The organism is Streptomyces paradoxus, from assembly GCF_014202475.1.
Taxonomy (GTDB): domain Bacteria; phylum Actinomycetota; class Actinomycetes; order Streptomycetales; family Streptomycetaceae; genus Streptomyces; species Streptomyces paradoxus.
Genome location: NZ_JACHGV010000001.1, coordinates 428,186 through 484,797 on the forward strand (window position 1 = coordinate 428,186; position 56,612 = coordinate 484,797).

51 protein-coding genes and 2 pseudogenes (1 of these 53 cut by a window edge) are annotated in these 56,612 nt (G+C 72.3%); 28 read left to right on the top strand and 25 right to left on the bottom strand.

What is annotated here, in order from left to right:
• Positions 1-439: 439 nt before the first annotated feature.
• Positions 440-1,312, top strand: a pseudogene (locus HNR57_RS40220) (hypothetical protein); the annotation flags it as partial.
• Positions 1,313-1,468: 156 nt separating this feature from the next.
• On the opposite strand, the gene HNR57_RS01970 reads toward HNR57_RS40220, so the two are convergent.
• Positions 1,469-2,077, bottom strand: coding sequence for a TetR/AcrR family transcriptional regulator (locus HNR57_RS01970; protein ID WP_184554961.1), 609 nt, complete (start codon positions 2,075-2,077; stop codon positions 1,469-1,471).
• A gap of 167 nt (positions 2,078-2,244) precedes the next feature.
• On the opposite strand from HNR57_RS01970, the gene HNR57_RS01975 reads away from it, so the two are divergent.
• Together HNR57_RS01975 and HNR57_RS01980 are read left to right on the top strand one after the other, a co-directional pair.
• Positions 2,245-3,087, top strand: coding sequence for a phosphatase PAP2 family protein (locus HNR57_RS01975; RefSeq protein ID WP_184554964.1), 843 nt, complete (start codon positions 2,245-2,247; stop codon positions 3,085-3,087).
• The gene (locus HNR57_RS01980; RefSeq protein WP_184554966.1) at positions 3,084-4,034 is read left to right on the top strand and encodes a DMT family protein; all 951 of its coding nucleotides are present in this window, start codon (positions 3,084-3,086) and stop codon (positions 4,032-4,034) included. Before HNR57_RS01975 ends, HNR57_RS01980 begins: the two co-directional genes overlap by 4 nt.
• Here HNR57_RS01980 and HNR57_RS01985 read toward each other — a convergent pair.
• Positions 4,024-6,075 (bottom strand): phosphocholine-specific phospholipase C, encoded by a 2,052-nt coding sequence (locus tag HNR57_RS01985; RefSeq protein ID WP_184554969.1) that lies wholly within the window; start codon positions 6,073-6,075, stop codon positions 4,024-4,026. The two genes, HNR57_RS01980 and HNR57_RS01985, sit on opposite strands and share 11 nt — an antisense overlap.
• Positions 6,076-6,211: 136 nt before the next feature.
• Here HNR57_RS01985 and HNR57_RS01990 point away from each other — a divergent pair.
• Positions 6,212-7,007: pseudogene (locus HNR57_RS01990) on the top strand (MFS transporter).
• Here HNR57_RS01990 and HNR57_RS01995 read toward each other — a convergent pair.
• Both HNR57_RS01995 and HNR57_RS40815 read right to left on the bottom strand, forming a co-directional pair.
• The gene (locus HNR57_RS01995) at positions 6,986-8,164 is read right to left on the bottom strand and encodes a hypothetical protein (protein ID WP_313672934.1); all 1,179 of its coding nucleotides are present in this window, start codon (positions 8,162-8,164) and stop codon (positions 6,986-6,988) included. The pseudogene HNR57_RS01990 and the gene HNR57_RS01995 overlap by 22 nt on opposite strands.
• On the bottom strand, positions 8,161-8,586 hold the full coding sequence (locus HNR57_RS40815) for a peptidoglycan-binding protein (RefSeq protein ID WP_184554972.1): 426 nt from the start codon (positions 8,584-8,586) through the stop codon (positions 8,161-8,163). Before HNR57_RS40815 ends, HNR57_RS01995 begins: the two co-directional genes overlap by 4 nt.
• Positions 8,587-8,749: 163 nt before the next feature.
• On the opposite strand from HNR57_RS40815, the gene HNR57_RS02005 reads away from it, so the two are divergent.
• The 7 genes from HNR57_RS02005 to HNR57_RS02035 all read left to right on the top strand — a co-directional run bounded on the left by HNR57_RS02005 (position 8,750) and on the right by HNR57_RS02035 (position 14,418).
• Entirely contained in the window at positions 8,750-9,820 is a 1,071-nt protein-coding gene (locus HNR57_RS02005) for a Rieske 2Fe-2S domain-containing protein (RefSeq protein WP_184554976.1), read from the top strand.
• Complete coding sequence (locus HNR57_RS02010) at positions 9,817-9,999, top strand: hypothetical protein (protein ID WP_184554980.1); 183 nt, start codon at positions 9,817-9,819, stop codon at positions 9,997-9,999. Before HNR57_RS02005 ends, HNR57_RS02010 begins: the two co-directional genes overlap by 4 nt.
• Entirely contained in the window at positions 9,996-10,931 is a 936-nt protein-coding gene (locus HNR57_RS02015; protein WP_184554983.1) for a PDR/VanB family oxidoreductase, read from the top strand. The genes HNR57_RS02010 and HNR57_RS02015 overlap by 4 nt, the downstream gene beginning before the upstream one ends.
• Positions 10,932-11,073: 142 nt before the next feature.
• Positions 11,074-12,042, top strand: a complete 969-nt coding sequence (locus HNR57_RS02020) for an ABC transporter substrate-binding protein (protein ID WP_184554985.1) — start codon at positions 11,074-11,076, stop codon at positions 12,040-12,042.
• Complete coding sequence (locus tag HNR57_RS02025) at positions 12,039-12,812, top strand: ABC transporter permease (RefSeq protein ID WP_184554987.1); 774 nt, start codon at positions 12,039-12,041, stop codon at positions 12,810-12,812. The genes HNR57_RS02020 and HNR57_RS02025 overlap by 4 nt, the downstream gene beginning before the upstream one ends.
• Complete coding sequence (locus tag HNR57_RS02030; protein ID WP_184554989.1) at positions 12,812-13,627, top strand: ABC transporter permease; 816 nt, start codon at positions 12,812-12,814, stop codon at positions 13,625-13,627. The genes HNR57_RS02025 and HNR57_RS02030 overlap by 1 nt, the downstream gene beginning before the upstream one ends.
• 20 nt (positions 13,628-13,647) lie before the next feature.
• A complete protein-coding gene (locus tag HNR57_RS02035) occupies positions 13,648-14,418 on the top strand; it encodes an ABC transporter ATP-binding protein (protein WP_184554991.1) in 771 nt (256 codons plus the stop codon).
• 19 nt (positions 14,419-14,437) lie between these two features.
• Here the strand turns inward: HNR57_RS02035 and HNR57_RS02040 are convergent, their stop codons facing one another.
• The 7 genes from HNR57_RS02040 to HNR57_RS02070 all read right to left on the bottom strand — a co-directional run bounded on the left by HNR57_RS02040 (position 14,438) and on the right by HNR57_RS02070 (position 20,625).
• A complete protein-coding gene (locus tag HNR57_RS02040) occupies positions 14,438-15,109 on the bottom strand; it encodes a GntR family transcriptional regulator (protein ID WP_184554993.1) in 672 nt (223 codons plus the stop codon).
• A 38-nt stretch (positions 15,110-15,147) separates the two neighbouring features.
• Positions 15,148-16,149, bottom strand: a complete 1,002-nt coding sequence (locus HNR57_RS02045; protein WP_184554995.1) for a proline racemase family protein — start codon at positions 16,147-16,149, stop codon at positions 15,148-15,150.
• Positions 16,150-16,154: 5 nt separating this feature from the next.
• Positions 16,155-17,045: a dihydrodipicolinate synthase family protein gene (locus HNR57_RS02050; protein WP_184554997.1), complete on the bottom strand. Its 891-nt coding sequence runs from the start codon at positions 17,043-17,045 to the stop codon at positions 16,155-16,157.
• The gene (locus tag HNR57_RS02055; RefSeq protein ID WP_184554999.1) at positions 17,042-18,406 is read right to left on the bottom strand and encodes an FAD/NAD(P)-dependent oxidoreductase; all 1,365 of its coding nucleotides are present in this window, start codon (positions 18,404-18,406) and stop codon (positions 17,042-17,044) included. Before HNR57_RS02055 ends, HNR57_RS02050 begins: the two co-directional genes overlap by 4 nt.
• Positions 18,396-18,743 (bottom strand): (2Fe-2S)-binding protein, encoded by a 348-nt coding sequence (locus HNR57_RS02060; protein WP_184555001.1) that lies wholly within the window; start codon positions 18,741-18,743, stop codon positions 18,396-18,398. Before HNR57_RS02060 ends, HNR57_RS02055 begins: the two co-directional genes overlap by 11 nt.
• Entirely contained in the window at positions 18,740-19,894 is a 1,155-nt protein-coding gene (locus tag HNR57_RS02065) for an NAD(P)/FAD-dependent oxidoreductase (protein WP_184555003.1), read from the bottom strand. Before HNR57_RS02065 ends, HNR57_RS02060 begins: the two co-directional genes overlap by 4 nt.
• 71 nt (positions 19,895-19,965) lie before the next feature.
• Positions 19,966-20,625, bottom strand: a complete 660-nt coding sequence (locus HNR57_RS02070; protein ID WP_184555005.1) for an MmyB family transcriptional regulator — start codon at positions 20,623-20,625, stop codon at positions 19,966-19,968.
• A gap of 237 nt (positions 20,626-20,862) precedes the next feature.
• Here HNR57_RS02070 and HNR57_RS02075 point away from each other — a divergent pair, with 237 nt between their 5' ends.
• The 3 genes from HNR57_RS02075 to HNR57_RS02085 all read left to right on the top strand — a co-directional run bounded on the left by HNR57_RS02075 (position 20,863) and on the right by HNR57_RS02085 (position 22,474).
• Positions 20,863-21,522 (top strand): helix-turn-helix domain-containing protein, encoded by a 660-nt coding sequence (locus HNR57_RS02075; protein WP_184555007.1) that lies wholly within the window; start codon positions 20,863-20,865, stop codon positions 21,520-21,522.
• A gap of 32 nt (positions 21,523-21,554) precedes the next feature.
• A complete protein-coding gene (locus HNR57_RS02080; protein WP_184556503.1) occupies positions 21,555-22,085 on the top strand; it encodes a toxin-antitoxin system, toxin component in 531 nt (176 codons plus the stop codon).
• 164 nt (positions 22,086-22,249) lie between these two features.
• Positions 22,250-22,474: a hypothetical protein gene (locus HNR57_RS02085; RefSeq protein WP_184555009.1), complete on the top strand. Its 225-nt coding sequence runs from the start codon at positions 22,250-22,252 to the stop codon at positions 22,472-22,474.
• 223 nt (positions 22,475-22,697) lie between these two features.
• On the opposite strand, the gene HNR57_RS02090 is transcribed toward HNR57_RS02085, so the two are convergent.
• Positions 22,698-23,357, bottom strand: a complete 660-nt coding sequence (locus HNR57_RS02090) for a 4'-phosphopantetheinyl transferase family protein (RefSeq protein ID WP_184555011.1) — start codon at positions 23,355-23,357, stop codon at positions 22,698-22,700.
• A complete protein-coding gene (locus HNR57_RS02095) occupies positions 23,354-24,214 on the bottom strand; it encodes a metallophosphoesterase family protein (RefSeq protein WP_184555013.1) in 861 nt (286 codons plus the stop codon). The genes HNR57_RS02090 and HNR57_RS02095 overlap by 4 nt, the downstream gene beginning before the upstream one ends.
• A gap of 258 nt (positions 24,215-24,472) precedes the next feature.
• Between HNR57_RS02095 and HNR57_RS02100 the strand changes: the two genes are divergently transcribed.
• Positions 24,473-25,609 carry an ATP-grasp domain-containing protein gene (locus HNR57_RS02100; RefSeq protein WP_184555016.1) on the top strand — a complete coding sequence of 379 codons (1,137 nt, stop codon included), beginning with the start codon at positions 24,473-24,475 and terminating at the stop codon, positions 25,607-25,609.
• 4 nt (positions 25,610-25,613) lie between these two features.
• On the opposite strand, the gene HNR57_RS02105 is transcribed toward HNR57_RS02100, so the two are convergent.
• From HNR57_RS02105 to HNR57_RS02125, 5 genes are all read right to left on the bottom strand, one after another.
• Positions 25,614-26,129: a cupin domain-containing protein gene (locus HNR57_RS02105; protein ID WP_184556506.1), complete on the bottom strand. Its 516-nt coding sequence runs from the start codon at positions 26,127-26,129 to the stop codon at positions 25,614-25,616.
• Between the two features lie 98 nt (positions 26,130-26,227).
• Complete coding sequence (locus tag HNR57_RS02110) at positions 26,228-27,478, bottom strand: alpha-L-fucosidase (protein WP_184555018.1); 1,251 nt, start codon at positions 27,476-27,478, stop codon at positions 26,228-26,230.
• Between the two features lie 4 nt (positions 27,479-27,482).
• On the bottom strand, positions 27,483-30,524 hold the full coding sequence (locus HNR57_RS02115) for an alpha-mannosidase (RefSeq protein WP_184555020.1): 3,042 nt from the start codon (positions 30,522-30,524) through the stop codon (positions 27,483-27,485).
• A gap of 71 nt (positions 30,525-30,595) precedes the next feature.
• Entirely contained in the window at positions 30,596-31,933 is a 1,338-nt protein-coding gene (locus tag HNR57_RS02120; RefSeq protein WP_184555022.1) for a 6-phospho-beta-glucosidase, read from the bottom strand.
• A gap of 184 nt (positions 31,934-32,117) precedes the next feature.
• Positions 32,118-32,882, bottom strand: a complete 765-nt coding sequence (locus HNR57_RS02125; protein WP_184556509.1) for a DeoR/GlpR family DNA-binding transcription regulator — start codon at positions 32,880-32,882, stop codon at positions 32,118-32,120.
• Between the two features lie 149 nt (positions 32,883-33,031).
• Here HNR57_RS02125 and HNR57_RS02130 point away from each other — a divergent pair, with 149 nt between their 5' ends.
• The 9 genes from HNR57_RS02130 (at position 33,032) to HNR57_RS02170 (ending at position 45,686) form a co-directional block, all read left to right on the top strand.
• A complete protein-coding gene (locus HNR57_RS02130) occupies positions 33,032-34,069 on the top strand; it encodes a carbohydrate kinase family protein (RefSeq protein WP_184555024.1) in 1,038 nt (345 codons plus the stop codon).
• 62 nt (positions 34,070-34,131) lie between these two features.
• Positions 34,132-35,409, top strand: coding sequence for an ABC transporter substrate-binding protein (locus HNR57_RS02135; RefSeq protein ID WP_184555026.1), 1,278 nt, complete (start codon positions 34,132-34,134; stop codon positions 35,407-35,409).
• Between the two features lie 124 nt (positions 35,410-35,533).
• Positions 35,534-36,418: a carbohydrate ABC transporter permease gene (locus HNR57_RS02140; RefSeq protein WP_184556512.1), complete on the top strand. Its 885-nt coding sequence runs from the start codon at positions 35,534-35,536 to the stop codon at positions 36,416-36,418.
• Complete coding sequence (locus HNR57_RS02145; RefSeq protein WP_184555027.1) at positions 36,415-37,263, top strand: carbohydrate ABC transporter permease; 849 nt, start codon at positions 36,415-36,417, stop codon at positions 37,261-37,263. The genes HNR57_RS02140 and HNR57_RS02145 overlap by 4 nt, the downstream gene beginning before the upstream one ends.
• Before the next feature lie 164 nt (positions 37,264-37,427).
• Positions 37,428-38,297 carry an alkaline phosphatase family protein gene (locus HNR57_RS02150; RefSeq protein WP_184556515.1) on the top strand — a complete coding sequence of 290 codons (870 nt, stop codon included), beginning with the start codon at positions 37,428-37,430 and terminating at the stop codon, positions 38,295-38,297.
• Positions 38,294-41,227 carry a glycoside hydrolase family 2 TIM barrel-domain containing protein gene (locus tag HNR57_RS02155; protein WP_184555029.1) on the top strand — a complete coding sequence of 978 codons (2,934 nt, stop codon included), beginning with the start codon at positions 38,294-38,296 and terminating at the stop codon, positions 41,225-41,227. The genes HNR57_RS02150 and HNR57_RS02155 overlap by 4 nt, the downstream gene beginning before the upstream one ends.
• Positions 41,228-41,275: 48 nt before the next feature.
• The gene (locus HNR57_RS02160; RefSeq protein ID WP_184555031.1) at positions 41,276-43,108 is read left to right on the top strand and encodes a LamG-like jellyroll fold domain-containing protein; all 1,833 of its coding nucleotides are present in this window, start codon (positions 41,276-41,278) and stop codon (positions 43,106-43,108) included.
• 26 nt (positions 43,109-43,134) lie between these two features.
• Positions 43,135-44,805: a PHP domain-containing protein gene (locus tag HNR57_RS02165; RefSeq protein WP_184555033.1), complete on the top strand. Its 1,671-nt coding sequence runs from the start codon at positions 43,135-43,137 to the stop codon at positions 44,803-44,805.
• 53 nt (positions 44,806-44,858) lie between these two features.
• On the top strand, positions 44,859-45,686 hold the full coding sequence (locus tag HNR57_RS02170; RefSeq protein ID WP_184555035.1) for a PaaX family transcriptional regulator: 828 nt from the start codon (positions 44,859-44,861) through the stop codon (positions 45,684-45,686).
• On the opposite strand, the gene HNR57_RS02175 is transcribed toward HNR57_RS02170, so the two are convergent.
• The 4 genes from HNR57_RS02175 to HNR57_RS02190 are packed head-to-tail and all read right to left on the bottom strand — an operon-like array spanning position 45,677 to position 49,458.
• Entirely contained in the window at positions 45,677-46,132 is a 456-nt protein-coding gene (locus HNR57_RS02175; RefSeq protein WP_184555037.1) for a MaoC family dehydratase, read from the bottom strand. The two genes, HNR57_RS02170 and HNR57_RS02175, sit on opposite strands and share 10 nt — an antisense overlap.
• Positions 46,129-47,643, bottom strand: coding sequence for an acyl-CoA synthetase (locus HNR57_RS02180; RefSeq protein ID WP_184555039.1), 1,515 nt, complete (start codon positions 47,641-47,643; stop codon positions 46,129-46,131). The genes HNR57_RS02175 and HNR57_RS02180 overlap by 4 nt, the downstream gene beginning before the upstream one ends.
• A 10-nt stretch (positions 47,644-47,653) precedes the next feature.
• Positions 47,654-48,529: an amidohydrolase family protein gene (locus tag HNR57_RS02185; RefSeq protein WP_184555041.1), complete on the bottom strand. Its 876-nt coding sequence runs from the start codon at positions 48,527-48,529 to the stop codon at positions 47,654-47,656.
• 11 nt (positions 48,530-48,540) lie between these two features.
• Positions 48,541-49,458: an SDR family NAD(P)-dependent oxidoreductase gene (locus HNR57_RS02190; RefSeq protein WP_313672936.1), complete on the bottom strand. Its 918-nt coding sequence runs from the start codon at positions 49,456-49,458 to the stop codon at positions 48,541-48,543.
• 200 nt (positions 49,459-49,658) lie between these two features.
• Here HNR57_RS02190 and HNR57_RS02195 point away from each other — a divergent pair, with 200 nt between their 5' ends.
• The 4 genes from HNR57_RS02195 (at position 49,659) to HNR57_RS02210 (ending at position 53,621) form a co-directional block, all read left to right on the top strand.
• Entirely contained in the window at positions 49,659-50,084 is a 426-nt protein-coding gene (locus HNR57_RS02195) for a MarR family winged helix-turn-helix transcriptional regulator (protein ID WP_107454440.1), read from the top strand.
• A gap of 80 nt (positions 50,085-50,164) precedes the next feature.
• Positions 50,165-51,511 (top strand): MFS transporter, encoded by a 1,347-nt coding sequence (locus HNR57_RS02200; protein ID WP_184555045.1) that lies wholly within the window; start codon positions 50,165-50,167, stop codon positions 51,509-51,511.
• Positions 51,508-52,881 (top strand): alpha/beta hydrolase family protein, encoded by a 1,374-nt coding sequence (locus HNR57_RS02205; RefSeq protein ID WP_184555047.1) that lies wholly within the window; start codon positions 51,508-51,510, stop codon positions 52,879-52,881. The genes HNR57_RS02200 and HNR57_RS02205 overlap by 4 nt, the downstream gene beginning before the upstream one ends.
• Entirely contained in the window at positions 52,878-53,621 is a 744-nt protein-coding gene (locus tag HNR57_RS02210; RefSeq protein WP_184555049.1) for an IclR family transcriptional regulator, read from the top strand. The genes HNR57_RS02205 and HNR57_RS02210 overlap by 4 nt, the downstream gene beginning before the upstream one ends.
• A gap of 40 nt (positions 53,622-53,661) precedes the next feature.
• On the opposite strand, the gene HNR57_RS02215 is transcribed toward HNR57_RS02210, so the two are convergent.
• From HNR57_RS02215 to HNR57_RS02225, 3 genes are all read right to left on the bottom strand, one after another.
• Positions 53,662-54,513 (bottom strand): oxygenase MpaB family protein, encoded by an 852-nt coding sequence (locus HNR57_RS02215; RefSeq protein WP_184555052.1) that lies wholly within the window; start codon positions 54,511-54,513, stop codon positions 53,662-53,664.
• A 72-nt stretch (positions 54,514-54,585) separates the two neighbouring features.
• Positions 54,586-55,467, bottom strand: a complete 882-nt coding sequence (locus HNR57_RS02220) for an SDR family oxidoreductase (RefSeq protein ID WP_184555054.1) — start codon at positions 55,465-55,467, stop codon at positions 54,586-54,588.
• Positions 55,468-55,510: 43 nt separating this feature from the next.
• Positions 55,511-56,612 carry the 3' portion of a phytoene desaturase family protein gene (locus HNR57_RS02225; protein WP_184555057.1) on the bottom strand. 518 nt of this gene lie beyond the right edge of the window, so the window shows 1,102 of its 1,620 coding nt (coding positions 519-1,620); its start codon lies off the right edge, out of view; it ends in the stop codon at positions 55,511-55,513.

Consider the following 56,612-nt stretch of genomic DNA (forward strand, 5'->3'; position numbering starts at 1 on the left):
CGAGACGCCGGGAGCGGGACAGGCGGCCGGGCCCGAGGCGCCGGGAGCCGGGGCGCCGGCCGGGGCCGGAACACCGGGAGCCGGGACTCCGGCCGGAGCCGAGACGCCGGGAGCCGGACAGGCGGCCGGGCCCGAGGCGCCGGGAGCCGGGGCGCCGGCCGGGGCCGGAACACCGGGAGCCGGGACTCCGGCCGGGCCCGAGGCGCCGACTGCCGCCGAGGCGCCGTCAACCGGACAGTCGACCGGCGCCGCGGGCCCGGAGGCCGCTGGCCAGCCCGGCGGCGCCCAGGGCTGGGAAGCCGCCGGCTATCCAGGCGCTCCGGGGTATCCGGGGGCTGCCGGGCAGCCGGGGAGCGGCACGTACCCGGGAGCCGCCGGGCAACCCGGCAGCGGCGCGTACCCAGCAGCCGCCGGGCAACCCGGCAGCGGCACGTACCCAGCAGCCGCCGGGCAGCCGGCAAGCGGCGCGTACCCGCCTGCTGCCGGGTATCCCGCCTACCCCGCCTATCCCGCCGCTCCTCCGGGCGGCCGAGGGCGGCGGCTGCGGATAGGCGCCGCCGTCGCGGCGGCCGTGGTCGTGCTCACCAGCATCGGCGTGGGCGTGTACGCCCTGACGGACGACGGCGGGGGCGCGCCCACCTCGCAGGGGCAGCCCGGCGGTCCGGGCGCGCCCGGGGGCCAGGGCGGTCCGTTCGGAGGACCGGGCGGCGACGGCGGGTCCGGGGGCGACGGCGGTTCCGGTGGGCAGAGCCCGGGGCCCGAGCAGTCCGAGCCGCCGAAGATCAGGAGCGGGTCGGTGACCGACGCGGTCAGCGGGATCAGCCTGCCGATACCGAAGGGCTGGTACGGCCAGGAGGCCCGGGCCGGCGCGCAGGTGACGTCCGACGACTCCTACAAGTGCCCCGGCGACACCTCCTCCACCTGCACCAAGGGCGGCGCCTACTCCGCCCCGGCCCTGGCCCTCGGCACCAAGGGCGCCACCGCCGAGGAGATCGCCAAGGCGGACATCGGGAGGAACGCCGAGGAGTCCTACGGCGGCAAGTCCTACGGCGGGATCACCTCCCACGACGTGCTGGAGTCCAAGGCCGTGACGGTGGCCGGGCAGAAGGGCTACCTGGTCCGCTGGAAGGCCGTCACGAGCAAGGGCGCCGACGGCATCGTGGAGTCGCTCGCGTTCCCCTCCCCCGCCAACGCGAAGCAGATGGTCGTCATCCGGTTCGGCGTCGACGCGGGAGAGCAGGAGAGCGTGCTCGACGACATCACCAAGGGCATCAAGGCGGCGACGGGCAGCGGCAACGGTCAGGACGTCTGACCGGGAGCGGACACCCGCACACCGGTCGGCCGGGTGGGGCGCCCCCGCCGCTCACAGGGGAACCCCACCCGGCCGGGGGGTGCGCGCCGCCCCCGTCCCCACGGGTCGGCGCGGTCGGGCCACCGTCCGGTCATCCGGCGGACGGCGGCCCGGGTCTCAGGTCAGGCCCAGCGCGGGCAGCACGGCGGCCTCCACGAACCGGACCAGGTAGTCCGGGTCGGCCCACTCGCCCTCCAGGACGGGCCGCACCCGCAGGACGCCCAGCAGCTGGGCCGGGATGTACTCCAGTGCCGGATGGTCGGCCGGCACCTCTCCGCGTTCGACCCCGCGCCGGATGATCTCCTTCAGCGCGGCGATCTCCGGCTCGACCAGTGCCTCGCGCAGCGCGCGCTGCAGCTCCGGATCCTGGCCGGCGGCATGGGCGAGGGCCTGGAGCAGCTTGGTGTCCCGGCCCGACAGCTCGCCGGCCGCCCGGGCCGCCTCCCGCAGGTCCTCGGCGAGGGAGCCGGTGTCGATGCAGCGCGTCCTGCGGTGCGAGCGCAGCGCCGCCGCCACCAGCTGGGGCTTGGTCTTCCACTGGCGGTAGAGCGTGGACTTGCTGCACCGGGTGCTCGCGGCGACGCCCTCCATGGTGACGGAGTCGTAGCCGCACTCGCCCAGTTGCTTCAGTACGGCGTCGTAGAACTCCTGCTCACGCTCGGGCGTGATCTTGGAGCGGCGCGTGACACCGGACGGCTCGGGCCGGTCCGCGGCCTGCGACGTCATGGGCGGTGCTCCTGGCTTTCGTCGGGCGGCCGGAAAATTCCCGGCCGGCGGTGTGTCGTACGTCTATCGATACGGCAGTGTACCGGTACGCGGCCGTATCGGTACACTGCCGTATCGGTACGCTCTCGTACCGATGACAGCGCCACCGTCACCGAAGGGGCCGGGGGATGAATGCCCGCACCGTGCCTGCGCATGCGGGGTCCGACGCGATAGCGCGACCGCCGCTCGTCCGGGAGCTCCTGCTCGTCGCAGGGCTCTTCCTCGTCTACAAGTTCGGCCGGCAGCTGGCCACGGGCAACGCCGGTGAGGCGTTCCGCAACGCGCACCGCGTGTGGGACTTCGAGCGAGCGGTCCACCTGCCCGGCGAGGGGGCGGTGCAGTCCCTGCTGCTGCACGGCGACGGTCTCGTGCACATCGCCAACACCTACTACGCGGCCGTCCACTTCCCGGCCACCGCCGCCTTCCTGATCTGGCTCTACCTGCGCCGCCCGGCGCACTACGTGTGGGCCCGCCGGGTGCTGGCCGCGGTCACGGCCGCCGCGCTGGTGCTGCACCTGCTGTTCCCGCTCGCCCCGCCGCGCCTGCTGGCCGCGACCGGCCTGGTCGACACGGCACGGGTGTACGGGCCGTCGGTGTACGGCGATCCCGCCACCGACACCCTGTCGAACCAGTTCGCGGCGATGCCGTCGCTGCACTTCGGCTGGGCGCTGATGGTGGCCGTCGGCCTGATCGTCGCGACCCGCTCGCGGTGGCGCTGGCTCTGGCTGGTGCATCCCGTGCTCACCCTGCTGGTGATCGTCGGCACCGCGAGCCACTACTGGCTGGACGCCATCGTGGCGACGGCCCTGCTCGGCCTCGCGCTCGCGGTGATCCTCCCCCGGACTCCGTCCGGGGGGACCCCCGTCTCGCTTCGCCCGCCCCACCGAACGCAGACCACCGCGGACCGCGCCCAGGGCGGCCTCGTACCGGCTCAGCGGGACGAGCAGGCACTCGTGGGAGCCGGCCGGTGAACGCCGTCCTGGTCGCCGTCGTCCTGTCCCTCGTCTCCGCCGTCGCCTACGCGGCCGCGGCGGTCGCCCAGGAGCGGCTCGCCTCCCGCTCCCCCGGTGCGGGCACGCTGCGGCTGCTCGGCAGCGGCGCCTGGTGGTGGTCGGTCGGGCTGAACGCGTCGGCCGCGCTGCTGCACGTCGTCGCGCTCCGGTACGGCCCGCTGACCGTCGTCCAGCCGCTCGGGGCGCTCACCCTGGTCGCGGCGGTGCCCATGGGGGCGCGGATGGCGGGACGGCGGGTGAGCGCGGTCGAATGGAAGGGCACCGCGCTGACGCTGCTGGGCCTGGGCACGATCCTGGTCACGGCCTCCGGCCCGGCGCCGGACGACGTTCTGAGCGTTCCCGAGGCGCTGGCGGTGGCGGGCGCCACCGCGGCGTTCATCGGAGTGCTGTCCCGGCCGGGCGCCCGCCCTGGTCTGCGGCACGCGACCGCGTCCGGGCTGGCGTCCGGAGTCGCCTCGGCCCTCACCCAGACCGTGACGGTGGCCGCGACGGACCGGACCGGACCGGTGCTCAGTGTCCAAGTGGCCGGCGTGGCGCTGCTCGTGGCGGCCTTCGCGGCCGGCGGGCTGCTGCTCTCCCAGACGGCGTACCGGGGCGGCCTGGGCGGCCCGCTCGCGATGGTGACCCTGGCCAACCCGCTGGCGGCCGCGGTGATCGGCCTGTCGCTGCTGGGCGAACGCCTCCAGGGCGGCCCCGCGGGCGTTCTGCTCGCGCTCGCCGGGGCGGGCCTTGCGTCCTGGGGCGTGGTGCTGCTCAGCCGGGCGGCACCCGCGGCGGCCGACCCGGCCGACGACGACCATCCGGTGGCCGCGGTCCTGGCTCTGGAACCCGGCTCGGCCACGGCCGAACCGGCGCTGGTGCCCCGGTCGCACGATCCGGGGCACCTCACTCCCGCTACGCGGTGATGACGGCCGGGTCGCTCACCCCCGGCCGCCCGTTCTCGACATGCCCGGCGAACCGCCGCAGGAAGGCCTTGTCGCCCTCGGCGGTGACGGTCAGGTCGTACCAGCGGCGGCTGCCGGCGAGGTCGACCTTCCGGCACACCCGGGCGCCCGGGCGGACGGTGACGGTCGAGGGCCGGCCGCCGTAGCCGTTCACGACCTTCAGGCGGGCCGTTCCGGAGCCCTGGTTGGTGAAGGTCAGCTCGATGTCGTCGCCGGTGTGGCGGGCGGTGACCTCGCAGCCGGCCGTCTTGTTCGAACCCTTGAAGACCCGCACGAAGCCGTTCGGGCCGTGCACGGTCAGGTCGTAGGAGCCCCCGGAGTAGGCCGAGTTCCAAGTGTCGGAGAGCGTCTTGCCGGCCTCGGTGGTGTACATCCAGGGACCGTCGGCGCGGTTGCCGGAGGTGATGTGGAAGGCTGCCCCGGCCTTCGCCCCGGAGGCGAAGGTGAGGGTGAGCTTCCCGGCCGCGGCGTCGACCGAGGCGTCCACGTGCGGGGCGTACTTCAGCGGCCGGGAGCGGCGCAGGCCGCGTTCCTGGCGGGGCATGCGCGGGTCGGCGGGCGGGACCGGCTTGTAGTCGGGGTGACGTTCGCGGTCCTGCGGCTCGTACTCGTCGGTGCCGGGCAGCGGGGCGGGACGGCTGTCCTTGCGGGAGAAGTCGAACGCGGACGTCAGATCCCCGCAGATGGCGCGGCGCCACGGCGAGATGTTCGTCTCGCGGACGCCGAAGCGGCGCTCCATGAACCGCAGGATCGAGGTGTGGTCGAGGGTCTCGGAGCAGACGTAGCCGCCCTTGCTCCACGGCGAGACGACAAGCATCGGCACGCGGGGGCCGAGGCCGTAGGGGCCGGCCGTCTTCTTGCCGTCACCCGGGAAGAGGTCGAGGGTGACGTCGACGGTGGACAGGCCCCGGGAGGCGTCCTTCGGGGGCAGCGGCGGCACCACATGGTCGAAGAAGCCGTCGTTCTCGTCGTACGTGATGAACAGGGCGGTCTTCGACCAGACCTCCGGGTTGGAGGTGAGGGCGTCGAGGACCTGGGCGATGTACCAGGCGCCGTAGTTCGAGGGCCAGTTGGAGTGCTCGGAGAAGGCCTCCGGGGCGGCGATCCAGGAGATCTGGGGCAGCTTGCCGGCCTTGACGTCGGCGCGCAGCAGGTCGAAGTAGCCGTCGCCGGCCTTGGCGTTCGTGCCGGTGCGGGCCTTGTCGTACCAGGGGTCGCCGGGCTTGGCGCTCCGGTACTTGTTGAAGTAGAGCAGGGAGTTGTCGCCGTAGTTGCCGCGGTAGGCGTCCTCGATCCAGCCCCAGGAGCCGGCGGCGTCGAGGCCGTCGCCGATGTCCTGGTAGATCTTCCAGGAGATGCCGGCCTGCTCCAGGCGCTCGGGGTAGGTCGTCCAGCCGTAGCCGAGCTCGGCGTTGTCCAGGACCGGGCCGCCGCCGGTGCCGTCGTTTCCGGTGTACCCGGACCACATGTAGTAGCGGTTGGGGTCGGTGGAGCCGATGAACGAGCAGTGGTAGGCGTCGCAGACGGTGAAGGAGTCGGCGAGGGCGTAGTGGAACGGGATGTCCTCGCGCGTCAGGTAGGCCATGGTCGTGGTGCCCTTGGCGGGCACCCACCGGTCGTACGTGCCGCCGTTGTAGGCCTGCTGGCCGTCGGGCCAGGAGTGCGGCAGGCCCTCCAGGAACTGCATGCCGAGGTCGTCGGCGTCGGGATGGAAGGGCAGGATCTCCTTGCCGTCCTTCTCCTGGTGCCAGACCGGTTTGCCGTTGCCGAGGGTGACCGGCCGGGGGTCGCCGAAGCCGCGGACGCCTCTCAGGGTGCCGAAGTAGTGGTCGAAGGAACGGTTCTCCTGCATCAGGACGACGATGTGCTCGACGTCCTCGATCGACCCCGTGCGATGGTTCGCCGGAAGCGCGGCCGCGCGCTGGATGCTGGCGGACAGCGCACTGAAGGCCGTGGTCGCGCCCGCGAGTTGGAGGAAGCGGCGCCGGTTGACTTCGGACATGAAGGACAGACCTCTCATCCTGCTGTGCTGGATGGCGGGAACGTGACGGAATCTGCGCGGAAGGAGTGTTTCAGGGACACCAAACGACAAGGAAGGGGCGCGTGACACTCGTGTGAAAGTCGCCGGTACGCCAGGGGTGCCGGGGCGTTCCCAGGGGAGGGTGGGGGGCGTAACAGAGACGCAGACGGCTTCCCCGCCGACGCAACGGCCCGTTCGTCAGCTCCTCGCCGCCTCGGTGGGCAACGCGGTGGAGTGGTACGACTGGTACGCCTACACGTTTCTGGCCACCTGCATCGCCGACCAGGTCTTCCCCCAGAGCGCGGACAACTCGCTGGTGCCGCTGCTGTCCACGTTCGCGGTGTTCGCGGTCGGCTTCTTCATACGGCCGGTGGGCGGGCTGCTGATGGGCGCGGTCGCGGACCGGCACGGGCGGCGGGCCGCCCTGACGGTCACCATCCTGCTGTGGGCGGCAGCAGCCTGCTCGTCGGGCTCACCCCGACGCGGTGCCGTTCCTGCTCGGGGCCGTGCTGAGCCTGGTCGGCTTCTGGATCCGGCAGGGTGCGCAGGAGACCCGCAGCGCCGAGCAGCAGCGGGCGCCGCGCCCGGGTCTGTTCGAGGCGCTGCGCCGGCATCCGCGCGAGTCGCTCCTCATCGGCGGCATCACGGCGGGCGGCACGATCGCGTACTACACGTGGACGTCGTACCTGCCGACGTACGCCGGACTCAACACCCGGGTCCGCGCGGCGGGCATCGGTTTCCCCTACTCCCCGACCGTCGCCCTCTTCGGCGGCACGGCCCCGTACGTGGGCACGCTGTTCAAGGAGCAGGGGCACGCGGGGTTGTTCCCGTGGTACGTCGCGGTGATCTGCCTGGTGTCGTCGGTGGTGTACCTGCGGTTGCCGGAGACGGCTCACGTGCCGCTGCGGCGGTGAGGTGATCCGCTGTCGGGGACCGGTTCGCCGTCTCCGTCGGGCGCGTGTGGCTCGTCGTGCGGGCCCGCACCGTTCGGCGACCCTGCGGCGGACGCCGGTGGCCCTTCCTTGACGGCGAGTTTCTCGGGGTCGATCACCGCGCCGGTGGTGTTGCCGACCTCCGACAGCGTCATCTGGGCGCGGTCGTCGACGAGGCGCGTCACCAGGTGCTGTGCGGCGCCGAAGGCCGCGGCCCAGGCGAGGACCTGCGCCCTGCTGTCGAGGTCACTGAGTCCGGGGACGAAGGCGCCCCGGATCAGCAGCAGTCCGAGGAAGGCCGACAGGGCGCCGGTGGGCAGCTTCAGCACCGCCGACGCCAGGGGCAGCATGTAGGGGGAGTCGGTGCCCCGGATGCGGCGCAGCGATGCGATGACGGTGAGGGCGGCACCGGCGAGTCCGGCGATCTCGACGGTGAGGATGTCCGTCGCTCCGGCCAGCCTGCTCGGGTCGGTGTCAGCCGGCTGGTTGTGGTATTCGGCGGTGGGGCACACGACGGTGACCGTGTCTCCGGAGCCGCCCTGGGGTGAGAAGCACAGGCTCAGCGAACTGGGCGAGAACCACCCGTAGAGGGCCAGGTTCACCACCCCGATCACCACGAGGACGGTCGCGGCCCAGAGGATGTTGCGCAGGCTGCGCACCCGCGCCAGCTCGTCGTCCAGGCTGCTGTACGCGGCGTCGAGCGCCCGGGCCATGAGATCCCGGTCGCTCGTGGTGAGGTCTCCCGAGATGATGGGACGCAGTCGCAGGGCGAGCCGGACCCGGCGTGGGTCGTCCGCCTCCAGATGATCCTTGACCAGCGCCATGACCTCATTGGCGCGGCCGGCGGCCTCCTCGACGGAAACCAGCTGAATCAGCAACACCTCGGCGCTGCGAATATTCGAGCACACGCCCTCACGGGCAGCCGAACCCGACCACAGCTTCCGCCATCCGAAATCCTCGTCAGCGGCCGCTCGGGCCTTTTCCAGATGACTTCGCATTCCCTCGATGAGCGCTGTCCGGTGATCCGGAGCACGTCGGGTGCTTTCGTGTTCCAGCTCTGCCTCGAGATAGGCGATCCGCGCCCGGGCTTTGGCGCGCCAGGCCGTCCGCGGAGGCCGGCCCGACGCGATGCCGGTCACTCGAAGACGGCGGGTACGTGAAGCCTTTCCCAGGACTTCCGGCCCGGCGTGCCGTCAGCGTCGCGGCCTGTGAATCCGAGCTTGCGCTGCCACATCGCGTACGACTTCCGGTCCGCCTCGCTCCACTGGGAGTCGGGCCCGGCGGCGTACGCCGAGCACTCCTCCTCGATGAGGCGGAAGCCCATGGCCTCGATGACCGGGCTCGTCACGGAGGACTGGAAGAAGTCGGCGCCCGGGAACGGCTCGAAATCCCCGTGCATGGCCGGTGCGGCCACACGGATCCGCTGACCCGGATGGATGACGTCAGGATTCTCGATCTCGGGATTCCATTCGAGAATCTGGTCGAGCGTCACGTGATGCATGGACGCGATCTTGATGAGGGTGTCGCCGCGCTTGACCACATAGAACTGTGTCTTTTCCATATACCCAGATTAAGCGGATTCTCCGGGATGAAAAAGTCGGGAATTCCGTTACGCTTTCACTTTTTGATGCGGCAACTGCTTCCGTCTGACGGAAGGCCCGTTGCGGCGCCGGGAGAGCCGCGCCGACGATGGCGCCACGACCCAGAGACGGGAGCCGAACGCCATGCCCCACATGACCGCCTTCGCCAGGAACCAGTGGTACGTCGCCGCCTACAGTCACGAAGTCGGGCGGGAGTTGCTCGGCCGGACGATCCTCGGTGAGACGCTCGTGCTCTACCGGACGGAGGAGGACGGCACGCCGGTCGTCCTGCACGACCGGTGTGTGCACCGCCGGTACCCGCTGTCCCAGGCGCCGACGCGCCTGGACGGGGACCGGATCGTGTGCGGCTACCACGGCTTCACGTACGACACGACCGGCACCTGTGTGTACGTGCCGGGGCAGAAACGGGTGCCGCGCACCGCCCGGGTCGCCTCCTACCCGGTCGTCGAGCAGGACTCGCTGATCTGGGTGTGGATCGGCGACCCGGCGCTCGCCGACCCGCAGACCATCCCCCGGGCCCGGCACCTGGACACCCCGGGCTGGGTCACCGTGTGCGGCATGGAGCCCATCGACTGCGACTACGGCCTGCTCGTCGACAACCTCCTGGACCTGTCCCACGAGACGTATCTGCACGGCGGCTACATCGGCACCCCCGAGGTCGCCGAGACGCCGATCACCACCGAGGTCGACGAGGGCGCCGGGATCGTCCGGGTCAGCCGGCACATGGACGACGCCGAGTGCCCGCCGTTCTACGCCAAGTCCACCGGCATCGAGGGCCGGATCACCCGCTGGCAGGACATCGAGTACCACGCGCCGTGCCTGTATCTGCTGCACGCCCGTATCGCCCCGGTGGGGGTGCTGCCCGAAGCGGACGGCAGCGACCCGAACGCCTTTCACACCGAGATCACGTACGCGATCACGCCGTCGGGCGACGGCAAGGTGTACGACTTCTGGGCCGTCTCGCGCGACTGGGCCACGGACGACGCCGAGGTCACCGAGTTCCTGCGCGGGAACAACCACACGGTGGTGATGCAGGACGTCACCGCGCTCAACCTGCTGCAGGAGACCCTCGGCACCGAGCGGACCGGCTACCAGGAGCTGAGCATCAACATCGACACCGGTGGCCTCGCCGCCCGCCGCATCCTCGCCCGGCTGGTGGAGCAGGGCGAGAAGCCCGTGGAGCAGATCCGGTGACGGCTCCGACCGGCGAGATCTACCGCATCGACTGGGTGCCCGGCACCGACGTGCTGCACGGCACGTGCCACTGCGGCCGCGAGCACACCGCGCAGGACCCGGTCGAGATGTGGGAGTGGATGCTCGCCCACCCGCAGGGACATGTGAGCGACGACGAACCGCGAGGGACCAGTCCATGACCGTGTACGAGGCCGAACTGATCGTCCGGCGACGTGAGTTCGCCGCCGAGGGAGTGCTCGCCCTGACCTTGCGCCATCCACTGGGCGAGCCGCTCCCGGCCTGGGAGCCGGGCGCTCACGTCGACGTGCTCCTCGGGCCCGGCCTGGAACGGCAGTACTCGCTGTGCGGCAATCCTGCGGACCGGTCGGCCTGGCGGGTCGCGGTGCTGCGCGAGCCCGCCGGGCGGGGCGGCTCCGCCCATGTGCACGAGCAGCTGGGAGAGGGCGCCAAGGTGCGGGTGCGCGGGCCCCGGAACAACTTCCGCCTGGAACCCGCCCCTTCCTACCGCTTCGTCGCCGGCGGCATCGGCATCACGCCGCTCCTGCCGATGCTGGCGGCGGCGGAGGCGGCGGGCGCCGAATGGACGCTGCTGTACGGCGGGCGCACCCGCGGGTCCATGGCGTTCGGCGAGGAACTGGGCCGCTACGGGGACCGCGTGACGTTCGCGCCGGAGGACGAGACGGGCCTGCTGGACCTGCCCGCGGTGCTGGACGACGTGCCCGAGGGCACGCTCGTCTACTGCTGCGGCCCGGGGCCGCTGCTGGACGCCGTCGAGGCCAGCTGCCCGCCCGGGGTCCTGCGCGTCGAGCGGTTCCAGCCGAAGGAGCAGGAGACCGGCGGCAACACCGCGTTCGAGGTGGAGCTGGCGCGCAGCGGCAGGACGCTCACCGTCGCGCCCGACGTGTCCGTGCTCGACGCCGTGCGCGCCGCCGGGGTCGAGGTCCTGTACTCCTGCACCGAGGGCACCTGTGGCACGTGCGAGACCGACGTCCTGGACGGGGACCCGGACCACCGCGACTCGGTGCTGACCGACGACGAGCGCGCGGCGGGCGAGACGATGCTCATCTGTGTGTCCCGCTGCCGCGGCGGGCGGCTCGTACTGGATCTGTGACCCGAAGGTGCTGGTTTCAACAAGCCTTCACCGCACGTGCATTGACCATGGCTCCGGACGGGCCCTAGGTTCCCGCTGAGCACTTCCGTACTGCCTGCGCACAGCCTGTCGGAGCACCTCAGCCGGTCCCACAGGGGGAGCCATGCGTCGCCTGCTCGTCGGCCTGACGGCCTGGTCCGTCCTGGCCTCCGTCACCGCCTGCGGGTCGTCCGACCCCGGCGGGAAGGACACGGCCGGCTCGTCCGGCGGAACCACCGCCGTCAAGGTCGGGGTCGTTCCCGTCCTGGACGTCGCACCCATCTACCTGGGCGAGAAGCAGGGCTTCTACGCCGACCGCGGCCTCGAACTGGAGCTGGTACCGGCCCAGGGCGGGGCCGCGATCGTGCCCGGGGTCATGTCCGGCCAGTTCCAGTTCGGCTTCAGCAACACCACCTCGCTGCTGCTCGCCCGCTCCAAGAACGTGCCCGTCAAGGCCGTGGCGAACGGTGTCGCGTCGACGGGTGAGGACGGCGCCGACTTCGCCGCCATCACGGTGAGGAAGGGCTCTCCCCTCACCTCCGCCAAGCAGCTGGAGGGCAAGAAGGCGGCGGTCAACACCCTCAACAACATCTGCGACACGTCGATCAGGGAGTCCGTCCGCAAGGACGGCGGCGACCCTGCGAAGGTCGAGTTCGTCGAGATGCCCTTCGACCGGATGCCGGCCGCACTGGACGGCAGGCAGGTCGACGCGGCCTGCACCCCGGAGCCCGCGCTGGCCACCGTGAAGGCCGCGGGCGGCAAGGAGATCGCGTCGAACTTCCACGACGTGTCACCGGACCTCACCGTGGCCATGTACTTCACCTCCGAGCAGTTCGCCGGCAAGAACCCGGAACTGGTGAAGAAGTTCCAGGAGGCCACCGCCGAGTCACTGAAGTACGCCGACAGCCACCCGGAGGAGGTCCGGCAGATTCTCACCACGTACACGAAGATCCCCGCCACCCTGCTGGAGAAGCTGACCCTGCCGCGCTATCCGGCCGAGCCCGACCGGCCGTCGATCGAGCGGCTGGCCGAACTCGGCGAGCGGGACGGGCTGTTCGAGAAGAAGCCGGACCTGGACGAGCTGCTGCCGTGAGGGGCTCCGACGCGGCCCTCGGTGCGGCCGGGTTCGCGGTGTTCGTCCTCCTGGGCGAGGCCGTGCCGCGGCTCGGCCTGGTCGACGAGGACCACTTCCCGCCGGCCGGCCGCATCGCCGGCGCGCTCGGCCGCGAACTCTCCGACACGGCCTTCTGGTCGGCGCTCGGCGACACCCTCACCGGCTGGGCGCTGGGCCTGGCGATCGCGGTGAGCGCGGGTGTCGTCGCGGGCGTGGTGATCTCCGTGGTGCCGTGGCTGCGCGAGGTGACGGCCTCCACGATCGAGTTCCTGCGGCCCATCCCGTCGGTCGCGCTGATCCCGCTGGCGGTGCTGCTGTACGGCACGGAACTGCGCTCGGTCCTGCTCCTGGTCGTGTACGCCTCGTTCTGGCAGGTGCTGATCCAGGTCCTGTACGGCGTGCGCGACGTCGACCCGGTCGCGGAGGAGACGGCACGCTCGTACGGTCTGGGCGCCTGGGCACGGGTGCGGCACGTGCTGTGGCCATCGGCGCTGCCGTACGTCATGACCGGGGTGCGGCTGGCCGCGGCCGTGGCGCTCATCCTCGCCGTCACCGCCGAACTGGTCATCGGGGCCCCGGGGCTGGGGGCGCGGATCGCGGTGGCGCAGACCTCGCAGGCGGTGCCGGAGATGTACGCGCTGATCGTGGTGACCGGGGTGCTCGGGCTGCTGATCAACGTGGGGGCGAGGGCGGTGGAGCGGCGGGCCCTGGCCTGGCACCAGTCGGTGCGCGGGGAGGTGGCGGTGTGATGGGGGTCCCCGCTGGCCGGGTGACGTCGAGAGCTTGGGGGAGGGCCGCGCTGCGGCTGGTGTTCGCGCTCGCGCTGCCGGCGGTGCTGGTGGCCGTCTGGTGGGTGGCGTCGGCCGGCAGCACGAACGTCTACTGGCCGCCGCTGCGGACCGTCTTCGGGGCCTTCCCGGACGTGTGGACGGGCGAGCGGCTGCGCGGGGACGTGCTGCCCAGCGTGCTGCGGCTCGCGGCGGGATACGCCGTGGCGGCCGTCGTGGGGGTGGCGCTCGGCACGGTCATCGGCTCCCGGCGTCGGGTGCGGGCGCTGTGCGAGCCGGTACTGGAGTTCCTGCGGGCGGTGCCGCCGCCGGTCCTGGTGCCGGTCATCATGCTGTTCGCCGGGATCGGCGACATGATGAAGATCGCGGTGATCGCGAGCGGCTGTGTCTGGCCGGTCCTGCTCAACACGGTCGAGGGCGTCCGCGCGGTCGACCCGGTCCTCGCCGAGACGGCCCGCTCGTACGGCATCACGGGTGTGGCCCGGCTGCGGGACGTGGTGCTGCGCTCGGCGAGCCCGCAGATCTTCGCGGGCCTGCGCCAGGCGCTGTCGATCGGGATCATTCTCATGGTGATCAGCGAGATGTTCGCCGCCAGCAACGGCCTCGGCTTCACCATCGTGCAGTTCCAGCGCGGTTTCGCCATCCCCGACATGTGGACCGGGATTCTGCTCCTCGGTCTGCTCGGCTTCCTCCTCTCGGTCCTCTTCCGGCTGGCCGAGCGGCGGGTGCTCGGCTGGTACCACGGCCTGCGCGAGTCCGGCCGGCGGTCCCCGTGAACCTCGCGAAAGGGCGCTCCATGCTGGACGTACACGGCCTCGGGAAGGTCTACGAGGGGTCCGGGCGGCGGACCGAAGCGGTGCGCGATCTGACCTTCAGCGTGGCGGCGGGGGAACTGGTCTGTCTCGTCGGGCCGTCGGGCTGCGGCAAGACGACCCTGCTGAAGTGCGTCGGCGGTCTGCTCGCCCCCACGGCCGGCGAGGTGCGGCTCGCGGGCCGCACGGTGGACGGGCCGCCGCCCGGCATGGCGTTCGTGTTCCAGGAGTACGGCCGCAGCCTGCTCCCGTGGATGCGGGTCGGGCAGAACGTCGAACTGCCCCTGAAGCAGAAGAGGCTCAGCCGGGAGCGGCGCCGGGCGCTGGTCGCGGACGCGCTGGAGTCGGTGGGGCTGGCGGACGCCGCGGGGGCGTATCCGTGGCAGCTGTCGGGCGGCATGCAGCAGCGGGTGGCCATCGCGCGGGCGCTGGCGTACGAGCCCGAGGTGCTGCTGATGGACGAGCCGTTCGCCGCGGTGGACGCCCAGACCCGGGCCGAACTGGAGGACCTCGTACGGCGGTTGTGGCGGGAGCGCGGGATCACGATCCTGTTCGTCACCCATGACATCGACGAGGCCGTGTACCTCGGCGAGCGGGTGCTCGTGCTGTCGGCCTCCCCCACCGTCGTCCAGCAGCAGCTGAAAGTCGATCTGCCGGTCGAGCGGGACCAGCTGCACACGCGGGTGGACCCGCGCTTCGCCGAGCTGCGGACTCGGGTGTACGAGCAGGTCCAGGCGGCGAAGCTCGGCCGGTGAACCGGTCGCGTCCGGCTGTTCAGGGTGCCGCCCACAGGCCCCGCACGTGCCCCAGGTGCCGCGCCATCACGGCTCGTACGGCGTCCTCGTCGCGGGCGAGCAGCGCGTCCAGGATCTCCAGGTGCTCCTCGGCCGACGCTTCCAGCCGCCCCTGCGCCACCAGGGCCGTCAGGCCGTAGAGCCGGGAGCGGCGTCTGAGGTCGCGTACGACGTCGACGAGGTGGCCGTTGCCGGCGAGGGCCAGCAGGCCGAGGTGGAAGCGCAGGTCGGCCTCGACATAGGCGATGAGGTCGCCGGCCGCGGCGGAGGTGACGATCTCCCGGGCGACCGGGCGGAGCGCCTCCAGGGCCACCGGGTCGGCCGTGCGGGCCAGCCCGGCCGTGGTGGGGATCTCGATCAGTGCCCGGATGTGGGTGTACTCGTCGAGCTGCTGCTCGGAGACGGCGGTGACCCGGAAGCCCTTGTTGGGCACGGTGTCGACCAGTCCCTCCTTCGCCAGGTCGAGCATGGCCTCGCGCACGGGCGTGGCGGAGACGCCGAAGCGGGTGGCGAGGCCGGGTGCCGAGTAGACCTCGCCGGGCCGCAGTTCCCCGGCGATCAGGGCGGCGCGCAGCGCGTCCGCGACCCGCTCCCGGTGGCTGGGCTTCCTGCTGCCGAGCACGGGCAGGGCGGGGGTGTGCTGCGCGGCCATGACGGTCGGGGTTCCTCTCTCGTGCGCTTACAGGGTGTCTACAGGACGAATCCCGCCGGGAACGGGTCCTCGGGGTCCAGCAAGTACTGGGCGGTACCGGTGATCCAGGCGCGGCCGGTGAAGCTGGGCAGCACGGCCGGGCGGCCGGCGACCGCGGTCGTGCCGAGCAGTCTGCCGGTGAAGCGGGTGCCGATGAAGGACTCGTTCACGAACTCGGTGTGCAGCGGGAGTTCGCCGCGCGCGTGCAGCTGTGCCATGCGGGCGCTGGTGCCGGTGCCGCAGGGCGAGCGGTCGAACCAGCCGGGGTGGATGGCCATGGCGTGCCGGGAATGGCGGGCGGTCGAGCCGGGGGCGGCCAGGTAGACGTGGTGGAGGCCGTGGATGGAGGGGTCCTCCGGGTGGACGGGCGGGTCCTCGGCGTTGACGGCGGCCATGAGGGACAGGCCGGCCGCGAGGATCTCGTCCTTGCGGGACCGGTCGAAGGGCAGGCCGAACCGCTCCAGCGGCAGGATGGCGTAGAAGTTGCCGCCGAAGGCGAGGTCGTACGTCACCGTCCGGCCGTCGGCGAGGGTTGCCTCGCGGTCGAGGCCGACGGCGAAGGAGGGCACGTTGCGGAGGGTGACCGCCTTGGCGGCACCGTCCTCGACGGACACCTCGGCGACGACCGGGCCCGCCGGGGTGTCGAGCCGGATGGTGGTCACCGGCTCGACGACCTCGACCATGCCGGTCTCGACGAGGACGGTCGCCACGCCGATGGTTCCGTGTCCGCACATCGGCAGATAGCCGGAGACCTCGATGTAGAGGACGCCCCAGTCGCAGTCGGGCCGGGTCGGGGGCTGGAGGATCGCGCCGCTCATGGCGGAGTGGCCGCGCGGCTCGTTCATCAGCAACTGCTTGACGTCGTCGCGGTGTTCGCGGAACCACAGCCGCCGTTCGTTCATGGTGGCGCCGGGGACGGCGCCGATGCCGCCGGTGATCACGCGGGTCGGCATGCCCTCGGTGTGCGAGTCGACGGCGTGCAGGGTGAGTCTGCTGCGCATGGTCCTCAGCTCAGTCCGGCCGCGACGGCCTTCTCCGTGGCGGCGCGGACCGCCGCCTCCTGCCCGGGCAGCAGCGCGGCGCGGGGCGGGCGGCAGGGCCCGCCGTGGCGGCCGGCGATGTCCATGGACAGCTTGATGGCCTGGACGAACTCCACCTGTGAGTCCCAGCGCAGCAGGGGGTGCAGTTGCCGGTACAGGGGCAGAGCCGCGCCGAGGTCGCCGCCGACGGCGGCACGGTACAGCTCGGCGCAGGAACGGGGCAGCGCGTTCGGGTAGCCCGCCACCCAGCCCTTGGCTCCCGCGACGGCCAGCTCCAGCAGGACGTCGTCCGCACCGATCAGGAGGTCCAGTTCGGGGGCGAGTTCGGCGATCCGGTAAGCGCGGCGGACATCGCCCGAGAACTCCTTGACGCCGCGGATGTACCCCTCGCCGTGCAGCCGGGCCAGCAGCTCGGGCACGAGGTCGACCTTGGTGTCGATGGGGTTGTTGTACGCGACGACCGGCAGGCCCGACCGGGCGACCTCGGCGTAGTGGGCGAGGACGGAGCGCTCGTCGGCGCGGTAGGCGTTCGGCGGCAGCAGCATCACCGCGCGGCAGCCGGCCTCGCCGGCCTGCTCGGCCCAGCGCCGGGCCTCGGCGGACCCGTACGCGGCGACGCCGGGCATCACCCGCTCCCCGCCGATGGCGGCGACGGCCGTCTCGACGACCCGGGCCCGTTCCTCGGGCGTGAGCACCTGGTACTCACCGAGGGAGCCGTTCGGCACGACGCCGTCGCAGCCGTTCCCGACGAGCCAGGCGCAGTGCTCGGCGTACCGGTCGAAGTCGACCGAGAGGTCGTCGTTCAGCGGGAGCGCGGTGGCGACGAGGACGCCGCGCCAGGGGTGGTGGTCGGTCATGACGGTCCCTCCTTGGGGTGGTGCCGGGCGAGGACGCCGAGCGGCACGGGACGGGCGAACGGGCGCTTGGCCGGGGTGGGTGCGCAGCCGGCGAGACCGGCGATCGCGGTGCCGCACATCCGGCCCTGGCACCAGCCCATTCCGGCCCGGGTGAACAGCTTCACGGTGCGCTCGTCGCCCGCCCCGAGGTCCAGGGCCTCGCGCACGGCCCCGGCGGTGACCTCCTCGCAGCGGCAGACCACGGTGTCGTCGGTGATCTGCTCGGGCCAGTGCGCGGGGAGCACGTAGGCGGAGTCGAGGGCGGCCGCGGATCGCTGGAGTGCCGTACGGGCCTTGAGGGCGGCGGGGGCCGGGCCGGGTGCGGTGCCGTGCAGGTGGGCGGCGGCGGAGCAGCCGGCGATGTGCCCCTCGGCGAGGGAGAGGGCGGCGCCGCCGATGCCGGTGGCCTCGCCGGCCGCCCACACGCCGGGCACGTCCGTGCGCTGTTCGGTGTCGACGGCCACGGCGAGTCCGTCGAGGCGGCAGCCGAGGCTCTCGGCGAGGTCGGTGTGCGGGAGCATGCCGTGGCCGGCCGCGAGGGTGTCGCAGGGCAGGTGCCGTTCGGTGCCGGGCCGGACGTGCCCGTCGGTGCCGAGGGCGGCGACGGTGACGCCGGTCAGCCGGTCGTCGCCGTGGGCGCGGACGACGGTGTGCCGGGTGAGGACCGGGATGCGGTGGCGCAGCAGCCCGGCTGCGTGTCCGGCCCCCTCGGGGAGCTTGCCGGCCAGGGCGGGAGCGTGCCGGGCGAGGCGCCTGGGGCCGGTGGACTCGACGAGCGCGGCGACCTCGACGCCGGCTGCCGCGAGCCCGGTCGCCACGGGCAGCAGCAGCGGCCCCGTCCCGGCCACGAGGGCTCGGCGCCCCGGCACCACGAGCCCGCCCTTGAGCATGGCCTGGGCTCCCCCGGCCGTGACGACGCCCGGGAGGGTCCAGCCGGGGAAGGGCAGCACCCGCTCGTAGCCGCCGGTGGCCAGGAGCACGGCCCGGGCGTGCAGTTGGACGGGCTCCTCCTGCTCGGGCCCGAGCAGGGCGTTCACGGTGAAGCCGTCCGGCGTGCGCTCCACGCACCACACATGGTGTTCCGTCAGGACGCGCACGGCACTGACGGCGAGCCCGTCCCGCAGCCGCTCCCAGGTCCGCCACCCGTGGTGCAGCGCCTCGGGCCGACTGGCGGCGAGTGCCTCGGCGGGCTGCCGGTAGAACTGCCCGCCGGGTCGTGTCGCGGCGTCGACGAGCGTGACCCGTACGCCGCGCGCCGAGGCCGCCAGGGCGGCGGCGAGTCCGGCCGGTCCGGCGCCGATCACGGCGAGGTCAGTCCGCATGGCGCGCCTCCTCATGACCCGTCCCGTCCTGGGTGCCGGTCTCCCCGTGTCCGGTGCCGTCCTGCGTGCCGATCACGTCCCCCGGCCGCACCGGCACGAGACAGGCCCGTTGGTTGGGGCGGCCGTTGACGGTCACCAGGCAGTCGAAGCAGACGCCGATCCCGCAGAACACCCCGCGCGGACGGCCCTCGCCCCGGGTGGAACGCCATGACGTCACCCCTGCCGCCCACAGCACGGCGGCGACCGTCTGCCCGGGCAGCGCCTCGACCGGCCGCCCGTCGAACGTGACCGTGAAGGAGGGTCCGGGCCTGGCCCCGGCAAGCTCGAGCGGGTTCACGCGGCCTCCTCGGTGAAGCGGTCGGGCCGGAACGGTCCGAGGTCCAGATCGGGGGTGCGCCCGGTCAGGACCTGGGCGATCAGCTGCCCGGTGCCGGTGGCGAGCCCGATGCCCGCGCCCTCGTGCCCGCAGGCGTGGAAGAGCCCGGGCGCCCGCGGGTCGGGGCCGATCGCGGGCAGGTGGTCCGGCAGATACGGCCGGAAGCCGGCGTACGTCCGCATCGCCCGGACTCCGGCGAGGAACGGGAAGAGCCCGGTCGCCCCGGCCGCCAGCGCGCGCACCGCCGGGAGCGACAGCGAACGGTCGAAGCCGACCCGTTCGCGGCTGGCGCCGATGAGGACCGGACCGGCCGGGGTGCCCTCCACCACCGGGGAGGTCTGCAGCGCCGCCGAGTCGCTGGCGACGTCGGCCACGTAGTCGGCGGCGTACACCTTGTGCCGGATGCGCGGCGGCAGCGGTTCGGTGACCAGGACGAAACCCCTGCGGGGCAGCACCGGCAGGGACACTCCGGCGCGGGCCGCGACCTCACCGCCCCAGGTGCCGGCCGCGTTGACGACCGCGGGGGCGTGGAGGTCGCCCCGGCCGGTGCGCACGCCGCGCACCGCGCCGCCCGGGCCGCGCAGGATGCCGGTCACCTCCCGGCCGGTGAGCACCCGGGCCTTCGAGGCGCGCAGCAGGTGCGCCGCCGCGAGGGCGGGCATCACCTGGGCGTCCTGCGGGTAGTGCATGCCGCCCGCGAGGCCGGGGGCCAGGTACGGCTCCAGGTCGGGGAGCCGGTCGGGCGGCACCGGGACGGCCTCGACCCCGGCCGCGCGCTGCTCGGCGGCGAGCTTCTCCAGCCCGGCCAGGGCCCGGTCCGTGCCGGCGACCACGACACCGCCCTTGGTCTCGTACTCGACGGCCTCGCCCAGCCCCTCCCGGGCCAGTGCGGCCCACAGCCGGGCGGACAGCAGGGCCAGTTCGAGCTCAGGTCCGGGTTCCTTGTCGGAGACGAGGAGGTTCCCCTCCCCCGCTCCGGTCGTACCGCCGGCCACCGGTCCCCGGTCCACCACGACGGTGTCCAGGCCCGCGCGGGCCGCGTACAGGGCGGTGGCGGCGCCGACCACACCGGCGCCTACCACCACGACATCGCAGGTCAGCGACTCGTTCACGCCAGTACTATGTCACACACCACATGGGCTGGGAAGGGTGCGGCCACCGGCGGGTGACCGCGCGGGGGCGGTCAGTCGGCCATGGGGACGACCCTCAGGTGGGAGGCGGTGCGGCGCGTGCGGCGCTCCCTGGTCGCGGGGCGACGCGTCTCGCGCAGCGCGAAGGTGACCCGGGCGCAGCCCAGTTCTTCCAGGGTCCTGGACGTCTCGATGACGATCCGGCACTCGGTGGGGCCCCGGCGGGGGTCCGGGTGGAGCAGCGGCCGTAGGGCGCCGTCCTGCTCGACGGCGTCCTCGCCGACCGCGCGGATCCAGTGCGGCAGGCCGTGCCGGTAGGCGGCCTCCATGATCGGGTCCTGGGCGATGTCCCCGCGGATGGCCTGGAGGCCGTGGTCCGGGCCGCGGCTCTCCACGGTCCGTGCGAAGTGCGCGAGCATCGGCAGGCACCAGCTGGCCTCGTGGTCGCCGAGCACCGCGGGGGCGTCGGGGTGGAACAGCACGAACCTGAGGAAGTTGTCACCCGGCATGGCCGTCGGGTGCGGGCCCGCCTCACGGAAAAGTGACCGGAAGGCGCTGTTGGTCAGCACCACGTCCCAGCAGTGATCGACGACGAGCGAGGGGAAGGAGACGCCCTCCAGGAGCCCGGCGTAGTCCTCCAGGTAGGCCTGGGCCTCCGGAGTCTCGGGGACGGGCCGCGGTGCCGGCCGCCGCCCTCCTGCCTGATATGCCATCGGGAGGTCACCCCTCTTGCCTGTGCGGCCTTGACGCGGCGCCCCGATCCTGCTGCCCCGGGCTGAGGCGTGTCAACTATCGTGGCATTCCATGCCTGTTGACGGCTGAAATTGGCCACAGTTGTGGCGAGACCTGGATGTGAGTTCGAAGCACCGGCTACGCTCCGGGAAGTTCACGCCGGGTAGGTCACGGCATCCACTTGTGAGAAGCCTGTGAGATACGTAGGAGATCTGTCGGTGACGGGTGGCTTCGTCGAGGGTCCTGGCGCCACGCCGACGGCCGTGCTACCGGCCGTCGTCTCGCGCGTCGGCGCGCTCGCCGACCGGCTCGGCGTGCCGCAGGCCGAGGTCTTCGACATCGGCCGGCTGTCCGTCGCCTCCGGTGTTCCGGACCCCGTGGTCAAGGCGCTGCTCAGTGGCCGGCCGGCGGGCGAGCCCGACGTCCAGGCCCGGTTCCTGCAACGTCTGGACCTGCTGCGGCGGACCCGGCTCAAGCCCAACGGCCGCAAGTACACCCAGCAGGAGATCGCCGACGGCGCGGGCATGTCCCGCCAGCAGGCCGGCGCCCTGATCAACGGCGACCGGCGGCCGACCATGGAGCACTGCGACGCCCTCCAGCGGTTCTTCCGGGTGCACGCCGGCTTCCTGACGGCCGAGGACCCCGAGGCGCTGGTGAGCGCCCTCCAGCACACCGAACAGGAGCTGTTGCAGAAGCTCGCCGACCGCGAGCGGGAGGCGGCCGCCGCGGCGGACGACCCGCTGGAGCGGCTGTTGCAGGACCACGGCGTGCGCGGCATCGCCTGGCGAGCCGCGCAACTGCCCACCGACCAGCACCGCGACAAGGTCGCGGAGTGGCTGGACATGCTCCTGGAGAGCGTCAAGCGGCCCGAGTCGTGACCGTGGGGAGAACTGTGGGCATCGGTAAGGAAATGCGCCGCCTGTGCGGCGAGCTGGTCGCGGAGCTGACCCTTCCCGCGCCGGCTCGGCCCGAGGAGCTGTACGCGGCCCTGTGCGACGGCATGAGCAGACGCCGTGGCCGCCCCGTCCGCTTCCGAACGGCCGCGTTCCCGCCCGGGACCGCCAGCGGGCTCTGGCTGGACATGGCAGAGCAGGACCTCGTCGTGATCGAGGAACGCACCGCTCCCGATCACCAGTTGGTGATCCTGGGCCACGAGCTGTGGCACATGAAGGCCGGGCACTGCTCCCACCACGTCGCGGGCGCCGCCGTCGCGGCCCGGCTGCTCGACGACGGTGCCGATCTCCAGGCGACCGTGCTGAAGGTCGCCGCGCGCACCCGTTTCGACCTCGACGACGAGAAGGAGGCCGAGAGCTTCGGGCTGCTGCTCGCCAGCAAGTGCCGTGCCTGGCTTGCCGGTTCGTCGTCTCGCGGGCCGGTGCAGCGGGATCATCTGGCGGGTCGGATCGAGGCGTCGCTGGGGTATCGCGGACCGCAGGGCTGACGGGCCGTTCCGGCGGTCCGTTCTGCGCCGAGCGGGCGAACCGGAGGGCCACGGGGCCGGATTGTCAGTGGTGGGCGGCAAGCTGGTGGGGCGCCACCGCTGTGCGGGGCGTGCGCGCCGCGAGGGCGCGGGACCGACGACGCCGACACGGGGAGAGCCGACCGATGCCCACCGCCGTCCTGACCGATCGTGAACGCACCGCCGTCCAGGCCTATCTGCGGCTGCTGCACACCGTCCGGGCCGCCTTCGACGTGGAGGGCGGCCCGCCGCTGGTCCCGCCCACGGTCCTCGCCGAGGCGGAACAGGCCCTGGAACGCGCGGGCCTGACCGGCAACGAGGAGGAGTTCTTCCGCCTCCTGGAGAACTGGTGCCCGGAGCCGGGCCCCTGAGCTGCGGTACGAGGAGCGGGCTCCGTTGTCCGACGGCTGCGCCGGGCGACGGGCTCGAAGCCGGGCCCGCGCTCCTGTCCAGGGCCCGGGCCGCAGGCCGGCGGCCGAACCCGCCCGCCGGCAGGCCGCCCGGGACACCGGCCGGAGCGGTTCGAAAGCCCGCTGAGCCGCCTCGACCACTTCGACGGCCGCTGGAGTCGGGAGGGGGTCCCGCGACGCGGGGTCAGGCGTGGGGTACCGCTATCGCCGTCGCGATCAGGCCCCGCCCCGCCGTCCAGCGGCCGTCGAAGTGGTCGAGGCGGCGGGCGCCCACCCTCGGGCCGGGGACGAGCAGTGTCGCGCGGAAGACGCCGTCGGCGGTGAGTTCGATGTCGGCCTCCATGAAGTCCAGCCACTTCCCGGTGAGGGGGAACCACGCCTTGTAGACGGACTCCTTCGCGCTGAACAGCAGCCGGTCCCAGTGGATGTCGGGGCGTTCGGCCGCGAGCCTCCGCAGCCGGTCGGCCTCGGCAGGCAGGGACACGGACGGCAGGACGCCCTCGGGCAGCGGGCCGTGGGTCTCGGCGTCGATGCCGAGGGACACGAGGTCGGTGTCGCGGACCAGGGCGGCGGCACAGTAGCCGTCGCAGTGGGTCATGCTGCCGACGAGCCCGGCCGGCCAGCGGGGGGCGCCGCGTTCCCCGGGCAGGATCGGCTGCGGCGGCACGCCGAGTTTCTCCATGGCGCGGCGTGCGCAGGAGCGCACGACGGCGAACTCCCTGCGCCGCTTGGCGACCGCCCGGGTCAGGAGCGCCGCCTCCTCGGGGAACAGCGGGGCGTCCGCGTCCTCCTGGCCGTAGGCCTCCACGGTGACCACGGCCTCCGGCAGCAGTTCCCCGATCACAGCTCCTCGCCCTCCCCCGGCAGGATCCGCCGCAACCGCCCCGGCGGTCCGGACCGCTTGCTCCACTCGCGCGGATAGCCCACCGACACCTCCTCGAAGCGCACGCCCTCGTGCCAGGTGGTGCGGGGGATGTGCAGATGGCCGTAGACCATGGTGCGCACGCGGAACCTGCGGTGCCAGTCGGCCGTCAGGTCCGTGCCGCACCACATGGCGAACTCGGGGTGCCACAGGACGTCCATCGGATGCCGGTGCAGCGGGTAGTGGTTGACCGGGATCACCGGCAGGCCGTCGGGCAGCGCGGCGAGTCTGCGTTCGGTCTCGGCGACCCGGGCCCGGCACCAGGCCTCCCGGCTCGGGTACGGGTCGGGGTGCAGCAGGTACTCGTCGGTGCACACGATCCCGGTCCCCCGCGCGTACTCCAGGCCCTGCTCCTTGGTCGTGCAGCCGGCCGGCAGGAACGAGTAGTCGTACAGGAGGAACAGCGGGGCGACGGCGACCGGCCCTCCGGGGCCCTCCCAGACGGGGTAGGGGTCCTCGGGTGTCGTCACGCCGAGTTCGCGGCACATCTCGACCAGGTGCTCGTACCGGGCGACACCGCGCAGGGTGACGGCGTCGCTCGGATGGGTCCACAGCTCGTGGTTGCCGGGCACCCACACGACCTTGCGGAAGCGGGCCGCGAGCGTCTTCAGGGCCCAGCGGATGTCCGCCACGGTCTCCGCGACGTCCCCGGCCACGAGCAGCCAGTCGTCGTCCGTCCCGGGCCGCATGCCCTCGACCAGGGCGCGGTTCTCCGGGTAGCCGATGTGCAGGTCGCTGATGGCCAGCAGTTGTGCGGCACCACCGGCCGTCGACGTCACCTCTCGCCCCCTCCGTGCGCACCCGGACGTCACCAAGAGATCACATCCGCGCGACGGGGGGCAAGAGCGGCCCGGGGACCGTGGCCGGAGAATTCCTTCACACGCGCGTTGCACGACCGGGCCCGCCGAAGCCGTATGATCTGGCCCAACACCACCGCTACGGACTTCCCTTTCACAGGGGCGGTTTGGTGACCCTCCATTCTCCTGCCCGGGCACGGGCTGCTCAGCCCTGCCCGCGAACCGTGAAAGGCGGCCTGCATGGTCTCTCGCGTACGCGTCTGGCTCAACCGCACGTACGCGGAGAACGTGTTCTTCATGGATCAGCTGCGGAGAAATCCCAGCGACCGGGCCGTCGAGATCCACGCCACCCACGGCGACCCCGACTCGCCGGTGCTGGCCGCCGCCGACACCGCCGAGCTGGAGCCCGAGAACCTGTCCCCCGCCGGGTACGTCGAGTACGCGCTGGACCAGTGCCTACGTCGCGGCATCGACGTGTTCGTGCCCCGGCTGCACCAGTCGGCGATCGTCGCGCACCGCGCCGAGTTCGAGGCGGCCGGCACGGCGGTGCTGGCGCCGCCGCCCGAGGCCGTGGCCGTCTTCCACGACAAGGTGATCGCCTACGAGGCGGTCCAGGCGATCGGCGTCCCGGTGCCGCCGTGGTACCGGGTCCGCTCGGAGGACGAACTCCTCGCCGCTGTCGAGGAGTTGGAGGACGGTGGGCACAAGGCGTGCTTCAAGCCGGCGTCCGGGGCCGGTGGGGTGGGCTTCCGGGTGATCACGCGTACGCCCTTCTCGCTGATGCATCTGAGCGGGTTCCCGAGCCCGTACGTACCGCTGGACCTGGTGCTGCAGGCGCTGCGGCAGGACGGGGAGCCGGTCGACTGGCTGGTGATGCCGCGTCTGGAGCAGCCCGAGGTGTCGGTGGACTGCCTGACCGGGCCGGACAACCGGGTCCGGCTGGCGGTGGGCCGCACCAAGAACGGCCGCCGTCGCGGCTTCACCCTGCACGAGCAGTGGCTCGACCCGGCCCGGCGGATCGCCGAGGGCTTCGGTCTGCACTACCTGTCCAACATCCAGTTCCGCATGTTCGGCGACCGGCCGGTCCTCATGGACGTCAACACCCGCCCGGCCGGCGGGCTGCACCAGCTGTCCCTGTGCGGGGTCAACGCTCCCTGGGCCGCCGTGCAGCTGGCGCTCGGCGAGGACCCGGGCGAAGTGGTCCCGCCGTTCCTGGGCCAGGACTACACGGTGGTGTCGGGGCCGCGCCCGCTGCGGCCGGTGGCGCTGCCGCAGCAGCGGCCGGAGGCGACGGATCCGCTGCCGGCGGTACCCGCGCCCGCGGCGGCCGAACCGGTCGGCTCCGTCCAGGCGGCGGCCCAGGCGCTGCCCCTCTGAGAACTCAGGCCCTGGCCGCGAGCGCCGCGCGCCAGACGGGGCTGTCGACGTAGTGGTTGTCGAAGCGCTCGGAGGAGTCCTTGATCTCCTGCGGGTCGGCCTCGCCGCGCATCACCCGGCCCAGCAGCCGCAGATAGTCGAAGCGCCCCACGCCCGGGGTGAAGACGAACAGTACGTCGGCCGTCGCACCGGGCGCGGCGGCGAAGGCGTGTGGGGTGTGCGGCGGCACGAGAAGGAAGTCGCCGGCTCGCAGCACGGTGATCTCCTCGCCCACCAGCACCTGGAGCGCGCCGTCGAGCACGTAGAACATCTCGGACGCCTCGGTGTGCAGGTGGGCGGGCGCGCCGACCGCGCCCTGCGCGAACGTCGACCGGTAGCTGGTGAGCCGCCCGCCGGTGTTCCCGGAGTCGGCGAGCAGGGTCATCACGCTGCTGGGGTCGCGCGTCGTCTCGGCCTCGGCGGCGCGGGTGAGGACCGGTACGAAGCCGCCGCTGTTTCCCGAGGCGTTCCCTGTCGTCATGTCGTTCCGTGTCGTCGTCATGACATCGACTCTATGGAGCCGGGCGACCCACGGCAGGGGGCATTCCGATGCCGTGTTCGTGGGTCAATTCGGCGGTGTCAGAAGCGGCCCCCGCCCCGGTACAGCTCCAGTTCTCCTTCCAGTTCGACGGCCAGCACCGTGGCGTACGGGTCGAGGTCGGCTGCGGCCGGCGGGGCGATCCAGAGGATGCCCGGTGTCTCGTGGAGGCCGCCGGTGACCTCGTGGGCCAGTTCGGTGCCGCTGCCCAGGACCGAGACCCGGCGGACCGTGTTGAGCAATCCGCGGACGTTGATCTCGGCGCGCGGGGCGTCGAAGAGGGTCAGGTAGAGGGTGCGGCGGTCCTTGGAGAGGGTGCTCGGGCCGTAGTGGTGGCCCGGCGGGAGTCCTCGTACGGTTCCGTAGACGGCTTCGGCGTGCCGGGCGATCCAGTCGCCGAGCCCTTCCAGCCGCCGCGCCTGCTCGTCGGTGATCGTGCCGTCCTCCCGCGGGCCGACGCTCAGGAGCAGGTTCCCGCCGCCGCCGATGGTCTCGGTGAAGTAGCGGATCAGCTGGTCGACGGACTTGTGGTGGTGGTCGTGGTGCTGGTGGCCCCAGGAGTCGTTGATCGTCAGGCACAGCTCCCAAGGGCCCTCGGGCGGGATGACGGGGGCACCCTGCTCGGGGGTGGCGTAGTCGCCCTCGCTCAGCATGCGGGCGTTGAAGACGACGTCCGGCACCTCGGAGCGGATGAGGGTGGCGAGTTCGGGGATGCGCCACTGCTCCTCGCTGCGGTCCCACTCGCCGTCGAACCACATCAGGTCGGGCCGGTAGCGGGTGGTGAGTTCGCGGATCTGGCCGTCGCGGTAGGCGAGGAACCTCTCCCAGGCGTCCAGGTCCTCGAACTCGGCGGCGACCTCGGAGTAGCGGTTGTCCTCCAGCTCCGGCGGGCGGCCGGGCTTGCGGGTGGAGGCGTAGTCGGGGTGGTTCCAGTCGGAGTGGGAGTAGTAGAGGCCGACCTTGAGGCCCTGCTCGCGCAGGGCCTCGGCGTAGCCGCCGATCAGGTCACGGCCCACGTTCAGGTCGCCGTACGCGGTGTCCCACAGGGCGACCCCGTCGTGGTGGCGGCTGGTCAGGACGGCGTACCGGGCGCCGGCCCGCGCGAAGAGCCTCGCCCAGTCGCGCGGGTCGTAGCGGGCGGCCGTGAACCGGCCGAGCTGGGACATGTACCGGTCGTGCGGCACGATGTCGTCGTAGAACGACCAGGACTCCTGGACGCCGTCGACGGCGTAGATGCCCCAGTGCACGAAGATGCCGAGCTTGGCGTCCTCGAACCACGGCTGCATGGCCATGAGGTCAGCTCCTGCGCAGCCGGAGGGTGAGGATCTGGAAGGGCCGCAGCGTGACGGCGACCGCGCCGTCGGTGATCTCCGCGTCCTCCAGGGGCCGTTCCAGCAGGTCGGTGACCTGGGCGCCGGCGAGCGGGAACCCGGTGCGCAGGGTGCCGGTGGCCCGGCCGCCGCGGGACTCGTAGAGCCGGACGACGACATCGCCGGAGGCGTCGTCGGCGAGCTTGACCGCCTCCACGGTCACGCCCTCGCCCTCGGCGGAGACCACCGGTTCGGGGGCGCCGGCCGCCTCCGCCACCCGGAGCGGCAGGTTGAGGGAGTAGCCCTCGGCGACGGCGTCCTCGATGGTCGCGCCGGGCAGCAGCGCGTAGGTGAAGCGGTGGCGGCCCTGGTCGGCCTCGGGGTCCGGGATGCGCGGGGCGCGGACCAGGCTGAGGCGGACGGTGGTCGTGGTGCCGCCGTCCTCGCGGACCGTGCGGGAGACGTCGTGCCCGTACGTCGAGTCGTTGATGACGGCGACGCCGTAGCCGGGTTCGCCGAGGTGCACCCAGCGGTGGCCGGAGACCTCGAAGCGGGCCGCCTCCCAGCTGGTGTTGGTGTGGGTGGGGCGCTGGATGTGGCCGAACTGGATCTCGGCGGAGGAGTGCGGGGCGCGGATGTCGACGGGGAAGGCCGCCTTGAGGATCTTCTCGGTCTCGTGCCAGTCGATGTCCGTCTCGATGTCGATCCGGGGGCTGCCGGCGCGGACGGTGATCGTCTGGGTGATCGTGGAGCCCTTGCCGAAGGCCCGCTCGACGCGGATGGCGCCGATCAGCGGGTCCTGCTCGACGACCGTGACGGACGAGGCGTCGAGGAGGTCCGTGTAGCGGTTCCTGTAGTGCTTGTCGATGTCCCAGGCGTCCCAGTAGTTGGGCAGGTCGGTGTGCAGCCGGAGCAGGTTGCCGGGCTCGGCGAGGACCTCGCGGCCGGCACGCAGGTCGCGGACGGAGGACAGGGTGCCGTCCCCGGCCACCTCCACCCTGACGAGTCCGTTGTCGAGGACCAGGCCGTCCACCGTCACGGCCTGCGGTGCCGCGGTGTCGGCGAGGGGAGCGGAGCCGCTCGCGGGCACCTCCACGTACACCGGTGTGCCGTCGGCGGTGCGGACCACTTCGGCGCGGTCGTAGGGGCTCGTGTTGAAGGCACGGGGCCCGCCGACGCCGAGCGCGGCCACCGCCTCGGCTGTCAGCGTGTGCAGTTCCCCGGCGACCCGGGCGTACTCGGCCTCGGCCTCGCGGTGCACCCAGGCGATGGAGGAGCCGGGCAGGATGTCGTGGAACTGGTGCAGCAGCACCGTCTTCCAGAGCCGGTCCAGCTTCTCGTGCGGGTAGGCGTAGCCCGGCGCGTGCAGGGCGGCCGTGGTCGCCCAGAGTTCGGCCTCGCGCAGGAGGTGCTCGGAGCGGCGGTTGCCCTGCTTGGTGCGGGCCTGGGAGGTGTAGGTGGCGCGGTGCAGCTCCAGGTAGAGCTCGCCGACCCACACCGGCGCGTCGGGGTACTCCTCGCGGGCCTTGGCGAAGAACTCGTCGGGGTGCTCGACGACGACCTTGGCGGAGCCCTCCAGGTCGGCCAGCCGACGGGCGCGTTCCATGATCTCGCGGGTGGGGCCGCCACCGCCGTCGCCCCAGCCGAAGGGGGCCAGGGACCGGGAGGCGCCGCCCTTCTCCGCGTAGTTGCGGACCGCGCGGGACATCTCCTCGCCGCTGAAGCGGGCGTTGTAGGTGTCGACCGGCGGGAAGTGGGTGAAGATGCGGGTGCCGTCGATGCCCTCCCACCAGAAGGTGTGGTGCGGGAACCTGTTCGTCTGGTTCCAGGAGATCTTCTGGGTGAGGAACCACTCGTTGCCGGCGAGCTTGGCGATCTGCGGATAGGCCGCGTTGTAGCCGAAGGAGTCCGGCAGCCAGACGCCCTTGGTCTCGATGCCGAAGTGCTCGATGAAGAACCGCTTGCCGTGGATGAACTGGCGGGCGACGGCCTCCCCGCCGGGAAGGTTGCCGTCGGACTCGACCCACATGCCGCCGACCGGCGCCCACTGGCCGTTCTTGACGGACTCCTGGATGCGGGCCCAGACCTTCGGGTAGTGGTCGCGCACCCACTCGTACTGCTGGGCCTGGGAGCAGGCGAAGATGAAGTCGTCGTACTCGTCGGCGAGCGAGGTGACGTTGGAGAAGGTGCGGGACGTCTTGCGCTTGGTCTCGCGGATCGGCCAGAGCCAGGCGGAGTCGATGTGGGCGTGGCCGACACCGGAGATCGTGTGGGCGCTGGCGTGCGCGGGCTTGGACAGCGCCGGCTTCAGCGCCTCGCGGACCGCTGCGGCGGAGCCGGAGACGTCGTCCAGGTCGAGCAGGTCCATGGCGCGGTCGAGGGCGTGCGCGATCTCGTGCCGGCGCGGGTCGTGCTCGCCGAGCTCCAGCATCAGCTCGCGCAGCACCTGCACGTCGAGGTCGAGGTGCCAGACCTCCTCGTCGAGAACGGAGAGGTCGGCGCTGCGGAAGGTGTAGAGGGGCTTGTCGCCCGCGGTGAGTTTGTCGCCGAGCGGGGTGATCTTCGAGAAGTTGTCCGCGAGGATGTCCGGGTTGGAGGCGGCCTCGACCAGGTAGTCGACGCTCTCGCCGCCGCGGGCGGGGTTGGCGATCGCCACGTACTGGTTGAGCGGGTTGACGGCCTTCAGCGGGGTGCCGTCGGTGAGGTGCACGAGGGCCTCGGCCTGGTTGCCGGGCCAGTCGCCGACGAAGCCGAGGTCGATGACGGCCTCGACGCGCTTCCCGGCCCACTCGGCGGGCACCTGTCCGCGCATGCGGAACCAGGTGGTGCCCCAGGGCGGGCCCCACGGGGTGCCCATCTCGAACGGCTCGTAGGTGGCGGCGGCGGCCTCCTCGAACGGGACCGGCTCCCCGGGGGCCTGCCAGGCCTCCACCTCGAAGGGGACGGTGGCCGCGTAGACCGCGGTCTTGATGCGCTGGTCGTGAAGGCGCTGCACGCGCTCCTCGATGCGGCGGCTTTCGTCGTGCATGAGATGTCTCCAGGAAGCGGAAAGAGCGAGCAGGCGGGAAGCGGTGGGGGAAAGCGCTTACCGGGCGGCGTTCACCTAAGGTACGCCAACCCGGGGTGGACCTCGGTATAGCCCTCGACCAGCCTGCGGGCCACGTTGACGGAGTCCACCAGCGGGTGCAGGGCGAATGCCTTGACGGCCGTGGCGCGGGAGCCGGAGCCGGCGGCGGCCAGCACCTCGCGCTCGACCGCCTTGACCGCGCAGACCAGGCCGGTGGCGTGATCGGGCAGCGGGTCGACGGTGACGGGGTGGGCGCCGTTGGCGTCGACGAGGCAGGGGACCTCGATGACGGCCTCCGCGTCCAGGACCGACAGCGTGCGCCGGTTGCGGACGTTGAGGATGAGGGTGGTGCGCTCGTCCCGGGCGATGGCCCGCATCAGGGCGAGGGCCACCTTCTCGTAGCCGCCGGACAGATCGTCCTCGTCGCGTTCGCCGGCGCCCGCCGTCTCGCGGTTCTCGGCCATGTAGGTGGCCTCGCGTTCGGCGCGGGTGTCGTCCCAGACCTTCAGAGCGGGGGCGTCCGGGTTCCTCATCTCGGCGTAGAAGCGTGCCTGCTGGTCGTGCAGGAAGGCACCGCGGGTCTTCTCGGCCTGCTGGTAGGCCCGTACGGCTTCACGGTTGAAGTAGTAGTAGTGCAGATACTCGTTGGGGATCGCGCCGAGGGAGCGGAGCCAGTCCACGCCGAAGAGCTTGCCCTCCTCGAAGGAGCCGAGCAGGTCGGGGTCGGCGAGCAGGCGCGGCAGCTCGTCGCGGCCGGCGACGTGCAGGCCGCGCACCCAGCCGAGGTGGTTGAGGCCGACGTAGTCGATCCAGGCTTCCTTCGGGTTCGCGCCGAGCACCCGGGCGATGCGGCGGCCGAGGCCGACCGGGGAGTCGCAGATGCCGATGACCCGGTCGCCGAGGTGGCGGGACATGGCCTCGGTGACCAGGCCGGCCGGGTTGGTGAAGTTGATGACCCAGGCCTCGGGCGCGAGCCGGGCCACTCGCTGCGCGATGTCGACGGCGACCGGGACCGTGCGCAGGCCGTAGGCGATGCCGCCCGCGCCGACGGTCTCCTGCCCCAGCACGCCCTCGGCCAGGGCCACGCGTTCGTCGTTCGCGCGGCCCTCCAGGCCGCCGACGCGGATCGCGGAGAACACGAAGTCGGCGCCGCGCAGGGCGTCGTCGAGGTCGGTGGTGGCGCTCACCTCGGGCGCGTCGGCCACTCCGGCCGCCTGCTCGGCGAGGACACGTGTCACCGCCGACAGCCGTCCGGCGTCCAGATCGTGCAGGACGACGTGGGTCACCCGGCCCTCGGCGTGGTCCTGGAGGAGCGCTCCGTACACCAGCGGCACACGGAATCCTCCGCCGCCCAGAATCGTCAGCTTCACCGGGTTCCTCCGATTCGGCGGGCCGCGCGCGGCATGTCGTGGGAACCGGACACGCGCCACCTCCTTGAACTTGCTTCAGGACCCCGGGCTGGTGCCGACCCGGGGGCTGTCGAGGGTGTGAGAGCTCGCTGTGCGCGGAACGGCGGGGCGGCCCGGTCCGGGCGCCCGTCGGCCGGGAGAGAGTTCAAGCTTGCACCTTTCCCGCCACGACGACCTCGACGCCCGCCTCCTGGAAGGAGGCCCGCGTCGCCGCGTCGACCGGCTCGTTCGTCACGACCGCGTTCAGTTCCTCGGGACCGCAGACCTTCGCCATCCCGTGCCCCGGGAACTTCGCCGCGTCGGCGAGCAGCACCACCTTCTCGCTCGCCTTGATCATGGCGCGCTTCACCGGCACCTCCACGACCGTCGTGTCCATGACCTGGCCGCCGGGCCGCACCCCGCTGGTGCCGAGGAAGAGCCAGTCGGCGTGCAGCTGGCGCAGGTTGTCCTCGGTGAGGAAGCCGACCAGGGAGCGGTACTCGCGGCGGACCATGCCGCCGAGCAGGACCAGCTCGATGCCCTCGTCGTCGGCGAGTTCCTCGTAGACCACCAGGTTGCTGGTGATCACGGTGAGGCGTCGGCCGTGCAGCTGCCGGGCCAGACGGTAGGCCGTCGTCCCGATGTCCAGCAGAACCGACTGGCCGTCCGTGATCATCGCGGCGGCTCGTTCGGCTATGGCGTCCTTCTCGGTGACGCGCACCTCGGCGACCTCGGCGAAGGGCTGGTCGCCCTCCTCCACGACGGCGCCGCCGTGCACGCGCGTGAGGAGTCCGTCTTCCTCCAGCTTGACCAGGTCACGCCTGATGGTGGCGGGACTCACCCCCAGCTGCTCTGAGAGGTCCGTCACGGCCGCGGGCCCGCCGGCCCGCAGGGCCCGCAGGATGAGTTGGTGTCGTCGTTCTGCCAGCACGGCGTGCACATTACTCGTCATCTCCAATCATCGCCATGCTTATTTCTGCTCGGGTATTGACCAATCTCGCTGAGCGGCGCACGATTCCGGTCACCGAAATGAAGAGTTTTGACGATCTCCGTCGAAGCCGTGAGTGAGAGGACACATCCGTGGACGGTGACCGGCCCGATGTGCTGCTGACCGGGCTGCTCTTCTACGACCTCGTCCTGACGGGGCTCGGCAAGCCGCCGACGCCGGGCGAGGAGATCTGGACCCGGGGCATGGGCTGCGGCCCGGGCGGCATCGCCAACCTCGCGGTGGCCGCCTCCCGCTTCGGCCTCAGCATCTCCCTGGCCACGGTGTTCGGCGACGACTTCTACGGCGCGTACTGCCGGGACGTCCTGTGCGACCAGGAAGGCGTCGACCTCTCGCTCTCCCGTACGGCGGACGGCTGGCCCACCCCGGTCACCGTCTCCGTCGCCTACGGCCACGACCGGGCCCTGCTCACCCACGGCCAGGAGCCGCCGTACTCGCAGGACGTGCTGATGGGCGACCCGCCCGACGCGCGGACCGCCCTCGTGCACCTCGAGGCCCAGCCGCGCGAGTGGCTCGGCAAGGCCGCCGCGAACGGCACGCGGATCTACGCCGACGTCGGCTGGGACCCCTCCCAGGAGTGGTCGGCGGCCCTCCTGAACCAGCTTTCCCTGTGCCACGCCTTCCTCCCGAACGAGGCCGAGGCGATGGCCTACACCCGCACCGACAGCCCGTTGGCCGCGCTCGGCACTCTCTCGGAGCTGGTGCCGGTCGCCGTGGTGACCCGGGGCGGGGACGGCGCCATCGCCGTCGACCAGATCACCGGCGAGTACGCCGAGGTCCCCGCCCTGGACACCGACGTCCTGGACGCGACGGGCGCCGGGGACGTCTTCGGCGCGAGCTTCGTCGCGGCGTCCCTGGGCGGCTGGCCGCTGGCGGAGCGGCTGCGGTTCGCGGTACTCGCCGCCGGGCTGTCCGTCCGGCACCACGGCGGCGCCCTCGCGGCCCCCGGCTGGCACGGCGTCGAACGCTGGTGGCGCTCCCAGAGCGACCCCGGACTGCGCCGCGCCTACGGCTTCCTGGCCGACCGCATCCCCGCCGACCCCGGGCCGCCGGTGCACCACGCCCCCGTAACCCCGCCCACCCCTCACATCCCCGTCGGTCCGCGCACCTGAGAAGGGCCGCACTGACCCTCCCCACCCCTCTCCACGTCGAACAGGAACAACAGGAGTGCCCCGTGGACCTTTCTCGTAGAGGCTTCCTCCAGGCCGCCGCGTTCACCGCGGCCGCCTCCGGTCTGACCGTCGCCTGCGGCAGCGGCTCCGGCTCGGCCGGCAGCAAGAACGGCAAGAACCTCACCTTGTGGTACTGGGGAGGCGCGCTCAGCGACAAGGTGGTCGCCGAGGCGAAGACGCACTTCGGCAAGGAGGTGAAGCTGACCGTCGCCTCGATCGGCGGCGACTTCAAGTCGAAGCTCGTCACGACCCTCTCGGCGGGCACCTCGGTGCCCGATATCACCGGCATCAAGGGCGAGGACATGGCGTCGTTCCTGCCCAACGCGAACCGCTTCCTCGACCTGAACGAGCTGGGCTTCAAGGAGATCTCGGCCAAGTACCTGGAGTGGAAGACCAAGCTCGCCCGGACCGAGGACGGCAAGCAGATCGGTTTCCCGATCGACATCGGCCCCACCGCGCTCTTCTACCGTGCGGACCAGTTCGACAAGGCCGGGCTGCCCACCGACCCCGACAAGGTCGCAGCCGAGGCCGGGACCTGGGAGGACTATTTCGCCCTCGGCGTCGAGCTGCGCAAGAAGCTGCCCGGCACCTACCTGATCAACAACATCAGCTCGGTGTTCGACATGGCGGTCGGGCAGGGCACCGAGCGGTTCATCGACCGGGACAACCGCTTCATCGGCGACCAGGACCACATCCGCAAGGCCTGGACCACGGCGGTCCGCCCCTACACCCTCGGTCTCGACGCCAAGATCAATGACAACACCTGGAACGCCGCCATCGGCAAGAACCTGACCACCGAACTCGGCGCGGCCTGGCACGCGCTGGACATCGAGCAGGCGGCTCCGGACACCAAGGGCAAGTGGCGGGTCTGCGCGATGCCGGGCGGGCCGGCCAACCAGGGCGGCTCCTACCTGGCCCTGCCCAAGCAGTGCCGCAACCCCGAAGAGGCCTTCAAGATCATCAGCTGGATCCTCAGCCCGGAGAACGACGCGCGCGGCTTCGCCGACGCCGCCATCTTCCCCGCCGCGCCCGCCGCGTACTCCATGCCGGCCATGACGGGCGGCGACCCCTTCTTCGGCGGGCAGAAGGTCATCGAGGTGTTCGGCCCGGCCGCCAAGGCGATCCCGGCCAGTTACGAAGCACCCGCCGACGCCGCCGTCATGGCGCCTTACAAGACGGCGCTGACCAGCATCGAGGCCAAGGGCACGAAGCCCGAGGACGCCTGGCAGGACGCGGTCGGCCAGGCCAAGCAGATCGCCCGGCGACAGGGGGTGAAGTGAGGTGACGTCACCTCCGGTCACCGGCCCCGCCGCGGTGCCCCGGCGCCACGGCGGGCCGGGCCCGGCCCGCTTCCGCCCGCGGCGTACACCGCCCGCGGGCACCGTGCGGCCCAGGCGTCGCGGGGTGCTGTCCCACTGGCGGCAATACCTGGCGATCTCGCCCTTCTTCCTGATCTTCGGCGCCTTCTCGTTCTTCCCGGTCCTCTACTCGCTGTACCTCGCCTTCCAGCGCTGGGACGGCATGGGCACCAGGCAGTTCGTGGGTCTGGACCAGTTCCGGTTCCTGTGGGACGACCCGGTCTTCTGGATGTCGATCCGCAACACGCTGGTGATCTGGGTCCTGTCCACCGTGCCCACGCTGTTCGGCGCCCTGGTGCTGGCGACGCTGCTGCATTCGGTGCGGCGTTTCAAGGGCTTCTACCGCATCGCCCTCTACATACCGAACGTGACGTCGATCGTCGCCGTGTCGATCTTCTTCGGCGCGGTGTTCAGCAACAACTTCGGCCTGGTCAACGCGATCCTGGGCACGGTCGGCATCTCACCCGTGCCGTGGCTGAGCAATCCGTGGCTGATCAAACTGGTCATCGCGCTGCTGATGACCTGGATGTGGACCGGCTACAACATGATCATCTATCTGGCCGGTCTCCAGGCCATTCCGACGCAGATCTACGAGGCGGCCAGGCTGGACGGCGCCGGGCCCGTCCGCACGTTCTTCCAGATCACCATGCCGATCATGCGGCCGATCATCCTGTTCACCGTCGTCATCTCGACCATCAACGGCCTGCAGAGCTTCAGCGAGCCCCAGGTCCTCTTCGGCAGCAACGCCGCCAACCCGAACCTCGGCGGTCCCGGCCAGGCGGGCCTGACCACGCTGCTGTACTTCTACCAGTCGGCGTTCGTCAACAACGACTACGGCTACGGCGCCGCCATCGTGTGGGCCTTCTTCGTACTGATCTTGGTGCTGGTCGTCATCAACTGGCGCCTCGTCCAGCGCGGGAGGAAGTCATGACCGCAGTGGTCAAGAGGCGGTCACGGCGCCCCAAGGGCCTGACCGCGCACCTCGTCCTCGGTCTGGCCGTGCTGATCTCGGTCTTCCCGTTCGTGTGGACGATCGTCATGGCGACGAACACGACCCAGGACATCTACAAGAGCCCGCCCAAGCTGACCTTCGGTTCCCACCTGCTGGAGAACGTCCGGCACGTGCTCGACACCATCGACTTCTTCGGGTCGATGCTGAACACGGTCATCGTCGCGTCCGTCACCACCGTCCTGGTCCTGTTCGTCGACTCCCTGGCGGCCTTCGCCTTCGCCAAGTTCGACTTCCCCGGACGCAAGGTGCTGTTCGCACTGCTGGTGGGGTTCATGATGCTGCCGCTCCAGCTGGCCGTCCTCCCGCAGTTCATCCTCATGTCCGACATCGGCTGGGTCGGCACGCTCAAGGCGCTGATCCCACCCGCCCTCGCCAACGCCTTCGGCATCTTCTGGCTGCGCCAGTACGTGGAGAACGGCGTGCCGGACGAACTCCTGGACGCCGCGCGCATCGACGGCGCCGGATTCTTCCGCCAGTACTGGAACATCGTGCTGCCGATGATCAGGCCGGCGCTGTCCTTCCTCGCCATCTACGCCTTCGTCGGCGCCTGGAACGACTACATCTGGCCGCTCGTCGTGCTCACCGACCCCAGCCACCTCACCCTCCAGGTGACGCTCGCCCAGCTCCACGTCGGCCACACCACTGACTACAGCATGGTCATGGCCGGTGTGCTCATGGCGTCCGTACCGCTGGTCGTGGTCTTCACGATCTTCGCCCGCGGGTTCATCGCGGGCGCCACGGAGGGGGCGGTGCAGGGCAGTTGAGGCGCCCCGAAGGGGCGCGGGGAACTGCCCGACCAGCCACCGCGGGCGCGGCGCGCGGCCAGGACTCGACAGCCGGTCCCGAGCTCTTGGCAACCACACAAGAGAGGCACCCAGTGACGGACGTCAACGCCAAGAGCCGACGCGCCAAGGTGCTCGTCGTCGGCATGGACGGCCTGCGCTTCGACCGGCTGACCCGCTCCCCCTCCACCGCACCCGTATTGCACCACCTGATGGCCACGGGTGCCCACGGCACGAGCCTGCTGCCCTACGGCCGAGCCGACGACGAGCCTTCGACCGGCGTGGCCTGCACCGACTCCGGGCCCGGCTGGTCGAGCATCCTCACCGGCGTGTGGCCCGACCGCCACGGGGTCACCGGCAACGACTTCAAAGGCGCCGATTACGCCCGCTACCCCGACTTCCTGACCCGCGCCGCCCGCGGCCGGCCCGGTCTGCGCACGGCGGCCGCCGTGTCCTGGCCGGCGCTGGTGCGCCGCGGCACCCTCGGCCGGGCCATCGGCCGCCGTGTGCGCCACAACGGTGAACGCAGGGGCTACGAAACCGCGGACCGCCGCGTCGCCCGCACCGCCCTGCGCTGGCTCACCAAGTCCGACCCGGACGTCCTGTTCGTGTACCTCGGCGCCACCGACGAGGCCGGACACGCCACGGGCCCCCTCTCCCCCGCCTACGACCGGGCCCTCCTCGGCCAGGACGCCCACCTCGGGCGGCTGCTGGAGGCGATCGACGCGCGGCGGGCAGATCCGGGGCGCGCCGAGGAGCACTGGACCGTGCTGGTCACCACCGACCACGGTCACCTCGACTCCGGTGGCCACGGCGGTGACTCGCGTGCCGAGCGGGAGGTCTTCGTCATCCTCGCCGAGCCCGGCGGACCCGCGGGCACCCGGCTCGACACGCCCCGCCTCATCGACATCGCCCCCACCGTCCTGGACCGTCTCGGCATCCCCCTCGACCCCGCCTGGGGCCTGCAGGGCCGCGTCCTGCCCGGGCCCGCCGCACCCACTCCGGAATGGTCATGACCGACGCACACCTCGACCCCCTGATCGCCCTGCGCCCCTGGCAGGCACCCGAGCTGACCTCCTGGGGACGGCTGCCGACGAACGCCGTCGACCGGCGCCACGGTGCCGTCCCCCTCGACGGCGACTGGCGCTTCCAGCTGCTGGCCGCGCCGGACGCCCCGCCCGGGGAGGCCTGGTCGTCGTCGTACGTGCCCGGCGTGTGGACCCTGCAAGGCACGGACGATCTTCCGCAGTACCTCAACGTCCGCATGCCGTTCGCCGAGTTCCCGCCGGACGTGCCCGCCGCCAACCCGACCGGGGTCTACGAGCGGGTGGTGGACGTGCCCGCCGAGTGGGCCGGGCGGCGGATCGTGCTCCAGGTCGGGGCCGCCGAGAGCGTGCTGCTGGTGCACGTGGACGGGAGGCCCGCCGGGATCTCCAAGGACTCGCACCTGGCCGCCGAATTCGACCTCACGCCGGTGGTGCGCCCCGGGGAGCGGGCCACCGTGCGCCTGACCGTGGTGAAGTGGTCGGACGCCTCCCACATCGAGGACCAGGACCAGTGGTGGCACGGCGGGATCACCCGCTCGGTGCTGCTGTACGCCACCGACCCGCTGCATCTCGCGGACGTCACCGTGCGGGCCCGGCGGGACGGGGACCTGCTGGTGGAGTGCCGGGTGCGGGACGCGGGCGGGCCGCTGCCCGAAGGGTGGTACGTCAGCGGGGAGCTGGACGGGCAGCTGCTCACCCAGGACGCGGAGTTCGACCGGGCCAACGCCGAGGACGAGCGCGTCTCCGCGTTTCTCGGCGAGGCGCGGCTGCGTGCCGCCGTGCCGGAGGTGCGCACCTGGAACGCCGAGACGCCCGAGCTGTACGGCCTGACTGTGCGCCTGCACCGCGCCGACGGCACCGTCGCCGACACCTCACGGCACCGCGTCGGCTTCCGCGACGTCGAGATCGACGGCCGTGACCTGCTGGTCAACGGCGAGCGCGTGTTCATCCGGGGCGTGAACCGGCACGACTTCCATCCGCTGACCGGTCGCACGGTGTCGTACGACGACATGCGCGCCGACCTCGTCCTGCTGAAGCGCTTCGGCTTCAACGCGATCCGCACCGCGCACTACCCGAACGACCCGGCCCTGTACGACCTGGCCGACGAGCTCGGCTTCTACGTCGTCGACGAGGCCGACATCGAGTCCCACGACCACGCGCACGAGATCGCCGACGACCCGCGCTACCTGGGCGCCTTCGTGGACCGGGCCGCGCGGATGGTGCTGCGGGACAAGAACCACCCGTCCGTCATCATCTGGTCGCTGGGCAACGAGTCGGACTACGGCGCGAACCACGACGCGGCGGCCGGCTGGGTGCGCCGGCACGACCCGACCCGGCCGGTGCAGTACGAGGGCGCGGCCAGGCACGGCTGGGCGGATCCGGACCTGGCCTCGGACATCGCCTGCCCCATGTACGCGCCGCTGGAGGAGTGCCTGGCCCACGCCCTGTCCGGCACCCAGACCAAGCCGCTCATCCAGTGCGAGTACTCGCACGCCATGGGCAACAGCAACGGCACGCTGGCGGACCATTGGGCGGCCATCGAGGCCACCCCGGGTCTTCAGGGCGGGTTCATCTGGGAGTTCTGGGACCACGGCATCCTCCAGCGTGTGAACGACGGCAGACCGGCCGGGCGTGGGGGCGCCGGGCTCTATGACAACGGTGTCGCCGCGCCCGGGCATCGCTGGGCCTACGGCGGCGACTTCGGGGAGACGGACCACGACGGCGCCTTCATCGCCGACGGTGTCGTCTTCCCCGACCGGACCCCCAAGCCCGTGATGTTCGAGCACCGGGAGATCGCCGCGCCGGTGCGTATCGACTGCTTCCGGCACGAGGGCGTCGTGCTGGGCAACCACCAGCACTTCCGGGGCTTGGACTGGCTGTCCGGCGTGTGGGAGCTGTCCCTCGCGGACGGCACCACCCTGACGGCTCCCGCCGAGCTGCCCGGTCTCAGGCCGGGTGAGACGGCCGCGGTGCCGCTGCCGTTCGAACTGCCCGCGGAGGGCGGCGAGGCGTGGCTGACACTGCGGGTCACGACGGCCGGGGACGAGCCGTGGGCGCCGCGCGGGACGGTCGTGTGCCTGCCGCAGGTGCGGCTGCGGGCGGCGCCCCCGCCGGTGCACACCCGGGTCCCGGACGGTCCGGTCGAGGTCGACGAGGACGGGCTGCTCGTCCATCCGCTGCTGACGGCCGCTCCCGTGCTGTCCCTGTGGCGGGCGCCGACCGACAACGACGAACTGGGCGGCATGGCGGCCCGCTGGCGGGACTGGGGGCTGGCGGAGCCCGCCCGCACGGTCGTCTCCGTACGGCGTGACCCGGGCCGGGTGACCGTGGTGTCCGACTACGTCTGCGCGGGCGGGACCGTACGGCACGAGCAGGTGCTCACAGCCGTGGCGGGCGGTCTGCTCGTCACGGAGAGCGCCGAACTGCCCGAGGCGCTGCACGACGTGGCCCGGGTGGGGACGGTGTTCGAGACGGTCCCCGGGCTCACCCTGCTGGAGTGGTTCGGGCAGGGCCCCTGGGAGTCGTATCCGGACCGGGCCGCCGGCGCGCCCGTCGGCCACCATTCCCTCCCGGTGGACGAGCTGTTCACGCCCTATCTGCGGCCGCAGGAGAGCGGAGGGCGCCACGGCGTGCGGCGGTTCACGCTGTCCGCGCCGGACGCCACCGGGCTCGCGGTGCGGCTGGACCGGCCCCGCCAGGTCTCCGTGAACCGGCACCGCGCGGCCGGGCTCGCCGCCGTCGCGCACCACGACGAACTGGTGCCGCGGGCCGGGTGCGTGGTGCACATCGACGCGGCGCACCGCGGGCTCGGCACGGCGTCGTGCGGACCCGACACCTTCGCTTCCTACCTCGTCGCGGCAGGAGTCCATCGCTGGAGCTGGACGCTGCGCGTTCTGTGAGTTCTCCCCCCACACGATCACCCGTCTCAGTCACCTCCTGGAGCACCCGTGTGCACTTCGCATGACCACGACCTGGGCGAGGCGCCCCAGGCCGGTGCCGCACGACGCAGTTTCCTCCGCGCCACCGCGCTGCTCGGCGTGACCGCCGCCGTGTCCGCGCTGCCGGCCGTCACCGCCGAGGCGGCGACGGCGACGTGGCGGCCCGATCCCGGCAGCCGCCGCTTCACGCTCGCGGTGATGCCGGACACGCAGTACCTCTTCGACGGGCCGAGCATCGACAAGGCGCCGGTCGAGGCCTCGCTGCGGTATCTGCTGGAGCACGGCCGGGAGGAGAACCTCGTCTTCCTGTCCCACCTCGGTGACCTCACGCAGAACGGCGCGAAGGAGGAGTTCGCGGCGATCGGCGAGGCGTTCCGGCTGCTGGACCGGCGCGGCGTCGGCTACAGCGTGCTGGCCGGCAACCACGACGTGAAGTCGTCGACGACCGACCAGCGCGGCGCGACACCGTACCTGGACGCCTTCGGGCCGCAGCGGTTCGCGGGGCGGCGGACGTTCGGCGGGGCCTCGGCCGACGGCTACAACTCCTTCCACCTGTTCCCCGCGGGCGGCCGGGAGTGGCTGGTCCTGGCACTGGACTGGCGGCTGTCGCCGCAGGGCTACGCGTGGGCGAAGGACGTCCTGGCGAAGCACCCGAAGACGCCGGTGATCCTCACGACGCACGAACTGGTCGTGGCGGACGACACGTTGTCGGACTACGGGCAGCAGCTGTGGGACCGGCTGATCGAGGACCACGACCAGATCTTCCTGGCGCTCGGCGGGCACTACTGGCCCGCCGGCCGCGCGATACGGAAGAACGCGGACGGACACGACGTCCACCTGCATCTGACCAACTACCAGAATCGCTACTTCGGCGGCGCGGCCATGATCCGGCTGTACCGGTTCGACCTGGACCGCGGGGTCATCGACGTGGAGACACTCTCGCCCTGGATCCTGGGCCGGGCCGCGAAGGGGCTCAACGAGCTGGAACGGCAGGAGATGGAACTGAGCGGCGACGCCGACCGGTTCTCCGTCGAGATCGACTTCGGCAAGCGCTTCGCCGGTTTCGCGCCCGTGCCCGCCCGTGCGGCCCGGCCCGCCTCGAAGATGCTCGTCCCGGGCACGATGGCGTACTGGCGCTTCGACGAGCCCGTGGACGGCACGGACGGCACGGTCCGTGACCTGTCCGGGCGGGGCAACGACCTCTCGATCGTCACCGTCGGCGGCGGCGCGCTGGGCTGGTCGGCCGATCACCACCCCGACCAGCCGGGCCACGGCAGCCTGGAGTTCCAGGGCTTCAAGTCCCCCCTGAAGGGCGCGTATCTGAAGACGGTCGACGGCGCCCCGCTGAGCCGGGCCACCTTCGAGGACGGTTACACCATCGAGGCGTTCTACCGGCTGCCCGCCGACTGGGACCCGGACCACAACGCCTGGTCGGGTCTGGTCTCCCGCACGGGCACCGGCGGCGCCGCCGGGAAGACCGCCGACGACCCGGACGAGCCGCTGGCCACGCTGTCGCTGTCCAACGACCGGGAACCGCAGTGGGCGATGCGCCCGCTCAACCAGCAGGGCATCGCGACCAACTGGGGCCAGGAGACGCCGCTGGAGACCTGGTGGCACCTCGCGGTCGTCAACGACGGCAGGCACACCACGCTGTACGTCGAGGGCTGCCCGGTGCTGCGCAACCCCAGGGCCTCCTCCCTCGGCATCACCTCGGTGGGTCTGCCGTGGCTGCTGGGCGGCTACGAGTACGGCGGGAAGATCGACCAGATCTTCCACGGACGCCTCGGCGATGTCCGGATCGTCGCACGGGCACTGCCCGTCGCCTCTTTCATGAACCACTGACCTCACAGAACGCGCGAGGATCCGTCATGACCGAGCAGCAACTGCCCGCCTGGGCCGACCCGTCCGTCTCCCCCGCCGCCCTCGATCCACAGGGGGTGTCCCGCCGCGGGCTCCTGCGCCGCGCGGGCCTGTTCGGCGCCGCGTTCGCCCTCGGCTCGGGGGCGGCCCCGGCCCTGGCCGCCGACGGCCGCCGGCCGGGCGGTGAGGACCCGCGCCTCGCCTACCTCGTCGGCGACCACCACATCCACTCCGTCTACAGCCACGACGCCAAGTACACCTTCTCCCAGTTGGCCGCCGCGGGCGCGAAGTACGGCCTGGACTGGATGGTGTTCACCGAGCACTCCAACTTCGGGCACGCGGACTTCGGGGCCGCACTGGAGCACCGGGAGATCCTCGACGCGCGGGCGGAGAACCCGCGGCAGCTGATCTTCCAGGGCCTGGAGTGGTACATCCCGGCGGCCGAGCACTGCACGGTGTTCACCGCGCCCGGCCCGCACGAGGTCGACGTGCTGACCCGCTTCGAGCGCGCCTACGACGGCAAGCTCCTCGCCTACGACAAGGGCGGCCCCGCCGACGCGGACACCGCCCGCAACGAGGCGCACGCTGTCAAGGCGATCAAGTGGCTGGCCGAGCAGCGGCGTTCGGGCTACGTCGACGACGTGCTGGTCCTCGCCAACCATCCGATGCGCCTGGGCATCGACTCCCCGCACGAGATGCGCAACTGGCGGGACGCCGCGCCCGAGATCATGATCGGTATGGAGGGCGCGCCCGGCGCACAGGGCGCGGCCATCCCCGGCTGGCGCGGGGCCGGCTCGATCCGCGGCGAGTACGAGAACAAGCCGTCCGCGCAGTCCTGGCCCGGCTACCCGGCGGACGCCTACCTGACCTACGGCGGCTTCGACTGGGCGACCGCGACCGTGGGCGGGCTGTGGGACTCGATGCTGGCCGAGGGCCGGCTGTTCTCGGTCACCACCAACTCCGACGCCCACCGGATCGTCTTCGACACCTGGAAGAACGGCGACTGGCAGCCCGGACAGACCTTCGACAGCACCGGCAGGCTGCCCGACCCGGTGAAAACGGACACCCCGCAGCCGGGCAGCGACTTCTGGCCCGGCCAGTTCAGCCGCACCCACGTGGGCGTGACCCGCTACGGCTACCGCGCGGTGATGGCGGGGATGCGCGCGGGCCGGGTGTGGCTGGACCACGGGCATCTGCTCGACGGGCTGGAGGTACGCCTGATCCGGGACGGCGACCGGGGCCGGGGCGTGACGCTCGGTGGCCGGCTGCGGGTCCGCAAGGGCGAGAGGCTCACCCTGAACGTCACGGTGACGACCGCCTCCCGGCCCAACCCGCAGGGGATCCTGCCCGAGTTGGCGCATGTGGACGTCATCCGCGGCGCCGTGCGGGGCCCGGTCGCCGACCGCGACACCTGGAAGGCCCCGGAGACCCGGGTCGTGCGGACGCACGACGTCTCCGGCCGCACGGGCACGTACACCCTGCGTATCCCGCTGACCGCCGGCGAGGAGTCCTTCTACGTCCGGCTGCGCGGCAGCGACGGCAACCGGCACGGAACCGGCTACCTCGGTGCCTCGGTCGACCCGCACGGGCCGGTCCCGCACGAGCCCGGGGACGGCGACCCGTGGGCGGACACCTGGTTCTACTCGAACCCCGTGTTCGTCGACGTGGAGGGGGCCTGATCCCCGGGTACCAGCAGGTCACGGACTGATCGGGCGGAGGTACGGTGGGCCGCGTGACCGGTGAAGAGTCGCTGCGGCCCCAGTCCCTCATGCTGACGTTCCTGGGCGACCAGGTGCTCGGCCGTGATGTGTGCGTGTACTCGGGCAGCGTCATCGACGTGTTCGCCCGCGCCGGGATCGGCGAGCAGGCCACCCGCTCCACTCTGACCCGCATGGTGGGCCGTGACCTGCTGCGCCGCCAGCGCGAGGGCCGCCGCATGTACTTCGGGCTGACCGAGCGCTCGGAGGCGGTGCTGCGCGACGGCGCGCAGCGGATCTGGCAGGCGGGTGCCGTCAACCGGCGGTGGGACGGCAGCTGGACGCTGCTCGGCTTCTCCCTGCCGGAGTCCTGGCAGCGCCAGCGGCACGATCTGCGCTCCCAGCTGACCTGGAGCGGCTTCGGCCCGCTCTTCAACGGTTTGTGGATCGCCCCGGGCGAGGTCGACGTGTCGGCCCTGGTGGCCGAGCTCGGACTGTCCGCCCACGTCAAGGTCTTCCGGGCGCACGCGGACACCGGCATGGACATCGGCCGGATGATCGAGGAGACCTGGGAGCTGTCCGAACTGGCCGAGCGCTACGAGGGGTTCGCGGGCCGCTGGCAGCACTGGGAGGACGACCTGCCGGACGCCGGAGACGCCCTCGTGCTGCGCCTGCGCCTCCAGACGGAGTGGCTGCAGATCGTCCGCCGCGACCCACGGCTCCCCGTCGAGCACCTGCCCGCCGACTGGCCGGCCGAACCGGCCGAGAAGACGTTCCGGACCGTGCACGAGCGGCTCTCCCCCCTCGCCCACGAGGCCTCGGAACGCCTTCTGGATCTGGTGCCCGCGCGGACTCAGGCGTAGAACCGCGACAGGCTCTGCAGCACCGCCGCCGGCTTCGTGGCGCCCTCGATCTCGATGGCGCCCTCGACGGTGATCTGCGCGCCGCCCGGCACCTCCTCGACCTCGGCGAGCTTCGCCGTCAGGCGGATGCGGGAGCCGACTTTCACCGGGGAAGGGAAACGCACCTTGTTGAGGCCGTAGTTGACCTTCGTCGTCACGCCCTGGACGTCCAGCAGCTCGGTGAAGAGGGGAATGAAGAGGGAGAGCGTGAGGTAGCCGTGCGCTATGGGAGCGCCGAAGGGGCCCTCCTTGGCCTTCTCGGGGTCCACGTGGATCCACTGGTGGTCGCCCGTGGCGTCGGCGAAGGTGTTGATGCGCTCCTGCGTCACCTCGATCCACTCGCTGGTGCCGAGGTCGCTGCCGGCGAGCTTCTTCAGTTCGTCGAGGCCGTTGACGGTGAGGCTCATGCGGATCCTTCCTGGGTGCCGTAGCGCGTACGGACACGGGACTTGAGGAGTTTTCCGGAGGCGGTGCGCGGGAGTTCGTCCGCGACGACCACCGACTTCGGGATCTTGTACTTGGCGAGGCGGCCGGCGAGTGACGCGAGCACCTCGTCGGGGTCGAGGCCGGCGCCCTCGCGGGGCACGACAACGGCGCGCGGCACCTCGCCCCACTTGTCGTCCGGCACCCCGATCACCGCGCACTCGGCGATGTCCGGGTGGGCGAGGAGCTGGTCCTCGATCTCGGCGGGGTAGATGTTCTCGCCGCCGGAGATGATCATGTCCTTGATGCGGTCGACGATGTGGACGTAGCCGTCCTCGTCGATCCGGGCGGCGTCGCCGCTGCGGAACCAGCCGTCCGCGAAGGACGCGGCCGTCTCCTCGGGCAGCCCCCAGTAGCCGGGCATGACGTGCGGGCCGCGCACCACCACCTCGCCCACCTCGCCGACGCCGGCCGGCGCCAGGTCGGGCCGGACGACGCGGACGTCGCTGAAGAAGTGCGGCACGCCCGCCGATCCCGCCTTGCTCACGGCGTGCTCGGCGTCCAGGAACAGCGTGCCGGGGGCGGCCTCGGTCATGCCGTAGCCCTGGAGGAAGGTCAGACCGCGTTCCTGGTAGGCGGCGATCAGCGGGGTGGGGACCGGTGAGCCGCCGCAGGTGAGGATGCGCAGCGAGGAGAGGTCCGCCTGCGGCCAGCGCGGGTGCCTGGCCACCTGGTCGAACATCGTGGGCACGCCGAACATGAAGGTGATCCGGTGCCGTTCGATGAGGTCGAAGGTGGCGTCCGGGTCGAAGGCGTCGACCAGGACGCAGGTGCCGCCCTTCAGCAGCACCGGCAGGGTCAGCATGTTCAGGCCCGCCGTGTGGAACAGCGGGGCGGAGACCAGGGCGCGTTCGTCGGCGATCAGATCGGTGTCGACGAGAACGTTGACCGCGTTCCAGGTGAGGTTGCCGTGGGTGAGCATGGCGCCCTTGGGCCGGCCGGTCGTGCCCGAGGTGTACATGATGATGCAGGTGTCGTCGGCGCCGACCGGTTCGTCGACCGGCTCCTCGGACGCCTCGGCGACGGCCGCTTCGTACTCGCCGCCGACCTCCAGGTAGACGCGTACGTCGGTGCTGCCGGGCAGGCCCGCGACCAGACCGGCGTAGGACGGGCCGTAGACGAGGGCACGGGCGCCGGAGTCGGCGAGCTGGTAGGCGATCTCGGGTCCGGCCAGGCGGATGTTGAGGGGGACGAAGACCGCGCCGAGCGTGCCGGCCGCGAACAGGGTCTCCAGGTAGGAGGGGTGGTTCGGGCCGAGGTAGGCGACGCGGTCGCCGCGGCGCACGCCCCGGGCGCGCAGGGCGTGGGCCAGGCGGGTGGTGCGGGTGTGGAGGGTGCCGTAGTCGGTGGCGTCCTCGCCGCGGATCAGGGCGGTGCGGTGCGGGGTCTTGCGGGCCCGGCGTGCGGGCCATGACCCCAGTCCCTCGTTGCGCATGTCACGCCCCTTACGGTTTCGTCAGCCCGAGCAGGCGGGCCGCGTTCTCCTTGAGGATCTTCGGCCGGACCTCGTCCTTGATCGTCAGCTTGCCGAAGTCGGCGAGCCAGCGGTCGGGGGTGAGGACGGGGAAGTCGGAGCCGAAGAGGACCTTGTCCTTGAGCAGGGTGTTCGCGTACTGCACGAGCTGCGGCGGGAAGTACTTCGGCGACCAGCCGGACAGGTCGATGTGCACGCCCGGCTTGTGCGTGGCGACGGCCAGGGCCTCGTCCTGCCAGGGGAAGGACGGGTGCGCCAGGATGATCTTCAGGTGCGGGAAGTCGGCCGCCACGTCGTCCACGTGGAGCGGGTTGGAGTACTTCAGCCTGATCCCGCCCCCGCCGGGGACGCCGGCGCCGATGCCCGTCTGGCCGGTGTGGAAGAGGGCGATCGTGCCCGTCTCCTCGATCACCTCGTACAGGTCGTACGCCACCGAGCGGTCGTTGGGGAAGAAGCCCTGGATGCTGGGGTGGAACTTGAAGCCCTTCACCCCGTACTCCTCGACCAGCCGCCGGGCCTGCTTCACTCCCGCCTTGCCCCGGAAGGGGTCGACGGAGGCGAAGGGGATGAGGACGTCGGCGTTGGCGGCGGCCGCCTCGGCGACCTCCTCGTTGGGGACGGGCGGGGTGCCGGTCGCGGACTCGGCGTCGACCGTGAAGATCACGGCAGCCATGTTCCGCTCGCGGTAGTACGCGGCGGTCTCCTCCAGGGTCGGCTTCCGCTTGCCCTCGACCTTGAAGTAGGCGGAGGAGGCGTCGTGCAGGTCGTCGTCCAGGGAGGAGTGGCCCTGGGAGGACACCTCGGCGTGCGTGTGGACGTCGATCGCGACCAGGTCGTCGACGTTCATCGAGGGGTCCATCACGCCTCCGGGAACTTCGGCGCCGGGATGCCGACCGACTGGAGCTCGGCACCGACCGAGGTGGGCCAGGCGTCGGCGAGGGCGGCGGGGGTCCAGCCGCCGTCGGCGTAGGCCGCCCTGATCTCCTGCGGATGCGACCAGAGTGCCACCTTGTCGCCGCCGATGCCGACGCACTGGCCGGTGACGCCCCGGGCGGCCTCGGAGGCCAGGAACGGGACCAGGGCCGCGCAGTCCTCCGGGGTGCCGAAGCCCTCGCCCTTGCGCAGGAAGTCCGGCAGCGGCTCGCCGCCGCGCATGGCCTCGATGTACGGGGCGAAGGCCGGGATCGTCTCGGTCATCGCGGTGGCGGCGACCGGCACGATCGCGTTGACCGTGATGCCCGCGCGGCCCAGCTCCATCGACCAGGTGCGGGCCATCGCCGCGATGCCGGCCTTGGCGGCGGCGTAGTTCGTCTGGCCGAAGTTGCCGCGCTGGCCGGCCGGGGAGCCGACCAGGATCAGCGAGCCGCCCTCGCCCTGCTCGCGCATCCGGACGGCGGCGGCGCGGGCGCAGGTGAAGGTGCCCTTGAGATGGGTGGTGATCACCGCGTCGAAGTCCTCGTCGGTCATCTTCCACAGCACCTTGTCGCGCAGGATGCCCGCGTTGGTGACGAGGACGTCCAGCCGGCCGAACTCCTCGACCGCGCGGTTCACCAGCCGCTCGGCGGCCTCGGCGGTGCCGACCGGGACGACCTCGGCGACGGCCTTGCCGCCCGCTTCCGCGATGGACTTCACGGCCGCCTCGGCCACGGCCTCGTCGACGTCGTTGACGACCACGGACGCGCCGTGGGCGGCCAAGGCGTGGGCATAGGCGAGGCCGAGGCCCCGGCCGCTGCCGGTGACGACGGCGGCCTTGCCGGTGAGATCGATGCTGGGCACGGGCGGGTCCCTTCACGAGCTGATGCGGGTGGTGCGGCTTCGAGATCGAAGCTAAGAGCAATAATTGTTGACGTCAATAGTTGTTGGAGACCTGCGGGTGCGGGATGCTGGAATCACCGGCAAGCAGCACCGAGCACAGGGAGCCCGTCATCACACGCCGACACGTCACCGCGAAGCCCATCGACGCCCACGAGCCGTGGATGCGCGGACTGCACGCCGACACGGGCTATCTGCTGTACCGGCTCGGCCTGCGCTCGGGGCAGCTCTTCAACGCCTGCCTCCAGGAGTCGGGCCTGCGTCTGCGCCACTACGCGGTGCTGCGCTACCTCGCCACCACCGACGGCGCCCTGCAGCGCGAACTGAGCACGCGGCTCGGCTACGACCCGAGCGCGATCGTCGGCCTGGTCGACGACCTGGAGAAGCTGGGCTTCGCCGAGCGCCGCCCGTCCCCCGACGACCGCCGCAGCCGGATCGTCGTCCTGACCGAGAGCGGCAGCGGCTTCCTCCGTGACACCGACGAGGCCGGCCTGCGGGTGACCGGCGAACTCCTGGGCCCGCTGGACCCGGCCGAACGGGAGACCCTGCACGCGCTGCTGCTGCGCATCGCGGAGGACGGCCTGAACTGATGTTGTGCAAATGATTGACGGCTGCACGATGGATGCATAACTTCACGGATCAACCGCGCCCCGTCCCCAGGGAGCCCACCGTGCAGCCATCCCCGTCCGCCTCCCAAGCCTCCCCCGATTCACGGCAGTTGCGGCGCGTCGCCGTCTCCGGCCTGCTCGGCACCACCGTCGAGTTCTACGACTTCCTCGTCTACGGCACGGTCGCCGCGCTCGTCTTCGGCGAACTGTTCTTCCCACGGGCCGACCCGGCGGTCGGCACCATCGCGGCGTTCGGCACCTTCGCCGCGGGTTATCTCGCCCGGCCGCTCGGCGGCATCGTCTTCGGGCACTTCGGCGACCGGCTCGGCCGCAAGTCGATGATGCTGCTGACCATGGTCCTGATGGGATCCGGGAGCTTCCTCATCGGCCTGCTGCCGACGTACGACACCATCGGCGTCTGGGCCCCGGTGCTGCTGGTCGCCCTGCGCGTGGTGCAGGGCATCGCGATCGGCGGCGAGTGGGGCGGCGCGATGCTGATGGTCGTCGAACACGCCGAGCACACGCGGGGTTCCCGGCGCGGCCTGTGGTCCAGCTTCACCCAGCTCGGCGCCCCGCTCGGTTCCGTGCTGTCGGCCGGTGTGGTCACCCTGGTCGCCACCCTGCCGGACGAGCAGTTCCGCTCCTGGGGCTGGCGGGTGCCGTTCCTGCTGAGCATCGTGCTGCTGGGCGTCGGCCTGTTCGTGCGGCTGAAGGTCGCCGAGAGCCCGCTGTTCGCACAGGTCGAACGGGAGCCGGTGGCCCGGCCGCCGATCGTGGAGGTGCTGCGGCGGCCGAAGCCGGTGCTGCTGGCCGCCTGCGTCGGCATCGGCGCGTTCACCGCACAGTCCCTGCTGACGAGCTTCATGATCTCCTACGCCGTCGACGAGGGGTACACCCGCCCGCAGGTGCTGACCGCGGTCACCGTCGCCTCCTGTGTGGCCCTCGTCGTCCTGCCCGCGGCGTCCGCGCTGTCGGACCGGGTCGGCCGCCGGCCCGTCGTGCTCGCCGGTGCCGTCGCCTCGGCCGCGCTCGCCTTCCCGGTGCTGGCCCTGGTCGACTCCGGCTCCCCCGGCCTGCTGATCCTCGCCCTGGCGCTCGGCCACGGCGTCGCCCAGTCCACGATGTACGGACCCCTGGGCGCCCTGCTCACCGAGATGTTCGGCACCCGCGTCCGCTACACCGGCGCCTCCCTCGGCTACCAGGGGGCCACCCTGATCGGCGCGGGGTTCTCCCCGCTGATCGCCGGCAGTCTCCTGGCCTCCTTCGGCGGCGGCAGCACCCCGGTGTCGCTGCTGCTGTGCGCCGGTGCGGCCGTCACCGCGGTCACCGTGTGGCGACTGCGCGAGACGCACACGGACGCGCTGGACTCCCCCGCCGCCGCCCCCGCCCTGGAAGGAACCCCGCGTTGAGGATCCGCCTCGCCCTGCTGACGACCGCCTGCCTGTCCCTGGCGGCGACCGCCCTGCCCGCGCAGGCCGCCACCGCGGACACCCGCCTGGAGGGCCGGCTCCCGTCCGGCGCCGCCTACGTGATGGACGTCCCCGCGTCCTGGAACGGCACGGTCCTGCTCTACAGCCACGGCTACACCCCGGCCGGAGCCCCCAACCCGGCCCAGAACACACCCGGTCCGGCCGCCCGCGACAAACTGCTGGCCGAGGGCTACGCCCTGATCGGCTCCTCGTACGCGACGAACGGCTGGGCGGTCACGGAGGCGGTGCCCGACCAGCTCGCCACGCTGGACCTGTTCACGCAGAAGTTCGGGGCGGCCCGGCGGACGCTGGCCTGGGGCACCTCCTACGGCGGCTTCGTCACCAGCATGCTCGCCGAGCGGCACGCCGGCCGGTTCGACGGATCGCTGTCGATGTGCGGACTGGTGCAGGGCGGTGTCGCCAACTGGAACAGCACCCTGGACCCGGTGTTCGCGCTGCGCACGCTGCTCGCCCCGGACTCCGGTGTGCGGCTCGCGGGCTTCGCGGACCAGGCCGAGGCGGTTGCCGCGGGCAAGGCGCTCACCTCGAAGGTCGACGCGGCTCAGCGGACCCCCGGGGGCCGGGCCCGGATCGCCCTCGCTGCCGCCCTGCACAACATCCCCGGCTACAACGACCCTTCGCAGACGCTGCCGGACCCCACCGACTTCCGGACGGCCCAGGCCAACCAGTACACCGCCGTCCGGGGCCTGCTCCAACTGCCCGCGTTCAGCTGGCGGCAGGAGGCCGAGAGCCGGGCGGGCGGCAACCCGTCCTGGAACACCGGCGTCGACTACCGCTCGATGCTCGTACGCTCCCCGCTGTACAAAGAGGTCACGGAGCTCTACAAGGAGGCGGGACTGTCCTTGCGCACCGACCTCTCGGCCCTGGGCCGGGCACCCCGGATCGCCGCCGACCCGCCGGCGGTGCGCTGGATGCGGAACACCAGTGTGCTCTCCGGCCGCCTCACCGACCCCCAGCTGAACATCCACACCACCGGTGACGCCCTGATCCCGGTGCAGTCCGAGAGCGCCTACCGGCGGGCCGCCACGGCGGCGGGCTCCGCCGGGCTCCTCCGCCAGGCCTACGTCGACGGCCCGGGCCACTGCACCTTCACACCGGGCGAGACACTGGCCGCCCTGCACACCCTGGAGCACCGCCTGGACACCGGCCGCTGGGACGCCTCGCCCGGCGCCCTCAACTCCCGCGCGAAGGCCGAGGATCCGACGAACGAACCCCGCTACGTTCCGTACCGTCCGAGCACCTACCCCCGCCCCTACGACCTGGTTCACCCGGGAGACGCCCGGCCATGACAGCCCCCACCGCGCCCGACCGGCTGCTGTCCGTGCTCGCGGCCTTCGACCACGAGCATCCGGCGTTGTGCCTGACGGACATCAGCCGGCGGGCCGGGCTGAGCCTGACCACCGCGCACCGGCTGGTGGGCGCGCTGACCGAGTGGGGCGCCCTGGAGCGGGACGAGTCCGGCGTCTACCACGTCGGACTGCGGCTGTGGGAGCTCGCCGCGCTGGCCCCGCGCGGCCTCGCCCTGCGGCAGATCGCGCTGCCGTACCTGGAGGACCTGTACGAGGCGACGCACGAGAACGTGCAGCTGGCCGTGCGGGACGGCCGGGACGTCGTCTACATCGAGTGGCTGTCGGGGCGGTCGGCGGTCGGCGTGCACATCCGCGTCGGCGCCCGCTGGCCGCTGCACGCCACCGGGGTCGGGCTCGCCCTCCTGGCACACGGCGATCCGGTGTTCCGGAAGGAGTACTGCGAGGGCGAACTCGCGTCCTTCACCCCGTACACGATCACCGGACCGGAGCGGCTGCGGCGGGTGCTCGCCGAGGTGCGCAGGTCGGGGATCGCGGTGAGTGACCGTCAGGTCACGGAGGACGCCCTGTCGGTGGCCGCTCCGGTGCGCGGTGCGGACGGCACCGTGACCGCCGCCGTGTCGATCGTGGTGCCCCACGCGGACGCCCAGGTGCCGGTCCTTGGCCCGGCGGTGCGGGTGGCGGCGCGCGGGATCTCCCGGGCGCTGGGCTGGCAGCCCTGAGCGCGGCGGGGGTTCGCCGGACCCCGCACGCCCCTTCGGTTCAGGCCTCCCGGGCCGGGGTCATGGCCCAGCGGATGGTCCGGGTCAGGGCCCGGCCGGTGGGGCGTACGGCGAGGTCCTCGACGACCGGCACCCGGGGCAGCCACAGCATGCCGCGCGCCCAGGGCGGGAGCAGGGTGACGGCGTTCGCGGCCAGCCCGCCGTAGAAGGGCCGGAGGGCCAGGGGAAGGGGCGGCTGGAACAGCAGGAAGCGGGCGGCTGCCCGGGCCTCGGGCGTGGCCCGCAGTTCGGGCCGGTAGGCGCTCAGGCGCTCGGCCAGTTCGCCGCGGTCGCGCGGCGGGCCGGCCACCCCGAGCGCCTCGGCGACCCGCGCGGTGTCGGCGACGTAGGCGTCGTAGCCGGCGGCGTCCAGCGGCCGGGCTCCGTAGCGTTCGTGGGCGCGCAGGAAACTGTCCGTCTCGGCGGCGTGCACCCAGCCGAGCAGATGGGGGTCGGCCGCGTGGTACGGCACGCCATCGGCCGTCGTGCCGCGGATCCGTGCGTGGATGCCCCGCACGTGGTCGACGGCCTGCTGGGCGTCCGCAGCGGTACCGTACGTCGTCACGGCCAGGAAGGTGCTGGTGCGCTGCAACCGGCCCCATGGGTCGCCGCGGAAGCCGGAGTGCCCGGCGACGGCCGCCATCGCGAGCGGGTGCAGCGACTGCAGGAGCAGGGCGGTCAGCCCGCCGATGAACATCGAGGCGTCGCCGTGGACCGCGCGGATCGGCCGGTCCGGCCCGAACCAGCGCGGGCCGGGGGTGTGGTGGATCCGGGCACGGGTCGCGGGTCCGCCGGGGCCCGCGACCCGGCGGAACAGGGCCTGGCCCAGCTGTTCACGGACTCCGGTCAGCACGGCGGCCTCCCCTCTCCTGCTGACCAGTGTCCGGCATGACCGTGCCCGGCCGGGCCTGCCGGTCCGTCCTCGTCAGGGCCCCGGCCCGGCCGCCGCACGGTCGGCCAGGCCGCCGGCACCGAGCGGCCCGGTGTAGCGGACCGGGCCCGAGGCCTCCAGACGGGGCAGTGCGCGGCGTGCCACGCGCAGGACCACGGGGGGCATGGCCGGGCGTATCGGCTGGGCCAGCCGCAGCCACCCCGGTGCGTACACGGCCGTACGGCGGCGCTCCATGCCCCTGACCAGGCGGGCGGCGACCGTTTCCACCGGGTACACGCGGCGGACCGGCGGGGGCATGTGCCTGCGCAGTTCCCGCAGGACGGCGTACCGGTCGGCGTCGCGGATCATGTCGGTGTCCGTCCAGTTGAGGTAGGCGATGCCCACCCCGACCCCGCGGTGCGCGACCTCCGCCCGCAGGGAGTGCGCGAAGGCCTCGACCCCCGCCTTGGAGGCGCAGTAGGCACTCATCAGCGGGGCGGCGCCGATCGAGGCCAGGGAGGCGACCTGGAGGTAGTAGCCGGCCGTGCCGATCAGGTCCGGCAGGAACACCCGGGCGGTCTGGGCGCTGCCGGTGAGGTTGACGTCGATGACACGGCGCCAGGCGGCCGGGTCGGAGGCGAGGAGCGCGCCGCCCTCGGCGATGCCGGCGTTCGCCACCACGGCCGAGGGACGCCCGAGCCGGGCCCGCACGGTGGTTGCCGCCGCCTCGAGCGCGGAGAGGTCGGTGACGTCGGCCTCCAGGGCGAGGGCCGGGCCCGGCAGCGAGGCGGCCACCGCGTCCAGAACGGGCTTCTCGTGGCCGACGAGCGCCACCCGGGCGCCGCGCCGGGCGGCTTGGCGGGCCAGTGCCGCGCCCACGCCGCGGGCGGCTCCGGTGATGACGATGGTGCGCTCGGCGAGCGGACTGCTGCTCATGGGCTGCCCTTCCGGTGCCGGACCCTTTCCCACGGGAACCGGGTCAGCGCCTGGCTCCGGTGCGGTCGCGGTGGGCGAGGAGCCGCTGGGCGCGGGCCAGGCCGGGGGGCCGGTTGCGGCGCAGGGCGGCCCGGGCGGCGTTGGCTCCGGGCGCGCCGTGCACCCCGCCGCCCGGGTGGGCCCCGGAGGAGGCGAGGTACAGGCCCGGCACCGGGGTCTCCGGGCGGCCGGTGCCGGGCAGGGGCCGGAAGACGAGCTGCTGGTGCAGCGCGGTGGTGCCGCCGTTGATGGCGCCGCCCTCGAGGTTGGCGTCGAGCGCCTCCAGGGTCGGGGGCGCCAGGATGCGACGGCCGCGGACCAGGGAGCGGAAGCCCGGTGCGAAGCGCTCCACCTGGCGTTCGACGCGGTCGGCCATGAGCTCCTGGTCCTTGGTGTCCCAGCTTCCGGTGATGCCCTCGTCGGCGGCGTCGGCGCGGATCTCGTGCGGGATGTGGGTGTAGGCCCAGGCCGATTCGGTGCCCTGCGGGGAGCGGGTGGCGTCGGAGGTGGTCATCTGGCCGAAGATCAGGAACGGCCGGTCCGGGACCTGCCGCATGGCGATCTGCGCGGTGAAGCGGGTCAGCTCGTCCATGCCGTCGGCGAGGTGCACGGTGCCGGCCCGGGACGCCTGCTCGGCCTGCCAGGGCACCGGGCCGTCGAGCGCCCAGTCGACCTTGAACGTGGCGAAGTCCCACTGGAAGCGCCGCAGGTCGTCGAGGAGCAGCGCGGGCAGGTGACCGGGGTCGAGGAGCTCGCCGTACAGGGCGGGCACCGACACGTCCGCCAGCACCGCACGGCGGGCCGGCACCGCGTCCCCGCCCGCCGTGCGCACGCCCACGGCCCGCCCGCCGCGCACGACGACGTGCTCGACGCGCTGCCCGCAGCGCACCCGCCCGCCCCGGGTCTGCAGACGCCGGACCAGGGCCGAGGTCAGCGCGCCGGAGCCGCCGGCCGGGACGGGGAAGCCGTAGGTCTGGCCCAGCATGGCCATCAGCCAGCCGAAGCCGCCGCTGCCCGCCGACTCGGGGGCGAGGTCCGCGTGCAGGGCGTTGCCGGCCAGCAGCAGGCGGCCGCCCTCGCCGCGGAACTCCTCCTCCCCCAGGCGG

What these genes read in the sequence shown, in the direction of transcription:
- HNR57_RS02155 (WP_184555029.1), top strand. Translation starts at nt 38,294, where the DNA reads ATGACCGACGCACACCTCGACCCCCTGATCGCCCTGCGCCCCTGGCAG.
- HNR57_RS02015 (WP_184554983.1), top strand. Translation starts at nt 9,996, where the DNA reads ATGACCGTGTACGAGGCCGAACTGATCGTCCGGCGACGTGAGTTCGCC.
- HNR57_RS02040 (WP_184554993.1), bottom strand. Translation starts at nt 15,109, where the DNA reads ATGGCCGCGCAGCACACCCCCGCCCTGCCCGTGCTCGGCAGCAGGAAG.
- HNR57_RS02105 (WP_184556506.1), bottom strand. Translation starts at nt 26,129, where the DNA reads ATGACGACAGGGAACGCCTCGGGAAACAGCGGCGGCTTCGTACCGGTC.
- HNR57_RS02210 (WP_184555049.1), top strand. Translation starts at nt 52,878, where the DNA reads ATGACAGCCCCCACCGCGCCCGACCGGCTGCTGTCCGTGCTCGCGGCC.
- HNR57_RS02100 (WP_184555016.1), top strand. Translation starts at nt 24,473, where the DNA reads ATGGTCTCTCGCGTACGCGTCTGGCTCAACCGCACGTACGCGGAGAAC.
- HNR57_RS02070 (WP_184555005.1), bottom strand. Translation starts at nt 20,625, where the DNA reads ATGGCATATCAGGCAGGAGGGCGGCGGCCGGCACCGCGGCCCGTCCCC.
- HNR57_RS02175 (WP_184555037.1), bottom strand. Translation starts at nt 46,132, where the DNA reads ATGAGCCTCACCGTCAACGGCCTCGACGAACTGAAGAAGCTCGCCGGC.
- HNR57_RS01970 (WP_184554961.1), bottom strand. Translation starts at nt 2,077, where the DNA reads ATGACGTCGCAGGCCGCGGACCGGCCCGAGCCGTCCGGTGTCACGCGC.
- HNR57_RS02050 (WP_184554997.1), bottom strand. Translation starts at nt 17,045, where the DNA reads ATGACCGACCACCACCCCTGGCGCGGCGTCCTCGTCGCCACCGCGCTC.
- HNR57_RS02115 (WP_184555020.1), bottom strand. Translation starts at nt 30,524, where the DNA reads ATGCACGACGAAAGCCGCCGCATCGAGGAGCGCGTGCAGCGCCTTCAC.
- HNR57_RS02145 (WP_184555027.1), top strand. Translation starts at nt 36,415, where the DNA reads ATGACCGCAGTGGTCAAGAGGCGGTCACGGCGCCCCAAGGGCCTGACC.
- HNR57_RS02180 (WP_184555039.1), bottom strand. Translation starts at nt 47,643, where the DNA reads ATGCGCAACGAGGGACTGGGGTCATGGCCCGCACGCCGGGCCCGCAAG.
- HNR57_RS02165 (WP_184555033.1), top strand. Translation starts at nt 43,135, where the DNA reads ATGACCGAGCAGCAACTGCCCGCCTGGGCCGACCCGTCCGTCTCCCCC.
- HNR57_RS02150 (WP_184556515.1), top strand. Translation starts at nt 37,428, where the DNA reads ATGGACGGCCTGCGCTTCGACCGGCTGACCCGCTCCCCCTCCACCGCA.
- HNR57_RS02045 (WP_184554995.1), bottom strand. Translation starts at nt 16,149, where the DNA reads ATGCGCAGCAGACTCACCCTGCACGCCGTCGACTCGCACACCGAGGGC.
- HNR57_RS02055 (WP_184554999.1), bottom strand. Translation starts at nt 18,406, where the DNA reads ATGCGGACTGACCTCGCCGTGATCGGCGCCGGACCGGCCGGACTCGCC.
- HNR57_RS02080 (WP_184556503.1), top strand. Translation starts at nt 21,555, where the DNA reads ATGCGCCGCCTGTGCGGCGAGCTGGTCGCGGAGCTGACCCTTCCCGCG.
- HNR57_RS02035 (WP_184554991.1), top strand. Translation starts at nt 13,648, where the DNA reads ATGCTGGACGTACACGGCCTCGGGAAGGTCTACGAGGGGTCCGGGCGG.
- HNR57_RS02020 (WP_184554985.1), top strand. Translation starts at nt 11,074, where the DNA reads ATGCGTCGCCTGCTCGTCGGCCTGACGGCCTGGTCCGTCCTGGCCTCC.
- HNR57_RS40815 (WP_184554972.1), bottom strand. Translation starts at nt 8,586, where the DNA reads ATGGAAAAGACACAGTTCTATGTGGTCAAGCGCGGCGACACCCTCATC.
- HNR57_RS02030 (WP_184554989.1), top strand. Translation starts at nt 12,812, where the DNA reads ATGGGGGTCCCCGCTGGCCGGGTGACGTCGAGAGCTTGGGGGAGGGCC.
- HNR57_RS02005 (WP_184554976.1), top strand. Translation starts at nt 8,750, where the DNA reads ATGCCCCACATGACCGCCTTCGCCAGGAACCAGTGGTACGTCGCCGCC.
- HNR57_RS02085 (WP_184555009.1), top strand. Translation starts at nt 22,250, where the DNA reads ATGCCCACCGCCGTCCTGACCGATCGTGAACGCACCGCCGTCCAGGCC.
- HNR57_RS01975 (WP_184554964.1), top strand. Translation starts at nt 2,245, where the DNA reads ATGAATGCCCGCACCGTGCCTGCGCATGCGGGGTCCGACGCGATAGCG.
- HNR57_RS02220 (WP_184555054.1), bottom strand. Translation starts at nt 55,467, where the DNA reads ATGAGCAGCAGTCCGCTCGCCGAGCGCACCATCGTCATCACCGGAGCC.
- HNR57_RS02185 (WP_184555041.1), bottom strand. Translation starts at nt 48,529, where the DNA reads ATGAACGTCGACGACCTGGTCGCGATCGACGTCCACACGCACGCCGAG.
- HNR57_RS01985 (WP_184554969.1), bottom strand. Translation starts at nt 6,075, where the DNA reads ATGTCCGAAGTCAACCGGCGCCGCTTCCTCCAACTCGCGGGCGCGACC.
- HNR57_RS02195 (WP_107454440.1), top strand. Translation starts at nt 49,659, where the DNA reads ATGCGCGGACTGCACGCCGACACGGGCTATCTGCTGTACCGGCTCGGC.
- HNR57_RS02110 (WP_184555018.1), bottom strand. Translation starts at nt 27,478, where the DNA reads ATGGCCATGCAGCCGTGGTTCGAGGACGCCAAGCTCGGCATCTTCGTG.